Consider the following 44,984-nt stretch of genomic DNA (forward strand, 5'->3'; position numbering starts at 1 on the left):
CGCTGGCCCTGAGCCTCGGCCTGCTCGCCGCCGCGCGCCCCGCCGCCGCGCAAGCCAGCCTGCAATGCCGCACTGAGCCCGCTGCCGCCGTGCTCGGCCACCCGTTGCATTGGACGCTCATCGCGCGCGACCTCGCCGCGCCGCTGCCCAGCTTCACCTCCGCGCAGTTCGCGCCCGACTGGCTACTGACCGACCAGCAAGGCGCCAGCGGCAGCACGGACGGGCACAGCGAGCAGACCGCCACCCTCACGCTCTACCCCCTGCGCAGCGGGCGTTTGCCCCTGCCCGCCGTGCAAGCGGGCGGCGGGCGCTGCCCAGCGCAAACGCTCGATGTCGCCGCAGCCGCCAACGGCGAAGCCCCGCTGCAATGGCGCACCCGCATGACGCCCGCCCGTCCCTACGCGCTGCAAGCGCTGCGCGTGGAACTGTGGACCATCGGCGGCGGCAATCTGGCGTGGACGACGCCGCAGCCGCGCAGCGCGCAGGCGCAGATCGCGCCGCTGGCCGACTCGGTGCGCAGCGAAGTCATCGACGGCGCGCCTCAACTCGTGCAAGTGTTCGCCTGGCGTGTGCTGCCCTTGCAGGCTGGCGAGGTGACTATGGATTTTGGGCTGCTGCGCGCCCATGCCTTCGGCAGCCTGCGCGTTTACGCCCCGCCGCCGCTGCGCTTTACCGCGCGGGCGTTGCCGCAGTGGTGGCCGGCCGACGGCCTGATCGGCGCGCCGCAGTTGCAGGTGCTCTCGGCCCCGGCCCAACTGCCCTTGGGCGACACCACCGCGTGGCGGCTGCGCTTGTCCGCCCCCGGCCTCGACCGGGCGCAGGTGCTGCGCGTGGCAAACCGCTGGAACGCCGCGCTGCCCGCCCGTTTCGGCCCTGCTGGCGTGCAGGTAACCCGCACCCAAGAACCCTCCGCTGAAGCAGGCGACACCTGGGACATTACCCTTTACCTGCGCCCGCAAACCGCGGGCCGGCTGCAAGCGCCGGCCCTGCGGCTCGACTATTTCGATCCCCGCACCGAACTACCCGCCACCGCGCGCTGGGTGCCGCCACTGCTCACCGTGGTCGATGCCCGCTCGCTGCATATCGCCATCGGCCTGGGCGGCGCCGCGGCGCTGCTCTTGCTGTTGTTTGCGCTGCGTGCAGTGGGCTGCTGGGCTTGCCGTAGCTGGCGTGAGCGCCGCGCGCTGCAAGCTGTGTGGCAAGCCACCGATGCAGCAGCGCTCAAGCAAGCCTGGCTGGCATTGCCTCCCCGGCGCGGCCTGCCGCGCGCCGCTACCCTCGCGCAATGGCTAAGCGATGCAGCCCTGCCGCCGCCACATCCCCTGCACCCTCTTGCCGAGCGCCTGCAGCGCCATCTCTACGGGCTGCACGCAATGCCCGACTTCCCCGCGCTGCGCCGCGCTGTGCACGCTGCGTTGGCGGCGAGGCGGCGAAGCGATTGACGCCGCTACAGCACTATCTTCACCATCGGATGACTGGTGAGCGCGCGGTAGAGATCGTCGAGCTGCGCGCGGCTGGTGGCGCGGATGGTGCAGGTGCAGCTCAGATAGTTGCGCCCGCTGGAAGGGCGCAACTCCATCGTCGCCGGATCGAAGTCGGGCGCGTGTTGCAGCACCACGGCGGCAATCGCATCGGCCAGGCCGTCCACATTGGCGCCCATGATTTTGATGGGGAAGTCGGACGGATATTTGATAAGACTCTCATCGCCGGGCGGGGTGGAAATCGGATTCATGGCAACCTCAACAGAAATACGTCTGGCCGTGAATTATCCGGGCTGACGCGGCGCGTATCCGAGACCTTCAGTAATGCGGCGGCAACTCGTCCCACAAACTTGTGGGCGCTGAAGGCTGATCGTCCGCACGCTGGCGCTGCAACTGCGCGACCTCCCGCAACAACTGCGCGATCTGATCTTGCTGCTTGGCCACCAAAGCGTTGAGCGCGTCGAGCAGGTCTTCCGCATAACCGAATTTTTCTTCCAGCCGGGTCAGGCGGGCGTTGGTTTCAGCATCGGTGGGGGAAGGATTCATGGGAGTTCTTATTCAATTCGGCGCAGGAGCGAGCAAGACATTTGAGCAAATTCCCGCACGCGGCGATAAGCGCTCATGCCTCGCTCGGGATCGATGAGCTCGCGTAAAACGACCGACATCATTTCCGCGCCGAACGCCGTGGGTGCGAAGATAGGCTCAAAGCGCCTCGGCGCAGATGGTGGTCGGCGTGACGATGCGTGTGCGCCCGATGCGGCCATGTTGCAGCAGCCCGGCCCGCCGGTCGCACGTCACCAGGTAATCGGCCTCAGCGGGACATTACCTCAATCACACGCCCGGCTTTACCGAGTCGGCCCTGACGAGAGTCAGCAAGCCGAGTTCTAGCCCTACAGCGTTTGCTGACTTTCGTCTCAAATTTTTTTGTTTGACGATGACTCCAGCCCGGTACTTCGCTGGACTGCGCTGCAGCTCGATACAGCAGGTTTATCAAGAACTTACGCGCGTCCATCATATGCCGGTGCTTTCTGAAACTTGACCCGGTTTTCCCTCGCGCCGATCCTATCTGGCTCTTGGAATTCGGGTCGTTCCAAGGAGTCATCATGGCTAAGATCAAGCTCACCAAGACCGCCGTAGAGTCGGCGCAACCCCAGGCCAAAGACATCGAACTGCGGGATACCGCGGTGCCCGGCTTCCTGTGCAAGATTACCCCGAAGGGCCGCCGGGTGTTCATGCTCCAGTACCGCACGAACTCCGGGCAGCCTCGCAAGCCTTCGCTGGGCCTGTTCGGGGAACTGACCGTGGAGCAGGCCCGCTTCATGGCGCAGGACTGGCTGGCCGAGGTTCGCCGGGGCGGCGACCCTGGCGGTGCCAAGGCCGAGGCGCGCAAGGCGCCAACGGTCGAAGCGCTGTGCAAGAAGTTCATGGAGGACTACTCCAAGAAGCGCAACAAGCCCAGCACGCAGCGCGGCTATCAGGCCGTCATCGACCGCTGCATCGTCCCGCTGCTGGGCCGCAAGAAGGTGCAGGACGTGAAGCGGCCTGACATTGCCGGGTTGATGGAGAAGCTGGCCTACAAACCCGCCGAGGCGAACAACACCTTCGGCGTGCTGCGCAAGATGTTCAACCTGGCCGAAGTGTGGGGCTACCGCCCGGACGGCACGAACCCGTGCCGCCACGTCCCGATGTACCCGCCCGGCGAGGAAACCCGACTCATCGTAGACGACGAGCTAGCGCTGATCTTCCGCCATTTGGAGAAGCTGGAGGCGGAAGGACTGGAGAACTACGTCATTCCGCTGGCGATCCGCCTGCAATTCGAGTTCGCCGGCCGTCGCTCCGAAATCTGCACGCTCGAATGGGATTGGGTCGATCTGGAGAAACGGCGCGTGGTCTGGCCCGATAGCAAGACCGGCGGCCTTTCAAAGCCTATGAGCGCGGAAGCCTACCGGCTGTTTTCGACGGCACCGCGCCGTGAAGGCTGCCCCTATGTCCTGCCATCGCCCAACGACCCGACCAAGCACCTGACCTTTGGCGAGCACTACGGCGGCTGGTGCCGGGTGCTCAAGGGCACCGGCGTTCCGCACGTCGGCACGCACGGCATCCGCCACCGCTCGACGACCGACATTGCCAATTCGGGCGTGCCGACCAAGGTAGGCATGAAGCTGACGGGGCATAAGACCGTGGCGATGTTCATGCACTACGTCCACACCGAGGACAAGCCGGTGCGCGATGCGGCCGAGCTGGTGGCGAGCCGGCGCCAGGCGATCACGGGCGCGCGACAGCCCAAGGAGGCCGTGGCATGAACAGGCACAAGTCATCCATTCCTTCGTCCGCAGCGCCGACAGCGCTGATAGGCGACATCCGGGCACTGATCGAGGCGGCGCGACAGCGCGCCGCCTCGGCGGTGAATAGCGAGCTGACGATGCTCTACTGGCGTATCGGCCAGCGCATCCATACGCAGGTCTTGGAGGGGCAGCGGGCCGGCTACGGCGAGGAAGTCGTGTTGACCCTGGCGGCGCAGTTGGTGAAGGAGTACGGCAGCAGCTTCGCGGTCAAGAACCTGCGCCGCATGGTGCAGTTTGCCGCTACCTTCCCCAACGAGCAGATTGTCGTATCACTGATACGACAATTGAGCTGGACGCATTTCATCGCCCTGATCCCGTTGAAAGACCCGCTCCGGCGGGACTACTACGCACAAATGGCTAGCGCCGAACGCTGGAGCGTGCGCACGCTGCGCGAGCGCATCGACTCGATGCTGTACGAGCGTACGGCGCTGTCCCAAAAGCCGGACGAAACGATCGCGCAGGAATTAGCGACCCTGCGCGATGCGCAGCGCATGTCGCCGGCCCTCGTCATGCGCGACCCGTACATCCTCGACTTCCTGGGCTTGAGAGACACCTGGCAGGAAGGCGACCTGGAAGCGGCGATCATCCGGGAAATGGAATTCTTCTTGCTGGAGCTCGGCGCAGGCTTCACCTTCGTCGCTAGGCAGAAGCGCATCCAGATTGACAGCGAGGATTTCCACCTCGATCTACTGTTCTACAACCGCAAGCTGCGCCGGCTGGTGGCGATGGAGTTAAAGGTTGGCGAGTTCAAGGCAGCCTACAAAGGGCAGATGGAGCTGTACTTGCGCTGGCTCGACAAGCACGAACGGGAGCCGGAGGAGGCCCTGCCGCTGGGGATTATCCTCTGCACTGGCAAGAAGTCCGAACAGATAGAACTGCTGGAACTGGACAAATCCGGCATCCACGTTGCCGAATACCTGACTACCTTGCCGCCGCGCGCCGTACTGGTGGATCGGCTGCACCAAGCGACTCGGCGGGCGCAGTTGCAGATCGAGCAGCGCAAGAAGAACTGACTGCAACATTTGAGCTTAGCAGCGCGCCGCATTCGAACCCTAGTACCGCCCGCTTCCAATGCCCACCACGTAAGCAAAAGTAATGTACGATTGACGTACATCGTCAATCAGTCGGCTTGATACCGACCAAGGCATTGGAGTGAGGGGCTCTTCATTCTGGGGCGCAATATGACCACGGCAGCGCATCATCCGGGCGAGGTTCTCGCCGAACGGCTTGAAGTCATTGGTGTATCGCCGACTGAGTTGGCGCGTCAGCTCGGTGTCCCTGCCAACAGGATCACTCAGATCATCAATGGCAAGCGCGGGGTCACTGGCGACTCGGCGCTACGGCTTGCTCACTGGTTCGGGGAGTCACCGCAGTTCTGGATGAACTTACAGTCGCACTGTGACCTGGAGCTTGCAGAGGCTGAGTTGGGACAATCTATCAAATTGCTCCCTACTGCGTCGGCCATTCGAGGCCATAAGACCGTCAAGCGAGCGAAAAACTGCGTAGGAAAGGACTCATGACGGAAAAGAAAAAAGCCTTCTCTCGCGTTGATGAGCATGCCTGGGAGGGCGTGTGGCATGACCGATAAATCGGCAGACATCACATTCCACTATCCGCCGGAGCTATTCAACCTCCTGGTGGATGTCGTGCCGTTGCTCAATCGCTCGAAGTCGGATGTTCTTGTGTTTTTTCGCGGCGCAGGCGTGACTGAAACTGTGACATCTGATATTGCCACTCGCTTGAAGGCGGCGCCGAAGGATGTCAACAAGTACGAAATGGTTCGTACGGTGCTTGAACGCCTCAATGCGAAGGGTGAATCCGCTCTTCGCCAACGGCGTGAGGTACTGCGCCGTGTTGTGGAATTTGCAAGCTTCGACTCGTGCTGGCCCAGCGACCAGCTAAAGGCTAAGGGGCTCGTCGCGAGCATTCGTGAAGTCGTCAACCAAAAGGACGCCTTCACACGCATGAACAACGCCCGCGAGGAAGAGCGGCAGGCGCGCCTCGCCGAAACGCAACGGATTGCCACCGAAAAGCGGCAGCGCGATTCCAGAATCGAGACTGCCAAGCGGGGCTTGTACGCACTTTTTGGCGCTTCGACGACAGCGCAGGAACGCGGCAAGATGCTGGAGACCGCGCTCAACGATCTCTTTCAGGCCTATGGCGTTCTTATCCACAAAGCCTTCCACCTGGTGGGCAGCGCTGGGGAGGGGATTGTTGAACAGATCGATGGAGTGATCGAGCTTGGTGGCGTGCTCTACTTCGTTGAAATGAAGTGGTACCGAAATCCGGTGGGCAAGCCAGAGATTTCGGAGCATCTCGTCCGCCTCATGTCGCGCGCCGAGGTCCGAGGTATCTTCATTTCCGCCAGTGACTACACAGAGCCGGCCATCCATACCGTTCGTGAGTTTTTACAACATAAGGTCTTGGTTCTCTCGACGCTTCAGGAGATCGTGCGTTTGCTTGAGAAACAGGATGATCTTGCAGAGTTCTTTTCGAAGAAAGTCCAGGCGGCGCAGATACACAAGAATCCGTATTTCAGCCCTTATGATGGCCAAGTATAAGGTGCGGACATGACAGCGAACTGGAAGGACATCAACAAGCCGTCTAACCCCGCAACTGCCGTCACCGCTGCGCAGGTCGCGAATGGCCCGGTCATTCCGCCGCAGCAAAGGCTGTTGACTTATTCGCCGGACGAGTGGGAAGTATTCGTTGAGGAGTGGGCCTATTACTGCCTCACAGCGAACTATAAGCATGTCCAACGTTTTTCGGGTGCCGGCGACATGGGTATCGACGTTGCCGGGTTCGTTGATGATGAACGCCTCCAGGGTGTGTGGGACAACTACCAATGCAAGCATTATGGCCATGCCATCAGGCCTAGTGATGTCTGGGCTGAGTTTGGCAAGGTCATCTGGCACTCGTACAGCGGTGAATACACGGTTCCCCGCCGCTACTACTTTGTTTCACCACGTGGTTCTGGCACGTCGCTCAGTCGCCTGTTCTCGAATGCCGAAAAGCTGCGCGAGGAACTAATTGCGAATTGGGATAAACACGTGAAAGACGCGATCACAAGCACGAAAGAGGTGCTTCTCGACGCGAAGCTCCGCGCCTATGTGGACGCCTTTGACTTCTCTATCTTTGACGCCAAGACCGCACTTCAGCTTGTTGGCGATCATCGCACCACGCCGGTTCATGTTGCTCGCTTTGGTGGTGGCCTGCCAATGCGGCCTGCCTCCGAAAAGCCGCCCCAAGAGGTCGCTATCGCCGAGAGTCGCTATGTGACACAGTTGCTCGTCGCATACGGCGAGCACACAGGGACGAACGTGACCGACCCTTCGGCCTTGTCTGTGCCAAAGCTCAAGGAGCACTTCCGTCGGCAGCGCGAAGCATTCTATGAGGCAGAGTCGCTGCGCGTCTTTGCGCGTGACAGCGTGCCGCCTGGCACCTTCGAGTCTTTGCTGAACGACATTCACGATGGTGTTATCGACACTCACGACGCGACCCATGCCGACGGCTACGAAAAGGTTTGCGCTGTTACCAAAGCGGCTCGTGACATGCACATCACAGCGAATGCCCTTATCACTTGTACGAAGCCCAAGGATCGCGATGGAATCTGCCACCAACTCGTGAACGAGGAGCGCATTCGGTGGACACGACAATGAGCCAAGAACGTAAGCCGATCACCTTCAATGGCCCACTAGAGGCCGGCATCCGTGCCGTCTCGATTCTCGGCGCCGCATATCCGAAAACCTACGATCTTCAGCGGCTTGTAGCCCTGGATTATCTTCTTGTCCATACAGGCGATATTGATGGTCCGGACAACTTGCACCCACCGACGCCGATGCATTCGACTGAAATGCTCGTGAGGCGAAAACTGGTGGAGAAATCTCTACTTTTGATGATGACCCGTGATCTCGTGCAGCGCGAAATCACGGCCGATGGCATCAAGTATGGCGCAGGCGAAAGTGCCGCCACATTCCTAACATCAGTTTCATCTAGCTACTTACTGGCTCTGAAGGACCGGGCTGCCTGGCTTGTCGAAGCCCTTGGCGATCTCACGGACGAACAATTCAAAGGCGTTATGCGCCGGTTCTTCGATAAGTGGGTTGAAGAGTTTCAGCAAGTTGAGCGGAGCCTGGGGGGCGAGGTATGACGGTAGAAATTCCCGGATTCCGTTTGCGCTTCCTAGGCTTCTTCGGCCCTCAGAAGCAGCCCTCAAGCGTCACCTTCGGTCCCGGATTGAACGTTCTCTACGGTGCATCGAATACTGGGAAATCGTTCATTGTTGAAGCCATCGACTTCATGCTCGGAGGCAAGCCGCCTTTGCGCGACATCCCGGAGCGTGTCGGTTATGACCTCGTTCTTCTGGGTATTGAGACACTTGATGGAAGGGCTTTCACGCTTTGGCGCAGCATAGACGGCGGCGGTTTCCGTCTTTATGACGACATGCATGAGACGCCACCTGCAACTGATGTTCCGTACAAGCAGCTCGATGACAAGCATAGCGAGAGAAACGACACCAACCTATCTTCTTTCTTGCTAGGCCTATGCGGACTTGGTGACAAGCGGGTCCGTAGGAATTCCCGGAACGAAACCAATAGTCTGAGCTTTCGCAACATCGCACGTCTAATGATCGTTAATGAGACGGAAATCACGCAACAAAGCTCCCCACTTTTTGACGGCAACCCCACCGCTAATACGCCTAACCTTGCAACATTCAAGTTGCTTTTAACCGGGGCAGACGACTCAGCGTTGGTTGCCAGTGCAAAGGGTGAGCCGGAAGAACTTTCGCGTGAGGCGCAGCTGCATCTTCTTGATCAGCTTCTTGGCGACTACCGCGAGCGACTTAAGGAGCTGACCAAAAGTCCGAAGGAATTGGAGGAGCAGCTAGAGAAGATTGACGCATCGCTGCGCCAACAGACAGCCCAAGTAAATACTACCGAAGCACAGTTCCAGGAAGCCGCTGGGAAACGGCGTGAACTGCGCAAGAAACTTGAGGAAGGCCGCGAGCGGCGCGCCGAGATCGGATCGATGCTTGAGCGGTTCAGCCTTCTCGACAAGCACTACGCATCCGACATCGAACGGCTGCGTGCTATCGAAGAAGGTGGAACGCTATTCAATGTGCTTGGTTCCGGGCATTGCCCCCTCTGCGGTGCAGCTCCCGAATCTCATCGCGCCGATGCTGAATGCAATGGAGACATTGATGCTGTTGTTCAAGCGGCTCAGAAGGAAATCGCCAAGATCGGGGTTTTGCGCGCCGAACTCGCGGCGACTATTCAGAGCCTTGAGCATGAGGGTTCCCGTTTCGACCGTAGGATGCCTGCCGTTGTCCAGGAGCTGGGATCAATTTCCGAAGCAGTTGAAGAATTGATCGCGCCGAAGCTTTCGAGTCTTCGCAAGTCCTATTCCGATTTCGCTGACAAACGCGCCGAGGTACGCGAGGCGCTGGGACTCTACGCCACCGTGCAAGACATGGAGCGCCGCCGTGCTGATCTTGAGAAGGGTGCCGAGGACGACAAGGCCGGTGCGCTTGCCAACGCAGACATTCCCACCACCGTGACCCACAGCTTTGCCAAGACTGTTGAGGGAATCCTGGCCGGTTGGCATTTTCCCGAGGCTGGGGACGTATACTTTGATTCCAAAACACGCGACCTAGTTATTGCAGGAAAGTCGCGTAGTGCCTTTGGCAAGGGGCTACGTGCCATCACGCATGCTGCTTTCACTCTCGGACTGCTGGCTTTCTGTCGCTCGCGGCAGACGCCACACACTGGATTCGTCGTTCTCGATTCTCCCTTGCTAGCATATCGAGAACCCGATGGAACCGAAGACGACTTGACCGGAACCGACCTTCAGGAACAGTTCTACGCTTACCTGGAAGCGCTGCCCATCGACACACAAGTCATCGTGGTCGAGAACACTGACCCACCGGAGACAATCAGGAAGCGCGAACAATCACTCATGTTCGGCAAGAATCCACATCACGGTCGGTACGGCCTGTTTCCATTTCTGACGGACACTGTGCAGTAATTGGACATGAGAACGTAAAGGCCACAACAGTCGGAGAATTCAAAGCTGCTTACAAGGACCAGATGGAACTCTACCTTCGCTGGCTTGACAGGCACGAAAGGAGGCCAGAAGAAGCCTCGCCGCTGAGAATCATTCTCTGCACAAGCAAAAAGTCGGACCAAGTTGAATTGCTGGAGTTAGACAAGTCCGGCATCCATGTCGCCGAGTACATCACGACTCTGCCGCCGCGTGTCTTGCTGAGGGAGGGATTGCAGTAGGCAACCCGGCGAGCATAGATTTAAAAAGAACTGGCAATTCAATGGCGAATAATTTTTACAGAAACCTCTATTCTGATAATCCCAGCGCCATATGCTTAAACTGCGTCTTGAGGCAGGAATTTGTCAGTCAATGACGATAACTGGATGACCGCGATCACGTGGAGATCCAGGGAAGCTCGAATAACAAACCCTACTGCCGGGCACCGCTGGGCGCCGCGTTCCGTAAACACTTTCCATGCTAAAGAAGGTGGTTACTTCGTCATCACCATCAATAAATCCGCTATAGCCATTTTGTATAAGGTTGGAGACCGCCCCGACCTTTCGGTCAACGCCAATAAAACACAGATCAGAAATTTCCTCGACTAGTTCGTCCGCTGTGGGGCGGTCAGCAATGTCGTGCTGGAGGCATTTTTCGACAATAGATTGCAGTTGTTCCGCTAAATTCTTGTATTGAGGATTGACCGTCATGAACGTTGGCCAAGGCTCTCTATTCCGATTTTGCACATTAACCGCGGCTTGCAGATAAACTCCGAAAGGAACCTTTCCTGTTAATATCTGAAACATCAATGCACCAAGCGACCATATATCAACTGATTTTCCAGGATGCTCTCCTGCCTGTCTAAACATCATCTCGGGAGCCATATAAGGCAGCGCCCCACGAATAGTTCCGGAAGTTGATCTTGTGATATCTCCCTCGCGAGCTGCCTCCTCAAAAACCTCCTCTGTTAAGGTCGCAATTCCAAAATCTGTAATCTTTAATTCATGAAGATTAACGCCATGCTCGACAATGATATTGCTCGGTTTCAGATCACGATGCACAACGCCTGCGTGATGCGAGGCAGCAACTCCTTTTGAAATGTGCAAGAAAATTCTGGCAGCCAGATGTGGATCAATCGCGCCAAATGATCTTAATCTTGTATCAAGATTTTCACCATCGACATACTCTTCTATGAGAAATAGATTGCCATCTAATTCAAGGTAGTCGAGCGTCTTTGCCACATTATAGTGATTGACTCTGGCAGATATTTTTGCGCTCTTGCTAAATCGCTTATCAGGCTGCCCCGGCTGGGGAGTCTTCAGTGCCACATGCCCTTCGAGTAGAAGGTCGTATGCTAAATACACATCTTGCATGCCGCCCCGGCCTACATGGCGCTCTATCCTATAGCGTCCAGAAATAATATCCCCTGTATTCATGGCATTACCTCTGGGTTCGATACATCAAAAGTCACAAATTTTCGGTTGCCGCCGTTTCCGAAAGTGAGAACACAGCACCCTGGAACTACTCTTCCTGAAGTGGCTGACGTATTGTTGATATATACATCACCCGAAACGCTTGTGACATTAAAGTCCAAGCCATCATATTCTATTGTGAGGCTCCCAACGTTTGCATTTAGTGCAATCTTTCGATTTTTTGAGTCCAAAGTATGGACGACGCCATTCAGGACAACTGTGGCACGATGTTTGTTCTTAAGTAGCTGCTTTGCTAGAAGATCCTGAATCTCTTGCATGGTAGGCCTGTCAGCGCTATTAGCAGAAAGGCAACTGTACAGTACCCCGGAAATTTCGCTTGGAATACCTGCAAAGGGGGCAGAGAACTCGCCCAACGAGGGTTGATTTGGGGGGCGATTGCGCAAGCTGGGAGGTGCGTTGGGCGTCAACAAGGCGAGACAAGTCACGCCAAATGCGTAAACGTCTATAGACGAGTCAAACGCTATTGTTTGATCCCCCCATAGTTCCGGAGCCATGAATATGGGAGTTCCAATGATGCTCCGAGTCTCTGCGTTAGTGTTATTTCTTGATAGACCAAAATCAAGAATTTTTACGACACCCTCACTGTCTATTTTAATGTTTCCTGGCTTAATATCTCGATGGATGATCCCTCCAGAATGTATGTCGGCTAGGCCGCAAGATATCTGCCAAATTACATTTAAATATTCATGGCTGGCCGAGAATCCTCCAGCCTCAAGGGTTTCTCCATCAATGAACTCAAGGACGATGGCTGGATATTGGACTCCATTGCTTTGAATGTTCACTATGTCATAGAGCTGAACTACATGTTTTGATCTTAGTTTCGCGAGGGATTTTTGCTCGTCCAGAAGTCTTCTTGCCTCAACTCCTGGTTGGAGATACTTCAGAACAACCTGGCGTTGCAAATGAAGATCCTCGCAAAACAAGACTTCCCCCATGCCCCCTCTGTCAGATGTGTTGAGAGACTTGTATCTATTTGCTATCAGCATCGACATCTCCTTGTTCGCCAGGATTTCCTATTTCGATGTCTAGCTCGATATTTTCAGGATATGCATCTTCTCGCTTTTTTTTCTTGGGCCTCTTTGTGGAAGACCTCTGTCTCTTGGGCTTCTCTCCTGTAGCTACGACGTTGCCGAGGGGCGCTTTGGCCGGCAGATCATTATTAATGTCACCAGAACTCTCGGGTTGTCGGCCTTGCCTATGATTAAATGCTTGATCTTCTTCGCGCAACCATAGCGTGGTTAAGTCTCCATCAGCATCCCAGAGTCGAATACCACTACCTTCATAAAAAGCTAGCGACTCTGTGACTTTGCTTATGTCAAATACTGCGGATGTGGAGTTATCGTGGCCGCCACACCATCTAGACAGGGCAATCAATCTATCTGATGCCTGCTTTATGTCCGATGAGTTTTCTAGAATTCTACTTAAAGTCTTTTCTTCAATGCTATGGATGCCGTCGGTAGTGATTGCACAAAACGTTTTATTGCTGGGAAGGTCTGCTATTTTGGGCTGCATGGACTCACCCATTCCAACAAACTGGAGAAGCTCTCGGCCGCTGCCACCAACAGCTTCTGCTAGAGAATCATCAGTGGTGTGCCGCTCTACCTTTTCATTAAAGCCGAACGTGTAAATTCTTGTATCGCCCAAATGTACGAAAAGTCGCTTCCCATAAGAATCTATCAAAACGGCGGTCAGTGTTGACCCTCCATTTCCACTATAGATTTTAAATACTTCCTCGTTGGCATGCCTTATTGCTTCCGTCGCTCTGTCATGAATGCTCAGGTTGCGATAATGAACCAGGGCATAAAAAAAACTCGATAGGGACAAAGTGGAGCAGAGCCCTCCATCTCGCATACCTCCCATTCCATCTGCAACCGCTACTGCAAATAGAGGATTGATGGACTTTTTCCCAGTGTAGATAGCCGCAACCCGATCTTGATTTTCTTGACGTACCAGTCCTATATCACTTGACAGCACAAGAGGGATGTCAAAGCATTGATTCTGCGCACGGTCAGGAAATTTCCTAGAGAACCATATCTGTAGATTTTCTTGGAATGGGTGCATGGAATTTTAGAGACTCCTGTTTGTGCAAGTGGAATGCATGTGCCCTTCTCTTAAGTTCACGCTATCCAGACTTAGGAGCACCAAGCGCTAATCAATTGTCGCTTTCTGTCGATTTTATCTGACATGATCTCGGGCGTCACGATTTTAGTCGTGGGCTTGCTGGCTGCGCCGGCTCCTCTGCCAATTGCGCCATCCGGTTTCGATCCTTGACCCTGCCAGCCCTGACGAGCCTGCACACAGCGTTGGCTTCCCTTGTCAAACTGGTAGAGCCGGCTGCGCCAGATCGGCCGGACAACACCGCGGTATGACGTCGATGGCCAGGGTACGGGGTTCAAGTTGCTTGGGCGAATGGGCGTCCCCGGCCAAGAAGCATAGCCGGTCGCGCTGTCGTGCTGCGCATCGAACCCCCCTGGGGGGTTTCGCCCCTGTCGGGCCTCCATCGTTCCCTCGCTCCGCTCGGCTGACGCCTACGGCCCGGCTTCCAGCTTCGGGCCTGCGCGCTTCGCTTGCGTGCGGTCGGCACAAAGGGATGGCCGTTGCCTTGTCCAGCCGTCTCCCCTGACTTCATCACCTTACCCGCGACCGTAGCCCGCTCCCGTGTGCCGTCAAGGCGCGCAGGGCCGTGTCCTCGGCTGCGCCTGCGGGCCGCACCAACCCTGCGCTTGTTTCCTTGACGGCCCCCGTCCGCGCGCTCCTGACCGTCGCGGGCGATGAACTCAGGAAAGACGGTGGCAACAGGGCCAACCGGGTTCTTCGTGCCGACCGCATCGAACAGCCGAAAGGCTGGGCTCCGAATCTAGGAATCCGGTGTGCGGTGTGAACAGCAAACCCTTTTCGTCAGGAGAAATGCCATGCAACTCGCATCCCGATTCGCTTCCCGTTCCCCGTCGCTGCGCAGCGATTACCCGCTGTCCGACGATCAAATCCGCAGGGTCGCGCCGTCCATCTTCGCGGACGCGCCGCACGAAAGCCGTTCCGAGCGGTACGCCTATATCCCCACCGCCGCCGTGCTGGCGGAACTGCGCAAGGAAGGGTTCCAGCCCTTCATGGTGGCGCAGACCCGCGTGCGCAACGAAGACCGCCGCGACTTCACCAAGCACATGATCCGGCTGCGCCATGCCAACCAGATCAACGATGCAGAAGCCAATGAAATCGTCCTGCTGAACTCGCACGACGGCACCAGCAGCTATCAATTATTGGCTGGCCTACTGCGCTTTGTCTGCCAGAACGGATTGGTATTCGGTGACACCGTGGCCGATGTGCGCGTGCCCCACAAAGGCGACGTGGCCGGGCACGTCATCGAAGGCGCTTACGAAGTGTTGAGCGGCTTCGACCGGGTGAAGGAATCCCGCGATTCCATGCGTGCCATCACCTTGAACGATGGCGAATCCGAAGTGTTCGCCCGCGCCGCGCTGGCCCTCAAGTACGACGACCCCGACAAGCCCGCGCCCATCACGCAATCGCAAATCCTGATGCCGCGACGCTTTGATGACCGCCGCCCGGACTTGTGGAGCGTGTTCAACCGCACGCAAGAGAACCTGACCCAAGGCGGCCTGCGCGGGCGCAGCGCCAACGGACGCCGCCAGCAAACCCGCCCGGTGCAGGGCATCGACCAAAACATCCGCCTCAACCGTGCGCTTTGGCTGCTGGCCGATGGCATGCGCCAGTTGAAAGCCTGAATCCCCACGCGGCAGGGGCAGGCAGCAGCCCTTGCCGCTTCTCTCGCTGCCGCATCCCCAACCGCAAGGAGTTGTCACCATGAACGCCGTTACCCAAATCGAAACCCGCGCCATCGAAACCGCCGCGCCGCTGGAAGTGGCCGACCCGACCAAGAACCTGATTCTGGTTCCCCTCTCGCATTTGCTGCCGCGCCGCTCCAAGCGCAACGCACGCAAGACCCCGCGCCTGTCCATCCCCGAACTGGCCGCGAGCATTGCCCGCATCGGCCTGCTGCAAAACCTGATCGTCATCCTTTCCGCCGATGGCGAGGCTTACGAGGTGGTGGCAGGCGACCGCCGCCTGACCGCCTTGAAGCTGCTGGCGAAGAAGATGCGCATCCCTACCGACTACGAAGTGCCGTGCCTGCTGGTGGCCGATGCGTCCGCCCGTACCGTCAGCCTCGCGGAGAACGTGCAGCGCGAGAACATGCACCCCGCCGACCAGTTCGCGGCCTTCGCCGCGCTGGTCAAGGAAGGCCGACCCATCGAGGACATAGCCGCCGACTTCGGCGTGTCCCCGCTGGTGGTGCAGCGCCGCTTGAAGCTGGCGAACGTCTCGCCGCGCCTCATGGCCGACTACCGGGCCGGTGGCGTGACGCTGGAACAGTTGATGGCCTTGACCATCACCGATGACCACGCCGCGCAGGAAGCGGCGTTCTATGGTGCGCCGGAATGGCAGCGCAGCCCGTCCAAGCTGCGCGAGCGCCTGACCGAGCGCGAAATCGACGCCACGCACGCGCTGGTGCGCTTCGTCGGGCTGGACGCCTACCAGCAGGCAGGCGGCGGCATCCGCCGCGACCTGTTCGCGGAAGGCGATGCCGGAACCTACCTCACCGATACCGCAGTGCTGGAAACGCTGGTGCGCGACAAGCTGGCAACGCTGGCCGAGGACGTGCGCGCCGAGGGCTGGGCATGGGTGGAGGCCGTACCGCATCTGGCCTACGAGGAACGGCAGGCGTTCCAGAACGCCCCGCGCCACCGCCGCGAGCCGACCACCCGCGAGGCCCGCCGCATCGCCTCGCTGGAAACCCGCCTCGAAAAGATCGACGCCGAACTGGAAGAGGCCTACCAAGGTGAAAGCAGCGAGGACGAGGCCAAGGCCGAGAAGCTGGAACAGCGGCGCGATCAGGTGGTCGGGGAACTGCAAGACGCGGAGGACGCCTTGCAAGGCTACGCCCCCGAGGTGCGCGAGGTGGCCGGTGCCATCGTCACCATCGACCGCAACGGCGAGGCCGTCATTCATCGCGGCCTGCTGCGCGAAGCCGAGGCCAAGGCGCTGCGCACGCTGGAAAAGCTGCGGCGCGGTTTCGGCAGTGCCGAAGGCGAAGCCGCCAACGACGAGCACGAGGACGCCGACGACGCGCCCAAGGCCGCGAGCCTGTCCGACCGGCTGGCGCAGCGGTTGAGCGCCCACCGCACGGCGGCGCTGCAAATCGAAGTCGCGCGGCATCCGCACGTCGCGCTGGCCGCGCTGGTGCATGGCATGGTGCAGAGCGTCTTGCAACCCGACGCCTACGGCGACGGCCTGCCGCTGGGCGTGCGCCTCACGGCGCAAGACCGGCTAGAAGGCAGGGCCCCGGACTGGCCGGAATCGCCCGCCGCCGTGGCGCTGCGCGAACTGCAAGAGTTGGCGGGCGAAGCCTTGCCGCAGGACAGCGCCGAACTGTTCGCCGCGCTGCTGGCGATGGAGCAAGGCGAACTGGTGCGGCTGCTGGCCGTGTGCGTGGCTTCCACGGTGGATGTGGTGACGCCTCGCGCCACGACGCACCAGCCGGGCGCGGAACTGGCGCAGGCCGTGGGGCTGGACATGGCCGCATGGTGGCAGCCCACCGCAGACGGGTATTTCCAGCATGTGCCTAAGGCCGCAATTCTGGAAGCCGTGGGCGAGTTCGCACCGTCGCACGCTGCCCGGCTGGCGAAGTTGAAGAAGGCCGACATTGCCAGCGAGGCGGAACGGCTGGCCGATGGTACGGGCTGGATGCCCGCCATCTTCAACACCGAAGGCCCGAAAGCTGCGCCGCAGGAAACGCAGGCGCAGGACGCCCCGGAGGATGCCGAGGCAATGGTGGATGAACCCGCCGAGGCGCTGGCCGCTTGACCCGCGCCGAAGGCAAGCGCCCCGGCACTCGACCGGGGCGCTTCGCTTGAAGGAGAAGCCCCCATGAACCGCACCACCACCAGCCGCCCGCGCATGGCGGCCATCTATGTGCCCGGCGCAGTACGCGCCCGCCGCTGGCACGGCGAAGGCGACGTGCGCGGCTACCGCCCACCCTCGGTCTGGTCGGCCCGCGCCGACCTCACCGACATTAACCCCATCACGGGCCGCGCCTTGCCGCGTGCCATGTGGTGGATTATCGAAACCAAGGAATAACGAGCCGCACCGGCCCCAAGCCGTTCCGCCTTGGGGCCGGTGGTCGAAGATCCGGGCGCGGCGGTGGCCGCGTCCGGTTCCAGCGTCCAAAGCAGAATCGCCCCGTCGCCGCCTTCGACCAGGCGGCGACGGGGCGGACGTGCAAGTGCCTTGCACGCGGTACGGCGATCGGCGCCCGCTGGCGCGGGCAAGGTTTCGATGGCGCCCCGCCGCAATGGGCGGGGCTTGTGGGGCTACGCCCCGGCTTGCTGCGGCTGGTTGTGCCAAAGCGTGCCGTCCTCGACGCTGGCGGTTCGCGCCTGTACGTCACGAAGGACGGTTCACAGACACGCCACCCGGCTTCGCTATGGAGCATCCACGCCACGCCTCAACCACGTCGTCGCAATCTGCGGCAAGGAGCGTTCTTGCTCGTCGTTGGGGTATTGGCCTTGCCCGCGTCAGGGCGCAAGCCGGTGAAGCCGTCATGCGGGGATGCCGAGTCGGCCACGTCTCCATTCGGGAGCGGGCGGCCGGTGCGTCCTTGGCTTGTCGTGAATCCTGGCGAGGGAACGGCTGCGCCTTGGGCTTCATGGCCGCAACCTTCCAGCGAAAACAATTTCCCCTGCGCTGCGCGCATTCCTCGCGGGACAAATTCTTTTCGCTTCCAGGCTCTCCACGGTGTTGCGACCGCTGCGCGGTGCGGCCAGCCCATCCCCCGCCGGCCGGATCACAACAAGGACGCACTGGCGCGACCTTGTTCAACCCGAAAGGAGAAACATCATGGCTAACATCGGCACCTTCACCGCAGAGAAAGACGGCTTTACCGGCCAGCTCCGCACCCTGACCCTGAACGTCAAGGTCAAGCTGATTCCCAACGACAAGGGCGACACCGAGAACGCCCCCGACTTCCGCCTTCAGGCGGCCGGCCACGACATCGGCGCGGCGTGGAAGAAGATCAGCGAAGCCGGTCGGCCCTACGTGTCCGTATCCCTCGACGATCCTTCGTTCCCGGCGACGGTCTATGCCCGCCTGATCGAGAACGAGGACGGCACGCACGACCTGATCTGGTCGCGCAACAAGCCCAAGGCGGCCTGACGGCCGCCCACGGCGCCCCGCCCATTGCGGCGGGGCACAACTCTATGCACGCATGACCTTATTCCAGTCGATGCTATGACCGGCAGCTTCAAGCTCACGCGCAAGTGCCTGTTTCCAGCCCCCGCCGCTATCCATCGTCTCCCAAACGACACCGGCGAAATCGCTTGGAATTTCCACCGCCCCGCGTTTGAGAGCACATACCTTGTCTCTGCCCAGGCGACCAATGAAGTACCCCAACTCCAAAAGCACATTCTGACGGGCTCTGGGCTCAGGCGTTCCTCCTTTTACGCAGCCCTCATCGTCTGGCGTAAGCAGAACTACTGCGAAACCAACATCACTGTGAGCAACCACCTTTTCTATAATCGTTCGTCCTTGGTTAGCCTGTTCGTGCAAGATGATAGCTTCTAGCCCGATTCGCTCAAGAAATCGTGCCACTGTTTCACGAGCACCATCATCGTGACCATGAACAATAAAGACCTTGCGCGAAAATTGAGCTTTTAACATGACATCCGTGCTCCCCTTGGCCTGGATATAACTCTTGTAATCTCGCACGAAGGGAATGATTAGCTGGCCAGTAAGTGCGTGGATTCCAGCAATGACCTTTTTTCCGGAATAGAAAAAATGGTGTCCGAAGTTCGTAGCGTAGCCGGGATCTGCCGCCAGCTTCTCGATTAAAAGCAACGTCAACCCCAGCGCCTGTTTGGGCTCATCTGGCCAAGCAAGCTGGGCGCTTCCAACCATGCTGCCCCCGGTCTTTTCACTTTCAGCGATGAACGCCTCAACGTCGAGACCTTCCGTGAGCTCGGCGTTGTATGGCTCAAGGTCGGGATGTCGTAGCAGTTGAGCCAATTTCTTGAGCGGTCTTTCGTAGGTTTGAAGCTGTGAGGACTGCAAGTCTAGAACTGCATTGTCTATTTCCGAGAATAGGTCTTTAGCCATCACTCATCCCCACCCGACTTCAATCTTGCTTCTGCCGCTTTTTCAAGAATACTCTCCCGATACTTTTCCTTCATTTGTTCTGCGAGAGGGCCAACGATAGGGTTCGAAGAATATTCCCCTAAGCGCTCGTCGATCATTCGATTGACCGATTGAATTGCGCCCTCAATGCTGGCGGGATCATGTGGATCAAAGTTTACGACCCCCAGTTCGCCGTCTAACTCACTCAAGGCGCGCTGTGCATCTTTCAGGTTTTTCTGAAGCTTATCCAGTCCGGTAATTTTGAACACGACTCACCTCCTGTTATTTATTCGGAGGCTCGGAAAATGATGAAACTTCCCGAGCAATGTGATCCATCAGTTCGTGGACGCTTTTTGGATCACTACCTGCATACGCAAGGACCAGCAGCGTGAGTGGGTGAACATCCAGCACGGCACAAACATCTTCGATTTTATTCAATGTTGGGCTTTTCAGCCCTCGCTCCAGAGAGCTGAGGTAAGTTCGGCTGGACACATCCGAGAACGCCTCCTGGCTCAGACCACGCGCCTTTCTGATCCGCCGCAGTGCATCGGGCAATGATGGCTTGAACGCTGTCATTCTGAACTTTCCCCAAAATCCAGAATGACAACCTGTTGCACTCTATAGGGCTACAATCTATAGTGTTCATTTCGTGTTTTCGTGTCCTTACTGAAATCCGCATCGGCGGCTTTCTTCAAAAGCGGGGAACCGCATCCGTGTCTTTCCTGACCTGCGCACTTCCGCTTCTGCGTTTCCGTGGATGTACGGATTCGATGGCTTGCGCCTTCGTGCTTTCCCGCCAAAGCACGCATCCGCTTCGGCGGTTCCGCGCTTCGGTGGAAAATCGTATCCGTGCGTCCTCGGATGCGTGGGGATTCGGGCCATGACCCAGCCGCTCGTCACCGCTGAACAGCGGGCGCAACTGCGCGCCGTCGGCGCGGCACGCGCCGCTGATCGGGGCATCGACCCGATGCCGGTGGTGCGACTGTTCACGCCTGACGCGCACGCCACCTGGCTGCTGGCCGCGCTCGACCCGGCCGATGGCGATACGGCCTGGGGGCTGATCGACCTGGGAATAGGCATGCCCGGCCTGGGCCATGTGAAGCTGTCCGATCTGGCGTCCATCGTCGGGCCGCGCAGCAACCTGTGATGCGCGATCGCTACTTCCAGCCCGTGCGGCTGCTGTCGGAGTACCTGCGGCTGGCCGAGGAAAACGGCTCGATCACCGACTGAGCAGTCCCAGCCAACGACGGCGCATTCTGACTATTTCAGTCTTACCCAAGACCTGCGCGGTCTGAATCCGAACTCTTGCACCGAAGCGGTGCGCTTCTGTTGCAAACAGTCATGATCTTTGGTGCGGGCTGCTGCACGGTGCTTCATGCTGCGCGCCATTTTCGTGGCGGCGCAGCCGTCGCATTCAGACGATTTCCGCAATGCCCTGGAGCGAATCAGTCTTGACACCAGCAGTTACAGCCTATCCCGATTTCGATGACGACTTGATGGCGGCCCGATAGCTCCCGCACGGCGGAATCCGTGGCGACGTTCCTGCTGAACGACAGGAGGCTGCGTCATGGCTGACCCGAGCGCCGAACACTGGTATCCGACCGCCGCGTATCTCTACACGCTGCACCTCGACGGCCCCGCGCTGGCCTGGGAATACCTGCGCCGCCACCCCGACTACCGCCGCGACTGGCTGCGCCGGCGCCGCCGGCCAGAGGCCGCCGCGCGCTGGGGATTGCGCCTGCTGGAAGATCCCGCCCTGGATGCGCGCGACGCGCATCCGGCCTGGTTCCCCGATCACGATGCGGTGGTGCAGCTCTACCCGGACGCCGACCCGCCGCCCGACGCGGTGGCCTTCGCATTCTGGCGCCTCCCCGGCCAGAAGCACCTGATCCACGACGGTAAGCGCCTGGTGCTGCTGACACGCTGGCCGGGCTGCTGCCTGCGGCTGGTGATCGCTCCCGGCCTGGCCGACGGCATGGCTTACGCCTATGCCATTCGCGCCTGCGCCGCATCCTGCGGACGCTATCAGGCGCTGGCGACCGAACTGGACAAGCTGGCCGCCGCTGGCGATGCAGCGCCAGCGGGAACAGCACGGTCGCGGCCGGCCCCCGCTGCGCTGCTGGAGTTGAACACGCTCCAGGCGCTCGACGGCACCCTCGCTGGCGCATCCCTGCGCGACGTGGCCGAAGGGCTATTCGGCGTCGATGCCGTTGCCGACGACTGGTACGCCGACAGCGCCTTGCGCGCCCGCGTTCGCCGGCTGGTACGCCGGGGCGATGTGCTGATGCGCGGCGGCTATCGCCGCCTTGCACAGCTTCCGCCCGTTGCACAGGGACGCGCTGCATCCCCTGCAAAACGTCCCTGAGCAAGAAGCCTTGCTTTCTTGAAAGTGCCTCTATCCGGCCGCGTGGTGTGGCCGGGCTTGATGGAGGTACATCCCATGCGACCCGCTCCCTTGCGGCCTGCCGCCGCTGCTGTCGCTGCGCCCGTGCAGCCCCAACGCTACCTGACCAACGACGAAGCCGCCGAATACCTGCGGCTGTCGCCGCGCACGCTGGAGAAACAGCGCGTGATCGGCGGCGGCCCCAAGTTCCGCAAGTTCGGCCGCCGCGTCATGTACGCGGTGGCCGACCTCGATGCCTGGGCCGACCAGCGCAGCTACGAGGCCACGTCCGACCCGGAATATGCAGAGCGTCATGCGGGCGACTACCGTGATGGCCGCTGATCGTCGGCTCGCCGGTGGCCATCGTCATGTCCAGCCCATCGCTGCCGCCGGGGCAGCGATCGCAGCAGCAGGCACAGCTCGACTTGTTCCGTGCGCTACCGGGCGACGGCATGGCGCCGCGCGACAGTCAGGACTTGATGGCTTTTCCGTTCTTCTCGCTGGCGAAGTCGCGGCGCACCGCGCCGATCGACTTCCGCAGCGGGAACATCACCATCCGCGTGGAAGGCACGGCCGAGCATGGCATCGCCACGATATGGGATGCCGACGTTCTGATTTGGGCGGCCTCGCAGATCGTGGAGGCGCGCGACGCGGGCATTCGCCCGTCGCGCTGGATACACGCCACGCCCTACGAAATCCTGCGCTTCATCGGGCGCGGCACGTCCCTCAACGACTACCAGCGTCTGAAAGCCGCGCTCGACCGGCTGCAATCGACCAGCGTGGCGACTTCCATCCGCGAAACCACCGGGAGGCGCTTGCACCGCTTCTCATGGTTGAACGAATGGCGCGAGCTGGCCGACGCCAGCGGCACGCCGCTGGGCATCGAGCTGATCCTGCCGGACTGGTTCTATGCCGGCGTGCTCGATGCCGCCCTAGTGCTGACCATCGACCCGGCCTATTTCCGCTTGAAGGGCGGCATCGAACGCTGGCTGTACCGCCTGGTACGCAAGCACGGCGGGCGGCAGGAACACGGCTGGCAATTCGACTTCCGGCACCTGCACCGCAAGTCCGGCAGCGCGGCGCGCTTCTCGGACTTCGCCTACGACCTGCGCGTGCTGGTCGCACGTCAGTCGCTGCCCGGCTACGTCCTGGGCATCGAGCCGATGCCGGGCGAAAGGCTGGAACTGCTGACCTTCCGGCCCGTGCCGTCCACGGCACGGGGATAACTGCGGGAAAAGGTGTGGACGGCCTCGTGCTATCAGGAGTACCGGGTATCGTGCTATCGGGAGTACGCCTATCGTGCTATCAGGAGTACGAAAACGCCGCAAAGCGAGTAACGGCGCGGGTTTGCGCCCCCTCTAACTTACCTAACTATAAATCTCTAACTGTTAGTAGAAGCGCGCCGTTTCGGTGGACAACCACGAAACGGCACGGCCAGGCCGGCTCTCCAGCAGGGAGGGCTGCGCCATGATCTTCGCGTTTCTCAACCAGAAAGGCGGCGTCGGCAAGACCACGCTCGCCACGCACATCGCCGGCGAACTGGCGATGCGCGGCCTGCACGTCATCCTGCTGGACGCCGACCCGCAGGGTTCCTCACTCGACTGGACACAGCGCAGAAGCCAGCAGGGCTTGCCGCGGTTGTTCAGCGCAGTGGGCCTCGCCCGCGAAACGCTGCATCAGGAAGCGCCGGAGCTGGCCCGCCGCGCCGATCACGTCATCATCGACGGCCCGCCGCGCATCGCCGCCCTGGCGCGTTCCGCGCTGCTGGCGGCCGAGCGCGTGCTGATTCCCGTGCAGCCCAGCCCGTATGACCTGTGGGCCAGCGCCGAGATGGTGGCGCTGATCCGCGAGGCACAGGTGTTCCGGCCTGCGCTGCGCGCGGCCTTCGTCATCAATCGGCGCGTCAGCACCACCATCATCGGCAGGGAAGCACGGCAATCGCTGGCCGAACAGCCGCTGCCGGCGCTGCGCAGTGAAGTGCGCCAGCGCATCGTCTTCGCCGACAGCGTGGCCGCTGGCCGACTCGCCCGCGAGACGGCGCCCGACAGCGCCGCCGCACGCGAGATCGTCGCGCTGACTGACGAACTGCTGCGGTGGCCGACATGAGCCAGCGCAACGGCAAACGCATCGCCATCGGCGCGCGTCCGCCTGCGAATCCGCACGCCGAGGCGTGGGTTCGCCAGGGCGAGGCCGACGGCATCCAGAAAGGCGACCTCTACACCGCGCGCCTGACCCTCGACATCACGCCTGCGATGCGGGCGCGCATCAAGGTGTCGGCATTCACGCAGGGCGTAACCGTCGCGGAACTGCTGCGCGGTTTGCTGGAACGAGAGTTTCCAGAACACCGGATGGAGAACACACCATGACCGCATCCGCTTCGCCTGCCGCTGGCGCGGCTACGGCTGCGCTGTCGCTGCATCCCGCAGCACTCGCCGGCCAAGCCGGCAACGTGCCACTGACCCGCGTATCGCTCGCCTACATCGAGCCGCGCTTCAAGCTCTATCTGCGCTTCGGCGAACCTGCGCGCACGCTGCGGCTCGACCACTGGCGGCGCTGCGCGGTATTCCTGCCGGGCGCGATGTTCTGCCGCATCCGCTGGGAGGCCAACGACTACGGCACCGTGCGCTGGCAGCTCATGGTGATGCAGGCCGGCACGCCGCTGGACGCCGTGCAGCGCATCCCCGGCGTGCGGCCAGGCGCACGCCTGCTGCTGCACGCCGAAGGTGAGAGCGCGGTGCGTGCCGTGCTGGAACGCATCGACGGCATCGACGCGCAGGGCATCGCCGCCATCGACGTGTCGCCCGCGTACTGGCGCACGCTGGGCAACCGTCTGGCGGCCCGCCTGCCGCTGCCCGAATACACCGCCGAGCGACACGCCGCCTGGCTGGCCGGGAGAGCGCTGCCATGACGACCCAATCCAACACCACATGCACGCACGAAGCCGTGCCGCATTCTCGCTCGCGCCGACGCGCTCGCCTCGCGCTGGTGGGCTTCGCCGCTGTCGGCTTCGCTGCACTGGCCTGGGCAGCTTTCGTGTCGCCGCTGCCGCGTCTGACCTACAACCCGTCCGACAGCGTGGCGGTCGGTTGGTATCGCATCGAACCGTTCGACCCGCGCACCGCCTCGCTGCCACGTCCGCTGTCCGTGGACAGCATCGTGCTGGTGCCGCTGCCTGCCAGGGCCGCCATGTTGGCTGCGCAGCGCGGCTACCTGCCAACGCGCGTGCCGCTGCTCAAACGTGTGGGCGCAGTCGCGCCGCAACACGTCTGCATCGTCGCCGGTCAGGTTCGCATCGACGGCGTGCCTGCGGCCGCCGCGCTGCCTGCCGACCGGCTGGGCCGGCCGCTGCCATCCTTGCAGCTTTGCCGCCGCCTCGAAGCGGGCGAGCTGTTCCTGTTGAGCGCGACCAACCCGGCGTCGTTCGACAGCCGGTATTTCGGCCCGGTCAGCGCATCCGCCGTGATCGGCGTTGCGCACCCGATCTGGCTGGAGACACGCCCATGATGGCCGACTCGCTGCATGTTGCCGTGCATCTTGTCGTGCCATCGGGCGTGTCGTTCTACTGTTCGTCGTCGTGTCGTCGCGCGTGCAGTGCGGGTGCATTCGCACCGCACTTCGCGCTGCCTTCGGCGCAGCCGTCCAGTGTGCAGGCGTCTTGCCTCGAACGCGCTCGGCCTGCGGCCATTGGCGCGTTCGCCGGCGGGCTGGCTGCAAGCAGCGCAGCGCCGCCGGGCCGCCAACGCCCGGAGCGACAGCGAGGGGCAAAGGCGGAAGGCAAGACAAAAGGACGCGGCACCGGGCCGCGTCGAAAGCCTGTCTGCACATGGGGGTGGCGCGGCACGGAGCGGCTTCGCCGCCGTGCCGCGTGGGGCGCGAAGGTCGCGCCAATGCAGGCATGTCCGCGTACTTCGCACGACAGGACACGCCAGAGCTTGCAGGGGGAGCGGCCATGACCGACCGCCGCGACGACGACTTCCGCGTGCGCCCCAGCGCCCCGAAGAACCGGGGCAAGGGTCAGGGCCAGAGCTTGGTTTCCAAGGTGCTCAGGCAGGCGGGAAAGGCCAGCAGCGGCAAGTCGGCGGTGCGCCGTCCTGCCACTGGCGGCACCGGCCAGCGGCCCGGCTCGCGCCTGGGACGCGGCCATACGGCGGCGCGCTTCGCCGGGGCGAAGCTATCGCCCATGTCGCGGCGCGTGACCATCAAGACCTTGCTGGTCAATCACCAACGGGCCAGCCCGCAATCACTCGCCAAGCACCTGCGCTACATCGAGCGCGATGGCGCGGGCCGTGATGGCGAACCGGGCCGGGCCTACGGGCCGCAGGCCGACGAAGCCGATCTGGATGCCTTCAAGGAACGCTGCGCCGACGACCGGCACCATTTCCGCTTCATCGTTTCAACGGAGGACGGGGGTGAACTGGACGACCTGCGCACCTACACCCGGCATCTGGTGAACCGGATGGAGGCCGACCTGGGCACGCGGCTGGATTGGGTAGCGGTGGATCACTGGAACACCGACAACCCGCACACCCACCTGATCGTGCGCGGGCGCGACGACACCGGCAAAGACCTCATCATCGCAGGCGACTACATCGCCCACGGCTTCCGCCGCCGGGCCGCCGAGCTGGCGACGGAATGGCTGGGGCCGCGCACCGAACTGGAGATCCAGCAGACCTTGGGGCGCGAGGTGGAACAGGAGCGGTGGACGAGCCTCGACCGGACGCTGCGACGCGAAGCCGGCGACGATGGCCGGGTGCAGATCGAACAGTTCAACGCACCGGCGCTGCAACGCCAGCGCCTGTTGCTGATCGGCCGGCTGCAACGCTTACAACGGCTGGGCCTGGCCGACGAAATGCAGCCCGGCACCTGGGCCATTCACGCCGACGCCGAGAAGACCTTGCGCACCCTGGGCGAGCGTGGCGACATCATCCGCACCATGCAGCGGGCCATGAGCGGCCAGCCGCGCGAGCTGGCGGTGTTCGAGCCGAACCAGAATGACGATGGAAGTGGCCGCAGCATCCTCGGCCGCGTGGCTGCGAAGGGGCTGGCCGACGAGCTGCACGACCGGGGTTATCTGGTCATCGACGGCGTGGACGGCAAGGCCCACTATGTCGGGCTCAATGCCCGCGACGAGCTGTCGAACTACCCCACGGGTGCGGTGGTGGAAGTGAAGGGTTCAGCCGACGTGCGCGCCGCCGACAAGAACATTGCCGCGCTGGCGAGCGATGGTCTGTATCGCGCCGATCATCACTTGGCCATTGAACAGGGCCGGGCCAAACCCGGACGCGACCCGCAGGAGGTTGTCGCCGCACACGTTCGGCGGCTGGAAGCCCTGCGCCGCGCCGGCATCGTGGAGCGCGTGGCCGAAGGGATATGGAAGGTGCCGGACGACCTGGCCGAGCGTGGCCGTCAGTACGACGCGCAGCGGCTGGGCGGCGTGGCCGTGGAGCTGAAATCGCACCTGTCCATCGAGCGGCAGGCCCGCCTCATCGGCGCGACCTGGCTCGATCAGCAATTGATCGGCGGCGGTAAAGGGCTGGGTGATCTGGGCTTTGGTGGTGACGCCAAGCAGGCCATGCAGCAGCGGGCCGATTTCCTCGAAGAACAGGGACTGGCCGAGCGGCGCGGGCAGCGCGTGATTCTCGCCCGCAACCTGCTGGGCACGCTGCGCAACCGCGAACTGGCGCAGTTCGCCAAGGACATAGCCACCGAAACCGGCCTGGAGCATCAGCCAGTAGCCGACGGGCAGCGAGTGGCTGGTATTTACCGGCGCTCTGTCATGCTTGCCAGCGGGCGTTATGCGATGCTCGATGACGGCAAAGGGTTCAGCCTCGTGCCGTGGAAGCCGATCATCGAACAGCGGCTTGGTCAGCAGCTCGCCGCGACGGTGCGCGGTGGCGGAGTATCTTGGGAGATCGGGCGGCAACGTGGGCCAACTGTTGGTTGAAACGGCGTGAATTCAAGCGAGCGATCACACCTTTTTCCGCTTCCGCTCATCCGTTGAGGGAGAGGATCATTCCTGCCGCCCCAGCGACTAGAACCACATCAATGAGAAGCTCGAACGTGTGCAACTGGAGTCGCTGGACGAGACGTTTCGCAATCATCGAACCGGCAAGCAACGCGATGCCGATGGCAAGTCCACGTGTGATGACGGGCGGCGCAAGTACACCCGACACTCCAAACGTACCAAGCTTGCCGGCGTAGAGCAGGATAGCGCTTGCCGCCTCCGACCCCAGAAATGCACCGCCACTCATTCCGTACCCGGTGAATACCGGCACGCTGAGCGGCCCGGTGGACAGCACGAATCCGGTCAGGAACCCGACAATCGCCCCGGCAAAACTCATGTGCCAGAGGTTCAGATGGAGGTTCGATCGTCTGATGAGACGGCGCAGCGGGATCATCGCAAGGAAGAAAGCTGCCAGGAACACGTCCACAGTGGCAGGAGAGATCGTCAGCAGCGTGTGCGCCCCGAGCACAGCCGCGGGAACTCCCGCCAACGAATAGGCAAACACCGGCCGCCAACGGATCTCATGCCACCAGGCAATCACCCGCCCGATGTTGCCGAACAAGGACGCAATCGCCATCACAGGTACAGCGATCCGTGGCCCGTACAGCATGACGAGGACGGGCAGCATGATGAGCGACGAGCCGGTGCCGACGACGCCGCTGAGCACGCCAGCACCGAGGGCGAGAAAGAAGAGAAATAACAGCGCGATCATCGACTCTAGGGTCAACCTGGGCCGTCGCTCGCAGCCGCAAGAAGCGGCACCAGGATGTCGCTGATCGGGGTCGGAATGCCGTGAACCTGGCCGCGACGCGCAATGACGCCGTTGCGGATATCCCATTCGAGCGGTCGGCCAGCTTCTCGATCCGTGAGGATGGAGGTGCTCATGTCTGTGGGCGCCGCCCGGAACTTGTCGAGGATCTCTTGCGGCACTTCGTCGCCGAATTCAGCGCCCTCGGCACGTGCCACGGCCAGGCATTCCTGCAAATAAGCCAGCGTAAGTCTGGCGATATCAGCGCGACCGAACATGCCTGAGCGGCGGTGCGTGAGTGCCATGAGGCCAGCCACTGCGTTCTGCATCAGCTTGCGCCAAGCCAGCGAGCTGAAGTTCGCGGCCAAATCTACGGCGCACCGTGTGCCTTGCAGCGCTGCGGCCACTGCGCGGGAAGCTGACGTGTCTGGCAGGCTGAGGCGCGCTTCGCCACGCAAGCGTACCGAGCCGTCGGATTGCGCCTGCGCAGGGAACCACACGACGGCAGGAACGATTTGCCCGTTTGGCGAGTACGGGCGAACCCTGTCCAACTGTTCGATCCCGTTCTGCAAAACGCACACCACTGTTTCCGGCCCGACCAACACCGCGAGCCATTCTGCTGCCGCCTCAATTTGTGTTGCCTTGACTGCCAAAAAGACAAGATCAGCCGTGCGAGTGATTTGTGCCGGATTCGTCCGAACAGGACCAGGTACGGTGATAAAGCGGTCGCCATCTTGCAGGGTCAGGTGATCGCGCGGGCTACGCCCACACAGCAACGGCGTGCGGCCGACCTCGTGTAGCGCCGCCGCGATCGTGGTGCCAATGGCACCGGGACCGACGACAGCGACGCCAGGGTTGATTTCAGGATTCATGAGAGCGGGCTCCTTTAACGGCATCTGCCCACGTGGTGGTTGTGCCCTTCACGCGGTGAATGTAATATATTACACATGAAAAACGAAATTAGTAACAGCGTTTCAGGGGCTGAGCAACGGTTGCAGCAATGGATCGGCAGCATTCAAGCCCGAAGCGGCGACCTCGCCGCAAGCGAGGCGAAAGTTGTAGATCTCCTGCTCACCGATCCTTTGTTTGTCGGAGCAAGCACGACAGCACAGGTTGCCGCCCGTGCCGGCGTTTCTCCGCCGACGGTGATCCGTGCCGCGCGTGCGCTCGGGTTCGGCGGATTTACCGAGCTGAAGATCGAGATCGCGCGTGCTCGCGGCACAGCCCGGTTCTTCGCGCCTCCTGAAGCACTCGCCGCGGATGCGACGTCGGCCTCGGTGCTGGAAACATCCATTCGTGCTGGTACCGATGCACTGACCGCGCTCGGTGGGGCCATCGAACTCTCTGCGCTGGATAAGGCCGTCGGCTTGATCCAGCGCGCGCGCCAGGTATTTGCATTCGGTGCAGGCCCTTCCTCCACGGTTGCCGCCGATGCGGTCTTCCGTCTGCGTACGATCGGCGTGATGACCGTGGGCATCACGGATCATTTGTCGGCCATGATCGCGGCACGGCTCTTGGGCGCAGAAGACGTCGTCATCGCGGTCAGCTCGACCGGCCGCACGTCTTCAACGCTAGCCGTCGCGGATGCGGCATCCTCGGCTGGCGCCTCGCTGATCGCAGTCACCAATCAGTACGACACGCCCCTGGCGACTCTCGCCGACGTCGCGCTTGTTGTCGGCGGCGTACCACTACCGGCACAGATGGCCGCTGCGGGAAGTCGATTGGCTCAGCTGGTTGTTATCGATGCGTTGGTCGCATCCCTGGCGCTGCGCGATCAAGAGCGGACCCGCTTGGCGGAGCGGGCGGGCATCGATCTTCCCGACATTTCCTGATGCAGCCCGGCACCATCGCAATGGTTCTCGCCGCAGCGGTAGCCCATGCGGTGTGGAACCTGGCCTCGAAGTACAAGCGGGGCGACACTTTACTGTTCGTCTGGGCTTATAGCTGTGCTTCGACGCTTCTGTGGGTCCCGATCGGTCTCGTTCTTATGGTTCAGGACCAAGGGGCGATAGATTGGCGGCTCGGGGTGGGAGCGGCTGTTTCGGCGGCATTGCACATTGCGTACTCCCTGACCTTGCAGGTTGGCTACGATCGTGCCGAACTCGGGGTGGTTTACCCGATCGCCCGTGGCACAGGGCCGGTGCTGACGATGCTGTTTGCGATTCTTATTTTGGGGGAGCGGCTCTCCGTCGTTGCGCTTTTAGGGGCGCTCCTCGTCGTCTCAGGCATTCTTGTCGTTACCGGCAACCCGTTTAGAAGCGGAACCCGCCGCCCACTCCAGGGGATGTTTTGGGGAGGTGCTACGGGGGCCACCATTGCAAGCTATACCGTCTGGGACAGCTACGCGGTCACGTCGCTGCATTTGGCGCCCGTGAGCTACTACGCTGGCACACTGCTTCTGCAAACCCTGATCCTGACGCCAAGCGCACTGCGGCGACGGCATCACATTCACACAGTTATCCGTGCTGATGCCGTACCTATCCTCATCGTGGCCGTATTCTCCCCACTGGCCTACATCCTCGTGCTCACCGCCATGCTGACGGCACCGCTCGCGCTCGTCGCCCCTCTGCGTGAGTCGTCGATCATCATCGGCTCTCTCTTCGCGTACAGACTCTTTCGTGAGGGTCATCTCGCGCGCCGCGTGGTTGGGGCGGCAATCGTTCTGGCAGGGATCGCGGCGATTAGTTCTTGATGTTTGACGGCAGCGCACCTACTGCGACTTGGGCCGATGGCTATTCAGGCCTTGAATCCAACCGCCGTGAAAGCATGCCGCGTGATCGCCTCCAGCGTGCGCCGGCTGGGCCGGGTCTTGGCCAGGACATTGAGTCCTTGCGTCGTGCACACGAGGAATGCGGCCGCTTCGGCCGCATCGACGTCCCGCGATAGTTCTCCCGCTTGCTTTGCCCGCTCGATCGCGCCAGATAGGGCCGTTTCCAGCCTGGCCAGGTGGAGTTGGAAGGCTTCGCTGATCTGCGGATCATTCATGGCGAACTCAACGATCGAGTTCGTCACAAGGCATCCCCAGCGCCGTTTGCCGTCCAGCATCGCTTCGATGAGGGCGGCGTAGTAGTCGGCAATCCCGGCCCGACCGGACGGATTGCTGTTCAGGCGCGCGATCGTCTCTCGCGACATGGACGCCATGTAGCTCTTCAAAGCCTCAATGAAGAGGCCGTGCTTGTCACCGAAGGCGGCGTAGACGCTGCCCGGGTTGAGCCCGGTGACCCGGCAGATCTCCTGCATGCCAGCCCCGTCATAGCCCCGCTCCCAGAAGACGTCCACCGCGCTCTCTAGCACCGCATCGCGGTCAAAGTTTCGTATTCGGCCCATGGTTTTTAATGATTCATCAATCAAGAATCTTCACATAAATCAAGCATACATTGCCTTGTAGACTTGTTGAAGTTAGAATTTTCTTGAATTCATATTCAAGAATGGAGCCGTGGATGAAAATCGCGATCATGGGCACCGGAGGCGTAGGTGGCTATTTCGGAGCCAAACTGGCCCTCGGAGGCAACGACGTCAGCTTCATTGCCAGAGGGGCGCACCTGGCTGCCATCAAGTCCCAAGGCCTCACTGTGCGCAGTCCGCTAGGGGACATGCATGTCCCCACGCCCAGAGCAACCGACACGCCGTCGAACGTCGGGCCAGTCGATGTCGTTCTGTTCGGTGTCAAGCTTTGGGATACCGAGGCGGCCGCCAAAGCGATCAAGCCGCTGATCGGACCCGAAACGATGATGATCTCGTTCCAGAACGGGGTGATCAAGGACGAATTGCTGAGAGCCACGCTCGGAGAAAAGCCGGTAGCAGGTGGCGTTTGCTACATCGCGGCAACGATCGAGGCCCCGGGCGTCATCGGTCATGCCAACAACTTGCAGAAGCTGGTCTTTGGCGAGTACGGCGGCCAGCGCAGCGCGCGTATCGAGCGCTTCCATCGGGCCTGCATCCAGTCGGGGATTGATGCCGAAATCAGCGACGACATCGCCAGAGTGATCTGGGAGAAGTTCGTCTTCCTGGTTGGGCTGTCGGCGACCACCGCGTCCACGCGGTGCCCGATAGGCGTGGTTCGCAGTAATTCGGTCTCCCGCAAGTTGCTCGAAGGCGTTATGCAGGAGGTGGTGGACGTCGGCCGGGCCGAAGGCGTCAATCTCGCCGCCGACTTTGCCGTGGACCGACTTCGCTTCTGCGACCAACTACCCGCCGATATGACCGCTTCCATGCTGCGCGACCTGGAACGCGGAAACCGGCTGGAAGTGCAGTGGCTCAGCGGCGACGTCAGCAGCAGAGGCCGACGGCTCGGCGTGCCCACTCCGCGAAATTCAGTGGTCTGCGAAATCCTTGCGGTTCATGCGGATGGGGTGCAGCGCCATGAATAACGAAAATCTTGAAAATGGCTTTCTTGACTTGGCCGGTTACCGCATCGCCTACACGCGCCAGGGCCACGGGAGTGCCATCGCCCTTGTTCACGGCATTCCCACGAGCCGCCATCTTTGGCGCAACGTCATGCCTCTCCTCGCCGCATCAGGCCATGAAGTGCTTGCGATCGACCTTCTCGGCTATGGCGATTCCGACAAGCCTTCGGACACGGACCTTGGAATCCATGCGCAATCCGAAATCATCTTTCAGGCGCTTTCGGCCCTGGGGTGGAAGCGCGCGACCATAGTGGGCCACGACATCGGAGGTGGGATTGCCCAGCTCGTGGCCATCAACCATCCCGAAATTCTGGATCGCCTCGTTCTGATCGACTCCATCCTCTATGACTCGTTTCCAGAGCCTGGGATTGCCCGCTTGAAGGAGCCGGCTTGGGACGAAATCCTTGGCGCAGCAGATTTCGATCTGAAGAAGGGCCTGGCGAAAGGCTTTTCACGAGGCATGTTCCATACCGATCGAGTTACCGCTGAACTGGTTGATGCCTATGAGCGTCCGTTCCATGGCATCGACGGGGGGCACGCATACCTGCGTGCAGCCCGGGCGTTGAGGACAGAAGAACTTTCCTCGCGCATGGAGGACGTCGAGAAGCTGGCCGTGCCTACGCTCATCGTCTGGGGCAAGCTCGACACATTCCAGCCGTTGCACTTCGCAGAGCGCCTGGCCGGAAAAATGCCCAATGCCCAAATCCAGGTATTTGATGAGGCTGGGCATTTCCTGCCAGAGGACGTGCCGGAAGCGCTGGCGTCCCGTATCGCTGAATTTACAAGTACCCAAAAAGGAGCACGCTGATGGCACGAAATGTCCACGCTCCTGCATCCAGCCAGGCTGGCTTCCTTGTCACGCTTTTTGCATCGACCTTCTTGATGGGGTCCAGCTTCGTCGCAGGAAAAATCCTGCTACAGCAGGGTTTCACGCCGATGATCCTGGTCGGGTGGCGCTTCTTTGCCGCGGCCTTGGCGACCTTGCCGCTAGTGTTGGCCGGCGAGCGAAATATTGTGGCGGCGCTCCTGCCGGCCAAAGCAGGGCTGCGTGATGTTGCGCTGGTGATCCTGATTGGTTTGCTTCAGACAGCCGCCGTCATGGGGCTGCTTTTCTGGGCCATGCAGTTCATCTCCGCATCGACCGCCGCCATCCTGCTTTTCACCAATCCCATCTGGGTTGCTGTCCTGGGTCGCATCTTCCTTGGCGAAAGCCTGCACCGAGCGAGGCTCGTCGGGTTGCTTCTTGGCGTTGTCGGTGTTGCGCTTGCCATTGGTATCAGCCCATCCATGTTTTCTGGCGGGATGACGCTGGCTGGCGAGATCATCGGCATCGTCTCTGCGCTTTGCTGGGCAAGCGCGACGCTCATCAATAAGCGGGCAGCATTGCCGCTCTCATCCTGGGCCTTGAGTTTCTGGCAAATGCTGGTGGGCGCGATCGCCATCTTGGCCATCGCCTATCTCGATGGCGAACAATGGCCGAGCGGTGTGACGCGAGAGCAATGGGCTTGGTTTCTCTGGCTTTCCATCCCCGCGTCAACAGGCTCATTTGGCCTCTGGTTCGTGGCGCTGAAAAGAGGTGGAGCAACGAGGACTAGCGGATTTCTGTTCCTGGCCCCGCTCTTCACGGTCATCCTTGCGTATTTCATCCTGAACACGGCAATTTCCTGGATGCAAGCTGCGGGAGGAGTACTGATCGGCCTCGCGCTTTGGCTCGTCAACCGGGAACTTCCAGCAAGAAATGATCGCGAAAAAATCGATGAGGTGATCGCGGAAGGCGAACCGTGATGAACAGTTGATTCATCATCGAGTGCATGAATTATCAAGGCGGTCAGCTATGGAATTACGTCATTTGCGCTGTTTTCTGGCGGTGGCGGAAGAACTCCACTTCGCCCGCGCTGCCGAGCGACTGCACATTGAGCAATCTCCGCTATCGCGCACCATTAAGGAGTTGGAAGATGACGTCGGTGAAAAATTGTTCGTCCGCACCAGCCGAAGTACACGACTGACACCGGCGGGGAAGCTGTTTCTTGAGCATGTGCCTCGCGTTTTCACGGCCTTGCAGCAAGCCCGCGACAGCGTGAAAGCAGCGGCCAATGGCTTCCATGGGCAGTTGCGCATTGCATTGTCCGACGGCATCACGCCGTCGCGCCTGCCGGCCTTATTGGCAATGTGCCGGCAGGAGGAACCCGAGGTAGATATTCGGCTGTTCCAGGTGCCGCTATCGCAGCAGATAAAGGGGCTGCAAGACGATCTGTACGACGTAGGCTTCGCGCAGTCGGATGAAGTGGGTGAAGGCGTGGCTGCAGAAGCTGTATGGAGTGATCCGTTGATGGTGGCAGTGCCCGCCCGGCACCATCTGCTCAAGCACAGGCGCATCCCACTGGACGAAGTTCTGCAATTCCCATTGGTGTTATGCGATCCATTGACATGCGAAGGTCACGCGCGGCAGGTCGAACGTGTGCTACGTCGCTCTGACAGAGAACCACTGGTGGTTGAGCGCGTCGCTTCGTTCGAGCTGATGATGATCGTAGTGTCGGCCGGCTTCGCCTTGGGGCTGGCCGGCGGCCCGCACATCACGGCAAGTCGGGAGTCTGGCGTCATAGCGCGTCCCTTGGCCGGACGTGCGCCGATGCTGACGACCTATCTGCTGCGGCGCGAAGCCGACGTTTCGGAAGTGCTGTCTCGGTTCATAGAGCGAGTGCAGGCCATCGACTTGCCCGAAGGCACTAGGCCCGCTTTGCCGCCCGAACCTGATCCCCAGGAGGAAATCGAGCTATGAAGAAATCTTTCTGGCTCCTGTTGGTTCTGCTGTTGACTGCTTGCGGCCCATCGGACACACCCAGGCAGGCCAGCGTGCCCACCGTGGATGAACTGGCTGCCGATCCGGTACGGTTGAAGGAACTGCGACAGCAATGCAAGACCGACCGCGTGACGCTTGGTGACGTGCTTTGCAATCGAGTCGCTGAAGCCACGCGCAAGCGGTTCTACGGAGATGGGAAGACGCCCTATACATCGTCGGAGACACCGCCGAAGTTCTGATCGTCACCTTCGCCAAGAATCCTGTCCTTCATTGTCAACACGCCGCAGCGCGCTCGCGCCTGCGGCATTTTTATTGGCTTCTTCGCAGCCTGAAACCTGTCTTTTTCGATCATCTTGGTTCCGATAACAGTCTTTGACCGGCACTGACCCGGCACCGATCCTCGCGCTATGCGGCACGTCCATGTGCCGCGTTTGAACGAGGAATCAGCGCAGGGAAATCGGAGGCCAGTCAATGCAAGCTCAGGGCGTGCTGTTCGGGCAGATCGCCGCCGTCTTCGGCATCGTGATCGCCGGTGTATGGAGTGCAACGCAATGGACAGCCGCCGCCCTGGGCTATCAGCTACGCCTTGGCTCGCCGTGGTTCGACTTCTTTGGAACCCCGGTCTATCACCCCTGGCGGCTGTTCGAGTGGTGGTTCTTCTTCGATGCCTACGCACCGCACGTCTTCGACATAGGTGGCGCGATTGCAGGCGGCAGCGGCCTGGTGGCCGTGGTGGTCGCCATCGCAATGTCGGTATGGCGCTCGCGGCAGTCGCGCCTGGTCACTACCTACGGTTCGGCACGCTGGGCCGATGCGGATGACGTTCGCAAAGCCGGCCTGACCCAGCCGGCAGGCGTTTTCCTCGGCCTGCACCGCGGCCAGTACCTGCGGCACGAAGGCCCGGAGCACGTCCTGACCTTCGCACCCACTCGCAGCGGCAAGGGCGTGGGGCTGGTGGTGCCCACTTTGTTGAGCTGGCCTGCGTCCGTCGTCGTCCACGACATCAAGGGCGAGAACTGGACGCTCACCGCCGGTTGGCGTTCGCGGTTCAGCCATTGCCTGCTGTTCAACCCCACCGATGCGAAGTCGGCGGCCTACAACCCGCTACTGGAAGTCCGGCGCGGCGCGCATGAAGTGCGCGACGTGCAGAACGTGGCCGACATTCTTGTCGATCCCGATGGCGCGCTCGAACGCCGGAACCATTGGGAAAAGACCAGTCACGCGCTGCTGGTCGGCGCCATCCTGCATGTGCTGTACGCAGGCGAGGACAAGACGCTGCGCGGCGTCGCCAACTTCCTCAGTGACCCGGCTTGCCCGTTCGAGCTGACGCTGCACCGAATGATGACGACGAAGCACTTGGGCGATGCGCCGCACCCGGTTGTCGCATCCGCCGCGCGGGAAGTGTTGAACAAGTCGGACAACGAGCGTTCCGGCGTCTTGAGCACCGCCATGTCGTTCCTCGGCCTGTACCGCGACCCGACCGTGGCCGAAGTCACGTCGCGTTGCGACTGGCGCATCGCCGATCTGATTTCCGCCGAACACCCGGTATCGCTCTATCTGGTGGTGCCGCCGTCCGACATTAGCCGTACCAAGCCGCTGATCCGGCTCATCTTGAACCAGATCGGCAGGCGCTTGACGGAATCCCTCGATGGCAGCGACGGCATCGCACGCCGCCACAAGCTGCTGCTGATGCTGGATGAATTTCCGGCGCTGGGCCGGCTCGACTTCTTCGAGTCGGCGCTTGCCTTCATGGCCGGGTACGGCATCCGCAGCTTCCTCATCGCCCAAAGCCTGAATCAGATTGACAAGGCGTATGGGCAGAACCATTCCATCCTCGACAACTGCCACGTTCGCGTGACGTTCGCCACCAACGACGAACGCACGGCGAAAAGGATTTCCGAAACGCTCGGCACCGCGACCGAGCTGCGCGCGCAGCGCAACTACGCGGGCCACCGGCTCGCGCCGTGGCTCGGACATTTGATGGTGTCGCGGCAGGAAACCGCACGCCCGCTGCTGACGCCGGGCGAAGTCATGCAGCTTCCGCCCGACGAGGCCGTGGTGATGGTGTCCAGCGTCGCGCCGATCAAGGCGAAGAAGCTGCGCTACTACGCCGACGCGAATTTCAAGAGCCGCGTGTTGCCACCACCCGCGCTCGCGGCCGGGCAATACGCCGACGCGCCGCCTGCGCGCCCTGACGACTGGAGCGGTCTGGCGATCCCCGCTGTACCAGCGGCCCCGGCTGCGAGCCTGTCCAGCGATGGCGCAGGCACCGCCGATGACGGCGGCCCGCACCGCCAGCCGGAGCTATCCGAAGTCGCCGAATACAGCCCGGAACCGCAGACCGCAGGCACTGACCTGGGGCTGCTCGATGACGACGACGACCTGCCGTTGCCGCTTCCTCGCCAGTTCAACCCGGCCATGCAGCGCACGGCCCGGCTGGCTTCCCTCGACCCGAACGACGGAATCGACTTATGAGCCAATACCGCCTCAATCTGTTCATCCAGACCGAGCACGCCAAGCGGCTCGAAGAACTGGCCGCCAAGAAAGGCGTGTCCAAGTCGTCCATCGTCGCGGCGGCGCTCGCATCGTGGCTGTCGCCCGATGCCGGCGACCAGCGCGAGGCGGCCATCGCCAAGCGGCTTGATCGCCTGTCGCGGCAGGCCGAGCGCATGGAGCGCGACCAGAACATCCAGATCGAAACGCTGGCGCTGTTCATCCGCTACTTCCTGACCGTCAGCACGCCGGTTCCCGAAGCCCATCAGGACGCAGCCCGCGCGCAGGGCAAAGCGCGTTTCGAGCAATTCGTGGAGCAACTTGGCCGCCACCTGCTGCGAGGCCGCAGCCTGGTGCGCGACGTGGTGGAGGAACTGCATCCCGACCCGGTGCGGATGGATGACGCAGCGGCGCTGGCCGAAGCCCACGAACGAACTACGGAGCGTGCCTCATGAGCGCCGTTCCGCAGACCCCGCCCGAACGCTCATCCAGCGCGACTTCGCTGGATCGCCGTATCCAGATGCTGCGCACGGCCATGGGGCCAGTCATCGCCGCCGCGCTGGCCGACCCGGACGTGGTGGAAATTATGCTCAACCCCGACCGCACCCTATGGGTGGATCGGTTGTCATCGGGCCGCACGCCGCTGGGCGTGGAGCTTTCCGAAGACGATGGCGAGCGCATCATCCGCCTGGTGGCCGCGCACGTTGGTGCGGAAGTGCATCGCGGCCAGCCGCTGCTGACCGCCGAGCTGCCTGAAACCGGCGAGCGGTTCGAGGGCATCTTGCCGCCGGCTGCGCCTGGGCCAGCCTTCGCGCTGCGCAAGCGGGCCGTGAGCATCATCGGTCTGGATCGCTATGTGGCCGACGGCATCCTGACCGCCGGGCAGGCGGACTTCCTGCGCCATGCCGTGCGCGAGCGGCAGAACATCCTGATCGCAGGCGGCACCAGCACCGGCAAGACCACCTTGGCGAATGCGCTGCTGGCCGAGATCGCCGCCACCGGCGACCGCGTGCTGGTGCTCGAAGACACCATCGAGCTGCAATGCGCCGCCCGCGACCATGTGCCGCTGCGCACACGCGCCGGTGTTGTGTCGATGACCGAGCTGGTACGCGCCACGATGCGCCTGCGCCCTGATCGCGTGATCGTCGGCGAGGTGCGTGGCGGCGAAGCCCTCGACCTCATCAAAGTGTGGGGCACCGGCCACCCCGGCGGTATCGCCACCATCCATGCCGGTTCCGCGATGGGCGCGCTGCTGCGCCTGGAGCAATTGATTCTCGAAGTGGCGGTGAACCCACCGCGTGCGCTGATCGCCGAGGCGGTCAACATCGTCATCCACATCGCCGGACGCGGCCGCAAGCGCCGCGTCGAAAGCATCGCCCGCGTCATCGGCTTCGACGGTGTGGGCTACCGCCTGGCGGACGCGATGGAAACGCCGTTTCCCGAGCTGCCGCCGTTTTCTTCCCCGTCCCCTGACCAACCTGGAGAACTGCCATGACGCAGATGCACATTCCTGCTTTCAGCTTTTCCGTAAATCCGGCTTCGGCCGTCGCTCGCCTGCGGCGACTGGCCGGCCCGGCACAACATGGCCTGCTGCTGGCCGCCGTCATGCTGATGACGGCGGGCACGGCGAAAGCGTCCGGTTCCTCGATGCCGTGGGAATCGCCACTCGAATCCATCCTCGAATCCATCCAGGGGCCGGTCGCCAAGATCATCGCGGTCATCATCATCATTTCGACCGGCCTGGCGCTCGCCTTCGGCGATACGTCGGGCGGCTTCCGCAAGCTGATCCAGATCGTGTTCGGGTTGAGTATCGCCTTCGCGGCATCCTCGTTCTTCCTGTCGTTCTTCAGCTTCTCGGGCGGGGCCGTCGTATGAGCGCCAATGAAGGAGCACCGGGCTTCGCGCCCGGCTTCGAGGTGCCGCTGCATCGTTCGCTGACCGAGCCGCTTCTCATGGGCGGTGCGCCGCGCACCGTGGCGATCGCCAACGGCACGCTGGCCGCCGCCGTCGGGCTGGGCCTGCAACTGTGGATTCCCGGCGTGGTGCTCTGGATCGTCGGCCACTCGCTGGCGGTCTGGGGTGCGCGTGTCGATCCGCAGTTCATGCAGGTCTTCGCCCGCCACATCAAGCACAAGCCGCTGCTGGACGTGTGAGGGGGATGCCATGCTGAACCTTGCCGAATACCGCCAGCGCCCGGCCTTGCTCGCTGACTGGCTGCCGTGGGCCGGGCTGGTCGCGCCGGGCGTGGTGCTGAACAAGGATGGTTCTTTCCAGCGCACGGCGCGCTTTCGCGGGCCTGACTTGGACAGCGCCACGCAAGGCGAGCTGATCGCCACTACGGCGCGGCTGAACAACGCGCTGCGCCGGCTGGGTTCGGGCTGGGCGCTGTTCATCGAGGCCGAGCGCCGACCGGCCGCAGACTATCCGCACTCGGAGTTTCCCGAACCACTGTCCTGGCTGGTGGACGAGGAACGCCGCGCCGCCTTCGAGGACTCGGGCCACCACTTCGAGAGCGCCTATCACCTGACGCTGGCCTACCTGCCGCCGGAGGAATCCCGCGCTCGCGCCGCCAAGCTGCTCTACGAGCATGCACCCGGCGATGGTGTGGACTGGCGCGGCCGGCTCGATGCCTTCGTCGCGGAAACCGATCGCGTGTTCGACCTGCTCGACGGCGTGATGCCGGAGGTCGCCTGGCTGGACGATGCACAGACACTGACCTACCTGCATTCGACCATCTCGACGCGGCGCTACCGCGTGGGCGTGCCGGAAGTGCCGTTCCACATCGACGCGCTGCTGGCCGATTCCGCCTTGGTCGGCGGCCTCGCGCCCATGCTGGGCGACCAGCATCTGCGCGTGGTGTCGGTGCGGGGCTTCCCGACTTCGACCTGGCCGGGCCTGCTGGATGACCTCAACCGCCTGGGCTTTGGCTACCGCTGGAGTACGCGCTTTCTTTGCATGGACAAAGCCGAGGCGGAAAAGGAGCTGGGCCGCCTGCGCCGCCAGTGGTTCGCCAAGCGCAAGAACGTCATCGCGCTGCTGCGCGAAACGATCTTCCAACAGGAGAGCCCGCTGGTTGATACCGATGCCAGCAACAAGGCGGCCGACGCGGACGCCGCCATGCAGGAGTTGGGCAGCGATCAAGTCGCCTTCGGCTACCTCACCGCCACGGTGACGGTGCTCGATGGCGACCCGGCCGCTGCCGATGAAAAGCTGCGCATGGTGGAGCGCGTCATCCAGGGTCGGGGTTTCGTGACCATCCCCGAAACCCTCAATGCCGTCGATGCGTGGCTGTCGTCCATTCCCGGCAATGCCTATGCGAACGTCCGCCAGCCCATCGTCTCGACGCTGAACCTGGCGCACATGATGCCGCTGTCGGCGGTGTGGGCCGGGCCGGAGAAGAACGACCACCTCGACGGCCCCCCGCTGATCGTCACCCGCACCGATGGCGCAACGCCGTTCAGGCTGGTGACGCACATCGGCGACGTCGGCCACACGCTGGTCGCAGGGCCGACCGGCATGGGCAAGTCGGTATTGCTTGCCATCCTGGCGATGCAGTTCCGCCGCTACTTCGCTTCGCGGATCTTCGCCTTTGACATGGGGCGCTCGATGCGCGCCACGATTCTCGGCCTGGGCGGCGAACACTACGACCTCGGCGCTGATGGCGGTATCGCCTTCCAGCCGCTTGCCCGTATCGACGGCGAGGGCTACCGCACCTGGGCGGCCGAATGGGTGGAAGGCCGCCTGCTGCAAGAAGGCGTGACCGTCGGCCCGGACGAAAAAGCGGCCATCTGGTCGGCGCTGGGCAGCCTGGCGGGGGCGCCGCCGGAACAGCGCACGATGACCGGGCTTTCCGTGCTGCTGCAATCCAACGCGCTGCGGCAGGCGCTGTCGCCGTATGTGCTCGGCGGCGCGCACGGCAAGCTGCTGGACGCCGACCGCGACCGGCTCGGCATGGCCGACGTGCAGGGCTTCGAGATGGAGGAGCTGATGCACAGCCCCGCCGCCGTGCAGGCGGTGCTGCGCTATCTGTTCGCACGCTTCGATGAGCGGTTCGACGGTGCACCGACGCTGCTGATTCTCGATGAAGCGTGGCTGTTCCTTGATGAACCAGCCTTCGCCGCACGCATCCGCCAATGGCTCAAGACGCTCAGAAAGAAGAACGTCAGCGTCATCTTTGCCACGCAGTCGCTGGCCGACATCAAGGATTCGACCATCGCGCCAGCCATTATCGAAAGCTGCGCGAGCAGGATTTTCTTGCCTAACCCGCAGGCCACCGAGCCGCAGATTCGCACGATCTACGAAGGCTTCGGCCTCAACAGCCGGCAGATCGAGATCGTCGCCACTGCCGAACCCAAGCGCGATTACTACTACCAATCGCGCCTGGGCAATCGCCTGTTCGACCTCGACCTGGGGCCGGCCGCGCTCGCCTTCGCGGGCGCATCCACGCCGCAAGACCAACGCGACATCGACCGTGTGCTGGCGCAGGCCGGCGCACCCGGCTTTGCCGGCGCGTGGCTACGCCATCGCGGCCTTGATTGGGCCGCCGACCTGCTGCCGTCCTCACCGGCGGCGGCTTCCTTCCTCGCTACTCAACCGCTGGAGGTTTCGCCATGAAAGCCCGTGTCCTTTCCGCTTCGCTCGCCGCCGTGCTGGCCGGCTCGCTGCTGCTCGCGCAGCCGGCGGCAGCCATCACCGTGTTCGACCCGTCCAACTTCGTGCAGAACACGCTGACCGCCGTTCGCACGCTGGAGCAGATCAACAACCAGATCAACCAGCTCCAGAACGAGGCGCAGATGTTGATGAATCAGGCCCGCAACTTGACGAGCCTCGACTTCAACATCGTCAACCGGCTGCGCTCGACGCTCGCCACCACCGAACGCCTGATCGCCGAGGCGCAAGGGCTGGCCTACGACGTGCAGAGCATGGATGCCACGTTCTCGCGCCTGTACCCGGAGCAGTACGCCGCCACCATCAGCGGCGACCAGATGCTGCGCGATGCGCAGGAACGCTGGAAAAACACGCTGAACGGCCTGCACACGGCGATGCGGATGCAGGCGCAGGTGTCGCAGAACCTGGCGCAAGACGAAAGCGCGCTGGCCGACCTCGTGAGCCAGAGCCAATCGGCCACAGGTGCCTTGCAGGCCATGCAGGCGACGAACCAGCTTCTGGCCTTGCAGGCCAAGCAGTCTATCCAGGCCCAGCAGCTCCAGATCACGCAAGACCGCGCGGCCTCGCTGGAACTGGCACGGCAGGCGGCGGCCACGGAGCGCGCCCGCGAAGTGCGGCGGCGCTTCCTGGGCATCGGCACGCCGTACACGCCGCAGGCCGTCAATTTCTACAACAACTGACGGGAGGCGGCCATGCGATGCGTTCCCGTTCTGTCGGTGTCGCTGCTGGCCGTGCTGCTGACCGCGTGCGGCCAGCAGCCGGCCGAAGACCTGGCCGCCACCTTGGCCGCCGATCCCGTGCGGCTCAAGGCGTTGCGCGCCCAATGCGCAACCGAACGGCGAGCCACAGGCGAAGACGCCTGCCGGGCCGCCGCCGAAGCCTTCCGGCGGCGCTTCTTCGCCGGCCAGACCGGGCCAGACGAATACCGGACGCTGGCCGAACTGCCGCCGATCCCGCCCAGCTTCGACACGCCCGCCGACGACGCGCCGGAAGGCGATGCGTCGCTCGCCGCTATGGAGGACACGCCATGAATGACGTGACCATCATCGACAAATTCCTCGATACCTTTTCGCGCTACATCGACTCGGGTTTCGGGCTGCTGCATGGCGAAGTGGCGTTTCTCACCGCCACGCTCATCGTCATCGACATGACCATCGCCGGCCTGTATTGGGCCTTGAGCCATGCGACCGGCCAGGGCGAGGACGTGATCGCCAAGCTGCTGCGCAAGGTGCTCTACGTCGGTGCCTTCGCCTACATCATCAATAACTTCAACTGGCTGGCCGGCATCGTCTTCCGGTCGTTCGCCGGCCTCGGTCTGATGGCCGGCGGTTCGACCCTGACGATGGAAACCTTCCTGCAACCGGGGCGGCTGGCGAAGACCGGCATCGACGCGGCCGCACCGATCCTCGACCAGATCGGCGACATGGCCGGCTTCCCCGAAGTGTTCGTGAACCTTGACCCCATCGTGGTGCTGTTCATCGCCTGGCTGGTGGTGATCCTTTGCTTCTTCGTGCTCGCGGTACAGCTTTTCATTACGCTGATCGAGTTCAAGCTGACCACGCTCGCCGGCTTCGTCTTGATTCCGTTCGCACTCTGGAACAAGACGAGTTTCCTGGCGGAAAAGGTGCTCGGCAACGTGGTGTCGTCGGGCATCAAGGTCTTGGTATTGGCCGTCATCGTCGGCATCGGCTCGGGCCTGTTCGCGGGGTTCCAGGTTCACCCTGACGAGCCTTCCATTGACCACGCGCTGGTCGTGATGCTGGCCTCGCTCGCCTTGCTGGCGCTCGGCATCTTCGGCCCTGGTATCGCCACGGGCCTCGTGTCCGGTGCCCCGCAGCTTGGTGCGGGCGCGATGGCTGGCGCGGCGGTCGCTGCTGTCGGCACAGGCGTTGCCATCGGTGCCGCCGCGACCGGCGTGGGCGGTGCGGTCATGGCCGGGGCGC

At 62.1% G+C, this 44,984-nt stretch carries 47 protein-coding genes and 3 pseudogenes; 38 read left to right on the forward strand and 12 right to left on the reverse strand.

Annotated features, from left to right (window positions below; all coding sequences use genetic code 11):
- Positions 1–2 precede the first annotated feature (2 nt).
- Positions 3–1,442 (forward strand): hypothetical protein, encoded by a 1,440-nt coding sequence (locus B3H47_RS01230; protein ID WP_286985502.1) that lies wholly within the window; start codon positions 3–5, stop codon positions 1,440–1,442.
- Positions 1,443–1,447: 5 nt separating this feature from the next.
- Here the strand turns inward: B3H47_RS01230 and B3H47_RS01235 are convergent, their stop codons facing one another.
- The 3 genes and pseudogenes from B3H47_RS01235 to B3H47_RS01245 form a co-directional block, all read right to left on the reverse strand.
- Positions 1,448–1,732, reverse strand: a complete 285-nt coding sequence (locus B3H47_RS01235; protein ID WP_156053281.1) for a YbeD family protein — start codon at positions 1,730–1,732, stop codon at positions 1,448–1,450.
- A 67-nt stretch (positions 1,733–1,799) separates the two neighbouring features.
- On the reverse strand, positions 1,800–2,027 hold the full coding sequence (locus B3H47_RS01240; RefSeq protein WP_156053280.1) for a SlyX family protein: 228 nt from the start codon (positions 2,025–2,027) through the stop codon (positions 1,800–1,802).
- 156 nt (positions 2,028–2,183) lie between these two features.
- Positions 2,184–2,294: pseudogene (locus B3H47_RS01245) on the reverse strand (PIN domain nuclease); the annotation flags it as partial.
- Positions 2,295–2,584: 290 nt separating this feature from the next.
- Between B3H47_RS01245 and B3H47_RS01250 the strand changes: the two are divergent.
- The 8 genes and pseudogenes from B3H47_RS01250 to B3H47_RS01285 all read left to right on the forward strand — a co-directional run.
- On the forward strand, positions 2,585–3,784 hold the full coding sequence (locus B3H47_RS01250) for a tyrosine-type recombinase/integrase (RefSeq protein ID WP_286985503.1): 1,200 nt from the start codon (positions 2,585–2,587) through the stop codon (positions 3,782–3,784).
- Positions 3,781–4,839 (forward strand): PDDEXK nuclease domain-containing protein, encoded by a 1,059-nt coding sequence (locus B3H47_RS01255; RefSeq protein ID WP_286985504.1) that lies wholly within the window; start codon positions 3,781–3,783, stop codon positions 4,837–4,839. Before B3H47_RS01250 ends, B3H47_RS01255 begins: the two co-directional genes overlap by 4 nt.
- A 168-nt stretch (positions 4,840–5,007) precedes the next feature.
- Positions 5,008–5,346 (forward strand): HigA family addiction module antitoxin, encoded by a 339-nt coding sequence (locus B3H47_RS01260; RefSeq protein ID WP_286985505.1) that lies wholly within the window; start codon positions 5,008–5,010, stop codon positions 5,344–5,346.
- Positions 5,347–5,403: 57 nt separating this feature from the next.
- Positions 5,404–6,387 (forward strand): restriction endonuclease, encoded by a 984-nt coding sequence (locus tag B3H47_RS01265; protein ID WP_286985506.1) that lies wholly within the window; start codon positions 5,404–5,406, stop codon positions 6,385–6,387.
- A gap of 9 nt (positions 6,388–6,396) precedes the next feature.
- Positions 6,397–7,485, forward strand: coding sequence for an ABC-three component system protein (locus tag B3H47_RS01270; protein ID WP_286985507.1), 1,089 nt, complete (start codon positions 6,397–6,399; stop codon positions 7,483–7,485).
- Positions 7,482–7,976: an ABC-three component system middle component 2 gene (locus B3H47_RS01275; RefSeq protein WP_286985508.1), complete on the forward strand. Its 495-nt coding sequence runs from the start codon at positions 7,482–7,484 to the stop codon at positions 7,974–7,976. Before B3H47_RS01270 ends, B3H47_RS01275 begins: the two co-directional genes overlap by 4 nt.
- Entirely contained in the window at positions 7,973–9,850 is a 1,878-nt protein-coding gene (locus B3H47_RS01280; protein ID WP_286985509.1) for an AAA family ATPase, read from the forward strand. Before B3H47_RS01275 ends, B3H47_RS01280 begins: the two co-directional genes overlap by 4 nt.
- Positions 9,851–9,879: 29 nt before the next feature.
- Positions 9,880–10,107, forward strand: a pseudogene (locus B3H47_RS01285) (PDDEXK nuclease domain-containing protein); the annotation flags it as partial.
- 123 nt (positions 10,108–10,230) lie between these two features.
- Here B3H47_RS01285 and B3H47_RS01290 read toward each other — a convergent pair.
- Genes B3H47_RS01290 through B3H47_RS01300 form a run of 3 tightly spaced genes read right to left on the reverse strand, consistent with a single transcriptional unit; the run spans position 10,231 to position 13,419 of the window.
- A complete protein-coding gene (locus B3H47_RS01290; RefSeq protein ID WP_286985510.1) occupies positions 10,231–11,301 on the reverse strand; it encodes a serine/threonine-protein kinase in 1,071 nt (356 codons plus the stop codon).
- Positions 11,298–12,344 carry a serine/threonine-protein kinase gene (locus B3H47_RS01295; RefSeq protein ID WP_286985512.1) on the reverse strand — a complete coding sequence of 349 codons (1,047 nt, stop codon included), beginning with the start codon at positions 12,342–12,344 and terminating at the stop codon, positions 11,298–11,300. Before B3H47_RS01295 ends, B3H47_RS01290 begins: the two co-directional genes overlap by 4 nt.
- On the reverse strand, positions 12,328–13,419 hold the full coding sequence (locus B3H47_RS01300) for a PP2C family protein-serine/threonine phosphatase (protein ID WP_286985514.1): 1,092 nt from the start codon (positions 13,417–13,419) through the stop codon (positions 12,328–12,330). Before B3H47_RS01300 ends, B3H47_RS01295 begins: the two co-directional genes overlap by 17 nt.
- Positions 13,420–14,270: 851 nt before the next feature.
- Between B3H47_RS01300 and B3H47_RS01305 the strand changes: the two genes are divergently transcribed.
- From B3H47_RS01305 to B3H47_RS01320, 4 genes are all read left to right on the forward strand, one after another.
- Positions 14,271–15,098, forward strand: coding sequence for a DUF932 domain-containing protein (locus B3H47_RS01305; protein ID WP_286985516.1), 828 nt, complete (start codon positions 14,271–14,273; stop codon positions 15,096–15,098).
- A gap of 79 nt (positions 15,099–15,177) precedes the next feature.
- Positions 15,178–17,235: a ParB/RepB/Spo0J family partition protein gene (locus B3H47_RS01310; protein WP_286985517.1), complete on the forward strand. Its 2,058-nt coding sequence runs from the start codon at positions 15,178–15,180 to the stop codon at positions 17,233–17,235.
- Between the two features lie 63 nt (positions 17,236–17,298).
- Complete coding sequence (locus B3H47_RS01315; protein WP_286985518.1) at positions 17,299–17,508, forward strand: hypothetical protein; 210 nt, start codon at positions 17,299–17,301, stop codon at positions 17,506–17,508.
- A 759-nt stretch (positions 17,509–18,267) separates the two neighbouring features.
- On the forward strand, positions 18,268–18,582 hold the full coding sequence (locus tag B3H47_RS01320; protein ID WP_286985519.1) for a DUF736 domain-containing protein: 315 nt from the start codon (positions 18,268–18,270) through the stop codon (positions 18,580–18,582).
- A 42-nt stretch (positions 18,583–18,624) separates the two neighbouring features.
- Here B3H47_RS01320 and B3H47_RS01325 read toward each other — a convergent pair whose 3' ends face one another.
- The 3 genes from B3H47_RS01325 to B3H47_RS01335 are packed head-to-tail and all read right to left on the reverse strand — an operon-like array spanning position 18,625 to position 20,115.
- Complete coding sequence (locus tag B3H47_RS01325; RefSeq protein WP_286985520.1) at positions 18,625–19,521, reverse strand: nucleotide-binding protein; 897 nt, start codon at positions 19,519–19,521, stop codon at positions 18,625–18,627.
- Positions 19,521–19,808, reverse strand: a complete 288-nt coding sequence (locus B3H47_RS01330) for a hypothetical protein (protein ID WP_286985521.1) — start codon at positions 19,806–19,808, stop codon at positions 19,521–19,523. Before B3H47_RS01330 ends, B3H47_RS01325 begins: the two co-directional genes overlap by 1 nt.
- A 13-nt stretch (positions 19,809–19,821) precedes the next feature.
- Positions 19,822–20,115 (reverse strand): helix-turn-helix domain-containing protein, encoded by a 294-nt coding sequence (locus tag B3H47_RS01335; RefSeq protein WP_212583763.1) that lies wholly within the window; start codon positions 20,113–20,115, stop codon positions 19,822–19,824.
- Positions 20,116–20,419: 304 nt separating this feature from the next.
- Between B3H47_RS01335 and B3H47_RS01340 the strand changes: the two are divergent.
- The 9 genes and pseudogenes from B3H47_RS01340 (at position 20,420) to B3H47_RS01380 (ending at position 27,866) form a co-directional block, all read left to right on the forward strand.
- Positions 20,420–20,769, forward strand: a pseudogene (locus B3H47_RS01340) (DUF2958 domain-containing protein).
- 337 nt (positions 20,770–21,106) lie between these two features.
- Entirely contained in the window at positions 21,107–21,904 is a 798-nt protein-coding gene (locus B3H47_RS01345; protein ID WP_286985526.1) for a DUF2285 domain-containing protein, read from the forward strand.
- A gap of 75 nt (positions 21,905–21,979) precedes the next feature.
- On the forward strand, positions 21,980–22,264 hold the full coding sequence (locus B3H47_RS01350; protein WP_026069907.1) for a helix-turn-helix transcriptional regulator: 285 nt from the start codon (positions 21,980–21,982) through the stop codon (positions 22,262–22,264).
- A gap of 26 nt (positions 22,265–22,290) precedes the next feature.
- A complete protein-coding gene (locus B3H47_RS01355; RefSeq protein WP_286985528.1) occupies positions 22,291–23,148 on the forward strand; it encodes a replication initiator protein A in 858 nt (285 codons plus the stop codon).
- A gap of 241 nt (positions 23,149–23,389) precedes the next feature.
- On the forward strand, positions 23,390–24,028 hold the full coding sequence (gene parA, locus B3H47_RS01360; protein ID WP_286985529.1) for a ParA family partition ATPase: 639 nt from the start codon (positions 23,390–23,392) through the stop codon (positions 24,026–24,028).
- Entirely contained in the window at positions 24,025–24,288 is a 264-nt protein-coding gene (locus tag B3H47_RS01365) for a chromosome partitioning protein ParB (RefSeq protein ID WP_070602032.1), read from the forward strand. Before parA ends, B3H47_RS01365 begins: the two co-directional genes overlap by 4 nt.
- Positions 24,285–24,830, forward strand: a complete 546-nt coding sequence (locus B3H47_RS01370) for a DUF2840 domain-containing protein (protein WP_286985531.1) — start codon at positions 24,285–24,287, stop codon at positions 24,828–24,830. Before B3H47_RS01365 ends, B3H47_RS01370 begins: the two co-directional genes overlap by 4 nt.
- Positions 24,827–25,426, forward strand: a complete 600-nt coding sequence (locus tag B3H47_RS01375; protein WP_286985532.1) for a S26 family signal peptidase — start codon at positions 24,827–24,829, stop codon at positions 25,424–25,426. The genes B3H47_RS01370 and B3H47_RS01375 overlap by 4 nt, the downstream gene beginning before the upstream one ends.
- Positions 25,427–25,871: 445 nt before the next feature.
- Positions 25,872–27,866 (forward strand): relaxase/mobilization nuclease domain-containing protein, encoded by a 1,995-nt coding sequence (locus B3H47_RS01380; RefSeq protein WP_057381813.1) that lies wholly within the window; start codon positions 25,872–25,874, stop codon positions 27,864–27,866.
- A 46-nt stretch (positions 27,867–27,912) separates the two neighbouring features.
- Here the strand turns inward: B3H47_RS01380 and B3H47_RS01385 are convergent, their stop codons facing one another.
- Positions 27,913–28,638: a sulfite exporter TauE/SafE family protein gene (locus B3H47_RS01385; protein WP_033040347.1), complete on the reverse strand. Its 726-nt coding sequence runs from the start codon at positions 28,636–28,638 to the stop codon at positions 27,913–27,915.
- Between the two features lie 11 nt (positions 28,639–28,649).
- Entirely contained in the window at positions 28,650–29,546 is an 897-nt protein-coding gene (locus B3H47_RS01390) for an oxidoreductase (RefSeq protein WP_033040350.1), read from the reverse strand.
- A gap of 75 nt (positions 29,547–29,621) precedes the next feature.
- On the opposite strand from B3H47_RS01390, the gene B3H47_RS01395 reads away from it, so the two are divergent.
- Together B3H47_RS01395 and B3H47_RS01400 are read left to right on the forward strand one after the other, a co-directional pair.
- Entirely contained in the window at positions 29,622–30,506 is an 885-nt protein-coding gene (locus B3H47_RS01395; RefSeq protein ID WP_033040353.1) for a MurR/RpiR family transcriptional regulator, read from the forward strand.
- A complete protein-coding gene (locus B3H47_RS01400) occupies positions 30,506–31,366 on the forward strand; it encodes an EamA family transporter (RefSeq protein WP_033040355.1) in 861 nt (286 codons plus the stop codon). The genes B3H47_RS01395 and B3H47_RS01400 overlap by 1 nt, the downstream gene beginning before the upstream one ends.
- Before the next feature lie 44 nt (positions 31,367–31,410).
- Here B3H47_RS01400 and B3H47_RS01405 read toward each other — a convergent pair whose 3' ends face one another.
- Positions 31,411–32,025 (reverse strand): TetR/AcrR family transcriptional regulator, encoded by a 615-nt coding sequence (locus tag B3H47_RS01405; RefSeq protein WP_202807818.1) that lies wholly within the window; start codon positions 32,023–32,025, stop codon positions 31,411–31,413.
- 89 nt (positions 32,026–32,114) lie between these two features.
- On the opposite strand from B3H47_RS01405, the gene B3H47_RS01410 reads away from it, so the two are divergent.
- The 14 genes from B3H47_RS01410 to trbL form a co-directional block, all read left to right on the forward strand.
- Entirely contained in the window at positions 32,115–33,044 is a 930-nt protein-coding gene (locus tag B3H47_RS01410) for a ketopantoate reductase family protein (RefSeq protein WP_033040358.1), read from the forward strand.
- Positions 33,037–33,888 (forward strand): alpha/beta fold hydrolase, encoded by an 852-nt coding sequence (locus B3H47_RS01415; protein WP_033040362.1) that lies wholly within the window; start codon positions 33,037–33,039, stop codon positions 33,886–33,888. Before B3H47_RS01410 ends, B3H47_RS01415 begins: the two co-directional genes overlap by 8 nt.
- Positions 33,888–34,865: a DMT family transporter gene (locus tag B3H47_RS01420; protein WP_023082461.1), complete on the forward strand. Its 978-nt coding sequence runs from the start codon at positions 33,888–33,890 to the stop codon at positions 34,863–34,865. The genes B3H47_RS01415 and B3H47_RS01420 overlap by 1 nt, the downstream gene beginning before the upstream one ends.
- A gap of 49 nt (positions 34,866–34,914) precedes the next feature.
- Positions 34,915–35,859 carry a LysR family transcriptional regulator gene (locus B3H47_RS01425; protein ID WP_033040364.1) on the forward strand — a complete coding sequence of 315 codons (945 nt, stop codon included), beginning with the start codon at positions 34,915–34,917 and terminating at the stop codon, positions 35,857–35,859.
- A complete protein-coding gene (locus tag B3H47_RS01430) occupies positions 35,856–36,119 on the forward strand; it encodes an EexN family lipoprotein (protein ID WP_033040365.1) in 264 nt (87 codons plus the stop codon). The genes B3H47_RS01425 and B3H47_RS01430 overlap by 4 nt, the downstream gene beginning before the upstream one ends.
- A 232-nt stretch (positions 36,120–36,351) precedes the next feature.
- Complete coding sequence (locus B3H47_RS01435) at positions 36,352–38,355, forward strand: conjugal transfer protein TraG (RefSeq protein WP_057381815.1); 2,004 nt, start codon at positions 36,352–36,354, stop codon at positions 38,353–38,355.
- A complete protein-coding gene (locus B3H47_RS01440; protein WP_033045596.1) occupies positions 38,352–38,828 on the forward strand; it encodes a CopG family transcriptional regulator in 477 nt (158 codons plus the stop codon). The genes B3H47_RS01435 and B3H47_RS01440 overlap by 4 nt, the downstream gene beginning before the upstream one ends.
- Positions 38,825–39,868: a P-type conjugative transfer ATPase TrbB gene (gene trbB / locus B3H47_RS01445; RefSeq protein ID WP_033045593.1), complete on the forward strand. Its 1,044-nt coding sequence runs from the start codon at positions 38,825–38,827 to the stop codon at positions 39,866–39,868. The genes B3H47_RS01440 and trbB overlap by 4 nt, the downstream gene beginning before the upstream one ends.
- On the forward strand, positions 39,865–40,248 hold the full coding sequence (locus B3H47_RS01450) for a TrbC/VirB2 family protein (RefSeq protein WP_171885134.1): 384 nt from the start codon (positions 39,865–39,867) through the stop codon (positions 40,246–40,248). Before trbB ends, B3H47_RS01450 begins: the two co-directional genes overlap by 4 nt.
- A complete protein-coding gene (locus tag B3H47_RS01455) occupies positions 40,245–40,526 on the forward strand; it encodes a VirB3 family type IV secretion system protein (protein WP_033045588.1) in 282 nt (93 codons plus the stop codon). Before B3H47_RS01450 ends, B3H47_RS01455 begins: the two co-directional genes overlap by 4 nt.
- Before the next feature lie 10 nt (positions 40,527–40,536).
- Positions 40,537–42,987, forward strand: coding sequence for a conjugal transfer protein TrbE (trbE, locus tag B3H47_RS01460; RefSeq protein WP_171885133.1), 2,451 nt, complete (start codon positions 40,537–40,539; stop codon positions 42,985–42,987).
- Complete coding sequence (gene trbJ / locus B3H47_RS01465) at positions 42,984–43,721, forward strand: P-type conjugative transfer protein TrbJ (RefSeq protein WP_033042348.1); 738 nt, start codon at positions 42,984–42,986, stop codon at positions 43,719–43,721. The genes trbE and trbJ overlap by 4 nt, the downstream gene beginning before the upstream one ends.
- Positions 43,722–43,733: 12 nt before the next feature.
- Positions 43,734–44,072 carry a hypothetical protein gene (locus tag B3H47_RS01470; protein ID WP_033042350.1) on the forward strand — a complete coding sequence of 113 codons (339 nt, stop codon included), beginning with the start codon at positions 43,734–43,736 and terminating at the stop codon, positions 44,070–44,072.
- Positions 44,069–44,984 (forward strand): P-type conjugative transfer protein TrbL (trbL, locus tag B3H47_RS01475; protein WP_286985545.1); only part of this gene is annotated, 916 nt, incomplete at its 3' end. The genes B3H47_RS01470 and trbL, both read left to right, overlap by 4 nt.

Origin of the sequence: Thiomonas sp. UBA7699, assembly GCF_002482605.1 — a bacterium.
GTDB lineage: Bacteria > Pseudomonadota > Gammaproteobacteria > Burkholderiales > Burkholderiaceae_C > Thiomonas > Thiomonas arsenitoxydans.

What these genes read in the sequence shown, in the direction of transcription:
- B3H47_RS01235 (WP_156053281.1), bottom strand. Translation starts at nt 1,732, where the DNA reads ATGAATCCGATTTCCACCCCGCCCGGCGATGAGAGTCTTATCAAATAT.
- B3H47_RS01240 (WP_156053280.1), bottom strand. Translation starts at nt 2,027, where the DNA reads ATGAATCCTTCCCCCACCGATGCTGAAACCAACGCCCGCCTGACCCGG.
- B3H47_RS01250 (WP_286985503.1), top strand. Translation starts at nt 2,585, where the DNA reads ATGGCTAAGATCAAGCTCACCAAGACCGCCGTAGAGTCGGCGCAACCC.
- B3H47_RS01255 (WP_286985504.1), top strand. Translation starts at nt 3,781, where the DNA reads ATGAACAGGCACAAGTCATCCATTCCTTCGTCCGCAGCGCCGACAGCG.
- B3H47_RS01260 (WP_286985505.1), top strand. Translation starts at nt 5,008, where the DNA reads ATGACCACGGCAGCGCATCATCCGGGCGAGGTTCTCGCCGAACGGCTT.
- B3H47_RS01265 (WP_286985506.1), top strand. Translation starts at nt 5,404, where the DNA reads ATGACCGATAAATCGGCAGACATCACATTCCACTATCCGCCGGAGCTA.
- B3H47_RS01270 (WP_286985507.1), top strand. Translation starts at nt 6,397, where the DNA reads ATGACAGCGAACTGGAAGGACATCAACAAGCCGTCTAACCCCGCAACT.
- B3H47_RS01275 (WP_286985508.1), top strand. Translation starts at nt 7,482, where the DNA reads ATGAGCCAAGAACGTAAGCCGATCACCTTCAATGGCCCACTAGAGGCC.
- B3H47_RS01280 (WP_286985509.1), top strand. Translation starts at nt 7,973, where the DNA reads ATGACGGTAGAAATTCCCGGATTCCGTTTGCGCTTCCTAGGCTTCTTC.
- B3H47_RS01290 (WP_286985510.1), bottom strand. Translation starts at nt 11,301, where the DNA reads ATGAATACAGGGGATATTATTTCTGGACGCTATAGGATAGAGCGCCAT.
- B3H47_RS01295 (WP_286985512.1), bottom strand. Translation starts at nt 12,344, where the DNA reads ATGCTGATAGCAAATAGATACAAGTCTCTCAACACATCTGACAGAGGG.
- B3H47_RS01300 (WP_286985514.1), bottom strand. Translation starts at nt 13,419, where the DNA reads ATGCACCCATTCCAAGAAAATCTACAGATATGGTTCTCTAGGAAATTT.
- B3H47_RS01305 (WP_286985516.1), top strand. Translation starts at nt 14,271, where the DNA reads ATGCAACTCGCATCCCGATTCGCTTCCCGTTCCCCGTCGCTGCGCAGC.
- B3H47_RS01310 (WP_286985517.1), top strand. Translation starts at nt 15,178, where the DNA reads ATGAACGCCGTTACCCAAATCGAAACCCGCGCCATCGAAACCGCCGCG.
- B3H47_RS01315 (WP_286985518.1), top strand. Translation starts at nt 17,299, where the DNA reads ATGAACCGCACCACCACCAGCCGCCCGCGCATGGCGGCCATCTATGTG.
- B3H47_RS01320 (WP_286985519.1), top strand. Translation starts at nt 18,268, where the DNA reads ATGGCTAACATCGGCACCTTCACCGCAGAGAAAGACGGCTTTACCGGC.
- B3H47_RS01325 (WP_286985520.1), bottom strand. Translation starts at nt 19,521, where the DNA reads ATGGCTAAAGACCTATTCTCGGAAATAGACAATGCAGTTCTAGACTTG.
- B3H47_RS01335 (WP_212583763.1), bottom strand. Translation starts at nt 20,115, where the DNA reads ATGACAGCGTTCAAGCCATCATTGCCCGATGCACTGCGGCGGATCAGA.
- B3H47_RS01345 (WP_286985526.1), top strand. Translation starts at nt 21,107, where the DNA reads ATGGCTGACCCGAGCGCCGAACACTGGTATCCGACCGCCGCGTATCTC.
- B3H47_RS01350 (WP_026069907.1), top strand. Translation starts at nt 21,980, where the DNA reads ATGCGACCCGCTCCCTTGCGGCCTGCCGCCGCTGCTGTCGCTGCGCCC.
- B3H47_RS01355 (WP_286985528.1), top strand. Translation starts at nt 22,291, where the DNA reads ATGTCCAGCCCATCGCTGCCGCCGGGGCAGCGATCGCAGCAGCAGGCA.
- parA (WP_286985529.1), top strand. Translation starts at nt 23,390, where the DNA reads ATGATCTTCGCGTTTCTCAACCAGAAAGGCGGCGTCGGCAAGACCACG.
- B3H47_RS01365 (WP_070602032.1), top strand. Translation starts at nt 24,025, where the DNA reads ATGAGCCAGCGCAACGGCAAACGCATCGCCATCGGCGCGCGTCCGCCT.
- B3H47_RS01370 (WP_286985531.1), top strand. Translation starts at nt 24,285, where the DNA reads ATGACCGCATCCGCTTCGCCTGCCGCTGGCGCGGCTACGGCTGCGCTG.
- B3H47_RS01375 (WP_286985532.1), top strand. Translation starts at nt 24,827, where the DNA reads ATGACGACCCAATCCAACACCACATGCACGCACGAAGCCGTGCCGCAT.
- B3H47_RS01380 (WP_057381813.1), top strand. Translation starts at nt 25,872, where the DNA reads ATGACCGACCGCCGCGACGACGACTTCCGCGTGCGCCCCAGCGCCCCG.
- B3H47_RS01385 (WP_033040347.1), bottom strand. Translation starts at nt 28,638, where the DNA reads ATGATCGCGCTGTTATTTCTCTTCTTTCTCGCCCTCGGTGCTGGCGTG.
- B3H47_RS01390 (WP_033040350.1), bottom strand. Translation starts at nt 29,546, where the DNA reads ATGAATCCTGAAATCAACCCTGGCGTCGCTGTCGTCGGTCCCGGTGCC.
- B3H47_RS01395 (WP_033040353.1), top strand. Translation starts at nt 29,622, where the DNA reads ATGAAAAACGAAATTAGTAACAGCGTTTCAGGGGCTGAGCAACGGTTG.
- B3H47_RS01400 (WP_033040355.1), top strand. Translation starts at nt 30,506, where the DNA reads ATGCAGCCCGGCACCATCGCAATGGTTCTCGCCGCAGCGGTAGCCCAT.
- B3H47_RS01410 (WP_033040358.1), top strand. Translation starts at nt 32,115, where the DNA reads ATGAAAATCGCGATCATGGGCACCGGAGGCGTAGGTGGCTATTTCGGA.
- B3H47_RS01415 (WP_033040362.1), top strand. Translation starts at nt 33,037, where the DNA reads ATGAATAACGAAAATCTTGAAAATGGCTTTCTTGACTTGGCCGGTTAC.
- B3H47_RS01420 (WP_023082461.1), top strand. Translation starts at nt 33,888, where the DNA reads ATGGCACGAAATGTCCACGCTCCTGCATCCAGCCAGGCTGGCTTCCTT.
- B3H47_RS01425 (WP_033040364.1), top strand. Translation starts at nt 34,915, where the DNA reads ATGGAATTACGTCATTTGCGCTGTTTTCTGGCGGTGGCGGAAGAACTC.
- B3H47_RS01430 (WP_033040365.1), top strand. Translation starts at nt 35,856, where the DNA reads ATGAAGAAATCTTTCTGGCTCCTGTTGGTTCTGCTGTTGACTGCTTGC.
- B3H47_RS01435 (WP_057381815.1), top strand. Translation starts at nt 36,352, where the DNA reads ATGCAAGCTCAGGGCGTGCTGTTCGGGCAGATCGCCGCCGTCTTCGGC.
- B3H47_RS01440 (WP_033045596.1), top strand. Translation starts at nt 38,352, where the DNA reads ATGAGCCAATACCGCCTCAATCTGTTCATCCAGACCGAGCACGCCAAG.
- trbB (WP_033045593.1), top strand. Translation starts at nt 38,825, where the DNA reads ATGAGCGCCGTTCCGCAGACCCCGCCCGAACGCTCATCCAGCGCGACT.
- B3H47_RS01450 (WP_171885134.1), top strand. Translation starts at nt 39,865, where the DNA reads ATGACGCAGATGCACATTCCTGCTTTCAGCTTTTCCGTAAATCCGGCT.
- B3H47_RS01455 (WP_033045588.1), top strand. Translation starts at nt 40,245, where the DNA reads ATGAGCGCCAATGAAGGAGCACCGGGCTTCGCGCCCGGCTTCGAGGTG.
- trbE (WP_171885133.1), top strand. Translation starts at nt 40,537, where the DNA reads ATGCTGAACCTTGCCGAATACCGCCAGCGCCCGGCCTTGCTCGCTGAC.
- trbJ (WP_033042348.1), top strand. Translation starts at nt 42,984, where the DNA reads ATGAAAGCCCGTGTCCTTTCCGCTTCGCTCGCCGCCGTGCTGGCCGGC.
- B3H47_RS01470 (WP_033042350.1), top strand. Translation starts at nt 43,734, where the DNA reads ATGCGATGCGTTCCCGTTCTGTCGGTGTCGCTGCTGGCCGTGCTGCTG.